Source organism: Quisquiliibacterium sp., assembly GCF_982640115.1.
In genome coordinates this window covers 1-54,907 of sequence record NZ_CEXFHW010000002.1, presented here as the reverse complement: position 1 = coordinate 54,907, position 54,907 = coordinate 1, and the positions used below count along the sequence as shown (strand labels likewise).

The following is a 54,907-nucleotide window of genomic DNA, read 5'->3' as shown; positions in this document are numbered from 1 at the left end:
TTCCCGCCGGTGAACAACTGGAGCGGCGCCGCGCTGATCGCCGGCGACGGCCGGCTGGTGGGCATCGGCTCGCTGGTGGTGAACGACGCCGGCGAAGACCGCCGCGGCCTGCCGGGCAATCTCTTCGTGCCGGTGAACCTGCTCAAGCCGATCATGGCCGACCTGCTCGCGCAGGGCCGGCGCGCGGCACCGGCGCAGCCCTGGCTGGGCATGAGCACGGAGTTCGTCCGCGGCAACCTGATGGTGGTGCGGGTCTCGCGCGGCAGCCCGGCCGAGCGCGCCGGCGTGGATCCCGGCGACATCGTGCTGTCGGTGGGCGGCCAGCGGGTGGCCGGCCAGGCCGATTTCTACCGGCGGCTCTGGGGCCTGGGGCCGGCCGGCACCGAGGTCACGCTGCGGCTGCTCAAGGGCGGCGAGGTGCGCGAGCTGCCGGTGCGCTCGGTGGACCGCGCCGAGACCCTGGCGCGACCCACCGGGGTGTGAGGCCGGCTCAGAGCACCATCTGGGTCTGCGTGACCACCGCCACCAGCTTGCCCTCGGCGCTGGTCACGCGGGTTTCCCAGGTCTGGGTACGACGGCCCTTGTTCAGCGGCGTGGTGGTGCCGGTGACCGTGGTCTCGACCGGTGCGGGGCGAAAGAAATTGGTCTTGGACTCGATGGTGGCGGTGCCGGCGCTCTCGGGGATGTTGAGCACCGTGGCCACCGCGCCCAGCGTGTCGGCAAAGGCCATGATCGCGCCGCCGTGCAGGATGCCGCCGGCGGTGCAGAGGTCGGGCCGCACCCGCAGGGTGGCCACCACCCTGTCGGGCTCGGCCTGGACGAGGGTAAGGCCGATGAGGTCGGAGAACAGCCCGCGCAGGCGGGCTTCGAGGGCGGCGATGTCGGTCACAGGCGCTCCTGGGCAAGGTCACGCAGTCGGTGCTTCTGGATCTTGGTGGCGTTGGTGCCCTCGGTGACCGGAAAGGCATCGATGGCGAACACCCGCGTCGGCACCTTGTAGCGCGCCAGGCGCGCGGCCACATGCGCGCAGACCGCCGCCTCGTCGAGCACGGCGCCGGGCCGCAGCGTGACGAAGGCCACCGGCCGCAGCGCGCCCGCAGTGGTCACGCCCACCACCTGGCAGCCGTCGATGCCAGGCACCTGCTGCACGCACTCCTCGATCTCGGCCGGGCTGACCAGGAAGCCGCCGAGGCGCAGCGAATCGCCGATGCGGGCGAGGAACACGAAACGGCCGTCGGCAGTGGTGTAGCCGAGGTCGCCGGAGCGGTACCAGCCCTCGGCATCGCGGGCCTGCGCGGTGGCCTGCGGGTTGCCGAAGTACTCGACCATGATCGAACCGGGGGCGAGGAACTCGAGCTCGCCCGACTCGCCATGGGGCAGCACCCGGCCGGTCTCGGGGTCACGGGCACGCACCTGCGCGAGCGGGCTCACCGGGCGCCCTCCCGCCAGACGGCGCTCCTCGGGCGGGGCGTGCTCGGACTGGCGCGAGAACAGCGCCTGGATCTCGCTGATGCCATACAGCCCCACCACCCGCAGCCCGCGGGCGTCGGCGCGCTCGAAAAGGTCGGCCAGCGCCGGATTGAAGGCGGCGTAGCCCACGAAGCGCAGGCTGGGGTAGGCCGGCGTGCGCTCATGCAAGGCCAGCAGCTGGTCGATCGCCTCGTCGGTGGCGTTCATGTGCGTGCACTGGTGGCGCGCGATCAGCTCGGCGGCCAGCCGCGCATCCCAGGCCGGCATCATGGCGAAGGGCCGCCCGGCCGCCAGCATGGCCAGCGCGTTGCACACGCCGAACACGCCACAGAGGGGTGGCGCGAGCAGCATGGAGGAGGACGCGTCGATGCCCCAGGCGCGCACCACATCACCGGCGTGGCCGACCAGGGTGCGCTGGTCGTGCAGCACGAACTTGGGCGCCTTGGTGGTGCCCGAGGTGGTGAAGATGGCGCAGCCCAGCTGCGGCTCGGCAAGATCATGCGGGAAGGGCTCGCCGGCCACGCACGACGCGTAGCGGCTGAGCCGCGCCCGGGCGGGCAGCGCGGCGCGCAGCTCGGCCAGCCGGGCTGCGGCCTGCGGCTCGTCTTCGTCGTAGGCGATGACCGCCTCGAGGGCGGCGAGCGACTCGGCCGGGCAGCCGGCCAGGGTGGCCACGAAATCGGCCCGGGTGAAGGCCGGCCAGGTGAGCAGCACCCGCGAGCCCGAGCGCCCGAGGATGTCGGCGAGCTCGGCGGAGCGGAAGCGGGTGTTCACGGCCACCGCGATCGCGCCCAGCCGCGCGCAGGCGAAGAAGGCGGCCAGCCAGGCGGTGGCATTGGGCAGCCACACCGCCACCCGATCGCCACGGCCCACGCCCAGCGCGTGCAGGGCACCCGCCAGCCGCGCGCTCTCGTCGGCGAGCATGGCCGGGGTGACCGGGCGATCGCGGTCGTGGACCGCGGGCTCGTGCGGCCGGGGGTGACGGGCGAGCAGCTCGGTGAGGGTCATGGCCGGATCGGCGGGCCTCAGGCCTTCGGGACGGTGGCCTGCATGGACGGCCGGGCGTTGAAGCCCTCGAACCAGGCCGCGGTGCGGGGATGGCCCTCGCGCCAGGCGAGCTGGGGGAAGCGCAGGTCGAGGTAGCCGAGCACGCAGCCGAGCGTGATGGTGCCGATGTCGACCCGGTCGGCCAGGCCCTCGGCCTGCGCCTCGACGCGGGCCAGGCCGGTGTGGATCTTGTCGAGCTGGCCGGCGCTCCAGTCGGACCAGCGCAGCGGCTCGGGCCGCACGCCGGTCTCGTAGCGCACCAGCAGCGCCGCGTCGAGGATGCCGTCGCCCAGCGCCTGGTCGGTGAGCGCGCGCCAGCGTGCCGGGCCGGCCGCCGGGAAAAGCCGCGCGCCGGCGCGGGCATCGAGGTACTCGCAGATCACGCGGCTGTCGTAGAGGGCATCGCCCTCGTCGGTGATCAGCGTGGGCACCTTGCCCAGGGGATTGCGCTCGACGATGCTGCGATCGCGATTGACCGGGTGGGCAGCCGAGGGCAGCAGCTCGATGCGCGCGGCCAGGCCGGTTTCATGGGCAACCACCATGCACTTGCGGACATAGGGCGAGGCGGGGGAATGGAAGAGCTTCATGGCGGCGTTCCTGGCGGGGGGTTTCGGGGCAGGCAGCAAACAGGGCAGGCGGCAGGCGGGGCAGGCGGGCAGAGGGCGCGGCGTCGAGGCGCCGCGCGAGGCCGGTGGGCTCAGGTGGAGCGCTGCGCCTTGTCGCGGTCGTTGGCTTCCTTGATGCGGGCGCGGGCCTGCGCCCACTGCTCGTCCGTCCAGTCGAGATACTGCTTGAAGTACGCGCCATTGGCCAACCAGTTGGCCCCGTCGATGGCGATGGTCTGGCCGGTGAGCCACTCGCAGCCCGGCGCCATCAGGAAGGCCGCCAGGTCGGTGAGCTCTTCCATGCGGCCGAGCCGGCCCATGGGATTGTGGGTGGTCTCGACCCCGGGGGTGCCGGGCACCGGCCGCAGCCGGGCGCCTGCGCCCTCGGTGGGGAAGATGCCGGGGGCGATGGCGTTCAGGCGGATGCCGTGACGGCCCCACTCCACCGCCAGCGACTTGGTCATGACGTCGATGCCGGCCTTGGACATGGCCGAGGGCACGACAAAGGGCGATCCGGTCCAGACCCAGGTGACGATGATCGAAAGCACCGTGCCCTTGCGCCCGGCCGCGATCCAGCGCCGGCCGGCGGCATGGGTGACATAGAAGGTGCCGTGCATGACGGTGTTGGCCACGGCGTCGAAGCCCCGCGGCGAGAGGTCTTCGGTGCGGCTGATGAAGTTGCCGGCAGCGTTGTTGATGAGGCCGGTGAGCGGGCCCGCGGCGAAGATGTCGTCCATCATTTCGTCGACCGCCGCGGCATCGCGCACATCGCAGGCCACGGTATCGACCTGGCCACCGTGCTGCGCCATGAGCTCGGCGGCGGTGGCATCGAGCACGCCCTTGCGGCGGCCGCAGATCACGATGCCGGCGCCCAGCTGCAGCAGGCGGCCGGCCATGGCCTTGCCCAGGCCGGTGCCGCCACCGGTGACGAGGATGCGGTGGCCCTGGAAGAGAGCGTTCTGGAACATGGCGGTCGCCTCGGGGATGCATGCTGACGGGCACTGATTGCATCATGGAAAGGCGCGGCCGGGGTTGGCCGCCACCTCCCGAAGGAAACGCATGAAACCGCTCGTCATCCGAATCCTGATCACCCTGGGCCTCGTGCTGAGCCTGGTCGCCGCGCAGACGCCGGCGTGGGCCCAGTCGCCGGCGGCCTGGTCGCCGAGCAAGCCCGTGCGGATCATCGTGCCCTTCCCGGGCGGCGGCATCGTCGACCTGATGGCGCGGGCCGTCACCGACCGGCTCGCCGCCACGCTCGGCCAGCCGGTGGTGGTCGAGGCCCGACCGGGCGCAGGCGGCAGCATCGGCACCGAAGCGGTGGCACGCGCCGATGCCGACGGCCACACCCTGCTGCTGGCCACGCTCTCGCATGTGACGCTGCCCGCCTTCCAGAAGCTGTCGTGGCATCCCTCGCGCGACTTCGCCGGCATCGCCATGCTGGGCCAGGTGCCCAATCTGGTGGTGGTGGCCAACAGCGTCGAGGCCCGCAGCCTGAAGGACTTCGTCGCGCTGGCCCGCGCCCGACCGGGCCAGTTCAACTACGCCAATGCCGGCAACGGCACCTCGCAGACCCTGGGGGTGGAGATGTTGCGCAAGCAGACCGGCATCCAGCTCACCTCGGTGGGCTACAAGGGCTATCCGCCGGTGGTGCCCGACCTGATCGCGGGCCGGATCGAGTTCGCGCTGATGCCCTTCGGCGTGGCCGCACCGCATGTCAAGGCCGGCAAGATGCGGGCGCTGGCGGTGGTGGCGCCGGCCCGCAACCCGCAGTTCCCCGATCTGCCCACGCTCGCCGAGGCCGGGTTCCCCGAGGCGCCGGTCATCTCGTGGTACGCCTTCATGGCGCCGGCGGGCACGCCCCGCCCTGCCCTGCAGCGGCTGGCAGCCGAAGTGGCCCGGGCGCTGGCCGACCCCGAGGTGATCGCCCGCATCGAGACCATCGGCGGCAGCCCCCTGCCGCCGGGCACACCCGCCGAGGTGGATGCCATGGTGGCGCGCGAGACCGAGCGCTGGGCCCGTTTCGTGCGCGAGACCGGCCTCACCATGCAGTGAGGCGGGGTCGGCGCCCCCGGGCCGTTCGGCCGGACCCGCGGGCCTTCCATCCCGGCCCGCTGGTCAGCCGCGCAGGCCGCGACCGATCATCCCGTCCATGAGCGACATTCCGCCCGAGCCCCGGCACCCCGGCGCGCTGCCCGCCAGTACAAGCATCGACGACGAGGTTGTCCGACGCCGCGCCCGCCTGCGTGAACTCGGCTACACCATGCTGGAAGTCATGGTGGCCGTGGGCATTGTCGCCCTGATCGCCACCTTTGCGGTCCGCGCCTACGACCGCTACCTCGACCGCGCCAAGGCGGCCACCGCCGTGAGCGACATCCTCGAGATCTCCAACCGGATCAAGAGCTTCGAACTGAACAACCGGCGGCTCCCCGACAGCCTCGACGAAATCGGCCGCGGCAGCGTCGCCGACCCCTGGGGCCGTGCCTACCAGTACTTCAACCTCGAGACCGAGAGGGGCAATGGCCAGGCGCGGCAGCGCAAGAATCTCAAGCCGCTGAACACCGACTACGACCTCTACAGCATCGGCAGGGACGGGGAGACCTCGAAAGTTGTCTCCGATGACAAGGCGCTCGACGATGTGGTTCGCGGCCTGAACGGCCGGTTCACCGGCTTCGCGAAAGACCTCGACGCCACGGCGTCCAGCAAGTGAGCCAGCCGACCGCACGGGCCTGGCTGGGCAGTGCGCTCGGTACCCGGGTGGCCCGGCGCATGCTGCTGGCTTTCCTGCTGCTGGGCATCCTGCCGGCGGCGATCACCCTGGGCGTCGGCCAGCATCAGGCGCGCGAGGCGCTGCGTGCCCGTCATTACGCGGCGCTGGGTGAGTCCATCGAGTCGCTCACCCAGGTGATGATGGAGCGGCTCGCCGCCTACGACGGGATGGCGGCGAGCCGGATCGAGCGCCAGGACCTCGCCGGACTGCTCACGGATCCGGCCTCGCCCTTCGACCGGGTGGCCCGCCTGCCGGCCGCGGGAGCGCCGGCCTGGGCCCTGCCCGGCCAGAGCGGCGAGCCGCCAGCGGCGCTCGCGTCGCAGGACCGCCCGCGGCCGGGACGCGGCCGACTGGTGGTGCTGAACGCCGCCGGCGCCGAGCCCGCCGAGATCTGGCTGCTGCGGGCGGATGCCGCCGTGGCCGACGCAGCCGCGCTGGCACTGCGACTGAGCCGCTCCGTGCTGTGGGCAGGCACCGATCTGCAGGCCGCCAACGCCGCCTTCTGCGCCCTGGACGCCCGGACCCAGCCAATGCATTGTGAGCGCCCACTGCCGCGCAGCGTGCTGGATCAGCTTGCCGGCCGGCCGGCCGATCAGCTCCTGGGTCGGGTGGACTGGACCGGTGAGGAGGACCAGAGCAGCGTCTTCGGCGAGGTCTTCCTGAAGTCCCGGTTCGACACCGAGAGCTGGCTTCTGGTGCTCACCCAGCCGGTGCGGATCGCCCGCTCCGCGGAGAACCGGCTCAACCAGGCGGTCCTGCCTGCCGCCCTGCTGGCACTGATGAGCGCGCTGCTGCTCGCGCTGGTGGCGGTCAGACGAACCCTGGGGCCGCTGCAGTCCCTCACCCAGGCCACCGAACGGCTGGCCGAACGGGACTTCGCCCATCGGGTGGCGCTCAGCGGGGACAATGAATTCACCCGGCTCGGCCACTCGTTCAACCGCATGGCCGAGGGCCTCGCCCAGCAGTTCGACACCCTGGGTGCGCTCGCCCGGATCGACCAGCTCATCCTGGAGGGTCGGCCGGTCCGGGAGATTGCCGGCATTGCACGGGACCTGATGGTGCGCGGCATGCCCGGTGCTGCGGTGATGGTGGCGGTGGCCGAGGAAGACGGCTGGTGGCTCTGCCGGGGCGACGGCCGCCAGCGGCAGGCATGGCTGGCAGCAGCCCCCGAGACCGAATGGCTGGCGCAATGCGCCGCCGGCGGCAGCCGGGTCATGACTTCGGATGAGCCCCCCGGCGCGCAGCCCCTGCGGCCTGCGCCAGACCTCCCCGCGCAGCTGGAGCCGGTGATCGCCAACGGCCTGATGGCCGGGGCGCTGCTCGCCGCCCGTGCCGCGACCGCGCCTGTCACGCCCGCCGAGCAGGCCCTGATCACCGGGCTGGCTGGCCGGCTGGCGGTGGGCCTGGAGTCTGCACGGCGCGCCGCCCTGCTGGAAGTGCGCGCCAACATCGACTCGCTCACCGGCCTGCCCAACCGACCGAATTTCCTGGAGCAGCTCGGCCAACGGCTGAGCCAGGCCCGTGAGGAAAGCCGCCGCGAGACGGTGCTCTTCGTCGATCTGGACGGCTTCTCCCACATCAACGACAGCCTCGGCCATGCCGCCGGCGACCGCATGCTCGGCGAGGTCGGGCGCCGGCTGCGCGAGACCCTGGGCGAACGCGGCGTGGTGGCCCGCCTGGGGGGCGACGAGTTCGCGCTCGCGCTCTCGGCCGTGGACGATGACGCCGCGCGGGCGCAGGCCGAACAGCTGGTGGCCACGCTCGCCCGGCCCTTCGATCTCGCCGGCGCGAACCGCTACATCAATGCCTGCATCGGCATCGCCAGCTATCCCGACCAGGGCAATGACCCCGCCGAGCTGCTGCGCCACGCCGACATGGCCATGTACCGCGCCAAGGCCAGGGGCCAGGGCTCGGTGGCGATCTACCTGGCTGACATGGAGGCCGAGGCGGTGCACCGCGCCGCGATGGATACCGAGATGCGGCGGGCCCTGGCGAATGGCGAGTTCCTGCTGCACTACGAGCCGCTGGTGCAGGCCCGCTCCGGCGTCGTCCAGGGCTGCGAGGCCCTGATCCGCTGGCAGCATCCCGAGCGCGGCATGGTTCCGCCCGGCCGATTCATTCCGCTGGCCGAGGAAACCGGATTGATCTCGCCGATCGGCAGCTGGGTGCTGCGCGAGGCCTGCCGCCAGTTCATGCAGTGGCGCCGCGACGGCGTGCCGGTGTCGGTGGTGAGCGTGAATGTGTCGGTGCACCAGTTCCAGAGGCCCGACTTCGTCGATGAAGTGCGCGAGGTGCTCGCGCAGACCGGCATGCCCGCCAGCGGCCTGAAGCTCGAGATCACCGAGAGCCTGCTGATGGACGAGCCGCGCGAGGTGGAGCAGCGGCTCAATGCGCTCGCGGCGATGGGCCTGAGCCTGGCGCTGGATGACTTCGGCACCGGCTACTCCTCGCTCACCTACCTGAAGCGGCTGCCGGTGGACTCGATCAAGCTCGACCGCAGCTTCCTGACCGACCTGCTCGAGAGCCAGGAAGCGCGTGACCTGGCGCGCTCGGCCATCGGCATGCTGCACGCCCTGCGCAAGGAGGTGGTGGCCGAGGGCGTGGAAAAGCCCGAGCACCGGGTGCTGCTCGCCGGCTGGGGCGCCGACCTGCTGCAGGGCTGGGTGTTCAGCAAGTCGATGAGCGGGCCGGCCTTTGCCGACTATGTGCTGAGCAATCCCATCGCGCCCCTCGGACCCGCGGGCGCCACGCGGGCCGGGGCGCGGCTGCCCGTGTCTCAGTCGGCCTGATCGCCCTCGCCCAGGCCCAGACGCTCGAGCAGACCCTGGAACTGCTCGGGGCCGGAGAACCCGATCACCAGCTGGCCCCGACCGCGGGCACCCACGCGGATGCTCACCTCGGCGGCGAGGGCATCGGCCAGCCGGGTCTGCAGACGCTGCACATCGGGATCGGGCCGGCGGCCGCCTGCCGCGCGCGGCGCGCTGGCGGCGGGATCCTGGGCGCGCTGGTGCTGCAGCACCCGCTTCTCGGTCTCGCGCACGGTCAGGCGCTTCTCGACCACCTCGTGGGCCAGCATGATCTGCGCCGCCCGATCGACCGCCAGCAGGGCCCGGGCATGGCCCATGTCGATGTCGCCCGCCAGCAGCAAGGCCTGCACCGGCTCGGCCAGGTTGAGCAGGCGCAGCAGGTTGGAGGTGGCGCTGCGCGAACGCCCGATCGCCTCGGCAGCCTGCTCGTGCGAGTAGCTGAACTCGTCGATCAGCCGGCGGATGGCCTGGGCCTCCTCCAGCGGATTGAGGTCTTCGCGCTGGATGTTCTCGATCAGGGCCATGGCCAGCGCCTGCTCGTCGGCCACCTCGCGCACCAGCACCGGCACCTCGTCGAGACCGGCGATCTGGGCGGCGCGGAAGCGGCGCTCGCCGGCGATGATCTCGTAGCGATGCGACTCGAGCGGCCGCACCAGGATGGGCTGCATCACGCCGTGCTGGCGGATGGAATCGGCCAGCTCCTGCAGGGCGGATTCATCCATGCGCGATCGCGGCTGGTAGCGGCCGGCCTGGAGGCGGGCCACCGGCAGGGTGGCCACCGGGCCGGGAGCAGCGGCCGTGCCGGCCACCGGCAGATCGGCACCGAGCAGGGCATCGAGGCCGCGCCCCAGCCCCTTGGGCTTGGCAGCGGCAGGCGGCTTGCGCCGGGGAGGTGAGTCAGTCATCGGGGAGGCTCCGGAGGCGCTCGATGAGTTCGGCGGCGAACTCGACATAGCCGCGCGCCCCCTTGGATGAGGGGTCGAAGACCACGCCCGGCATGCCGTGGCTGGGCGCCTCGGCGAGCCGGACATTGCGGGGAATGATCGACCTGAAGACCTTGTCGCCGAAGTGCTGCGAGAGCTGTTCGGAGACCTGCTGCGACAGCGTCATGCGCGGATCGAACATCACCCGCAGCAGGCCGATCACCTTCAGGCGGGTGTTGAAGTTGGCGTGCACTTTCTTGATGCTGTTGACCAGGTCTGACAAACCCTCCAGCGCGTAGTACTCGCACTGCATCGGGATGATCACGCCATGAGCCGCGCACAGGCCGTTGAGGGTGAGCATGGAGAGCGAGGGCGGGCAGTCGATGAGCACCACATCGAAGTCGGCGCTGACCGCGGCCAGGGCATCGCGCAGGCGCAGCTCGCGGCGGTCGAGGTCGACCAGCTCGACCTCGGCGCCGGCCAGTTCGCGGTTGGCCGGCAGCACCCGAAAGCCGCCATGCGGCGTGGGCTGGGCGGCCTCGGCCACCACGCTCTGGCCGATCAGCACCTGGTAGACCGAGCGCGGCAGGGTGCGCTTGTCGATGCCGCAGCCCATGGTGGCATTGCCCTGCGGGTCGAGGTCGACCAGCAGCACCCGCTGGCCGAGCTGATCGAGCGCAGCGGCGAGGTTGACGGTGGTGGTGGTCTTGCCCACCCCGCCCTTCTGATTGGCGACGACGAAGATGCGTGACATGGTCAGGCCAGGGCTGGCGCACTGCGGCGCTCAAGCAGCAGCAGGTGGCGACGGGCGTCCATCTGCGGAACGGCCAGTGTAATCGCAGCCGACAGATTCACGCCCTCGGGCAGTTCACGCAACTCGTCTTCCGGCAGCGCGCCCTTCATGGCCGCCCAGACGCCCTGCTCGGCCAAGAGGGGCAGGCTCAGCCGGACGAACTCGGCCAGGGTGCCGAAGGCGCGCGACACCACCAGCGTCACCGGCGGCAGATCGCGCAGCGCCGGCTCCGGGGGGCGATCGGGCCAGAGCCGGGCATGGTGAGCGTGCAGATTGCTCAGGCCGAGCTCGACGCGCAGCTGCCGGGCAAAGGCGGCCTTCTTGGCCACCGCATCCACGCAGTGCACCTGCACGCCGGGCACGCAGATGGCCAGCACGGCACCGGGCAACGCACCACCACTGCCGACATCGAGCACCACCGCCCCGTCGGCGAGGTGGTCTCGCCCCGCCCGGGCGGCATCGCGCAGGGGCGCGATGATGGCCAGGCAGTCAAAGCAGTGCTGCACCAGCATCTCGGCGGGGTCACGCACCGCGGTGAGGTTGTGGGTGGCGTTCCAGCGCGCCAGCAGCGCAAGGTGGCCCAGCAGAAGGCGCTGACGCGGCTCGGGCAGGCTCAGACCCAGCGCCGACAGTGCCCGGGCCAGGCGGGCCGGAGCATCGTCGGGCAAAGGCTTGCCGACGCGGCTCACCGCTCAGGCCGCCTGCTGCAGACGCCGCTTGCGCAGATAGACCAGCAGCAGGGAGACCGCCGCCGGCGTGACGCCCGAGATGCGGGAGGCCTGGCCCACGGTCTCGGGGCGCTGCGCGGTGAGCTTGCCCCGCACCTCGTTGGACAGCCCCCGCACCCGCGTGTAGTCGAAGTCAGGGGGAATGGCGAGGTCCTCATGGCGGCTGGCCCGGGCCACTTCCGCTTGCTGGCGGGCGATGTAGCCGGCGTACTTGCACTGGATCTCGATCTGCTCCACCACCTCGGTGGCACGCAGCGGATCGAGGCCGAGCGCCTCGCCACGCTCGGGGACACCGGGCCCGGCCACCGACATCAGCGCGGCGTAGCGCACCTCGGGCCGGGCCAGCAGTTCGGCGAGGGTGTGGTCGCGCTCGATCGGCTGACCAAGCACGGCGGTGGCCTGTTCGGGCGGCAGCTTCTTCGGGTTGACGCTGATGTCACGCAGGCGCTGCAGTTCGGTCTCGATCGCGTCGCGCTTGCGGCAGAAGGCCGCCCAGCGGGCATCGTCGACGCAGCCGATCTGCCGGCCGATCTCGGTGAGGCGCAGATCGGCGTTGTCTTCCCGCAGGCTCAGGCGATACTCGGCCCGGCTGGTGAACATCCGGTAGGGTTCGGAAACCCCACGGGTGATGAGGTCATCGACCAGCACGCCGAGATAGGCCTGGTCGCGACGCAGGGTGAAGGGCTCGCGGCCATGCACCGCCAGACCGGCGTTCAGGCCGGCCAGCAGGCCCTGGGCAGCGGCCTCCTCGTAGCCGGTGGTGCCGTTGATCTGCCCGGCAAAGTACAGACCGGCGATCGCGCGAGTCTCGAGCGTGGCCTTCAGGCCGCGGGGATCGAAGTAGTCGTACTCGATGGCGTAGCCCGGTCGGATGAGGTGGGCCTTCTCCAGGCCGACGATGCTGTGCACCAGGTCGAGCTGCACATCGAAAGGCAGGCTGGTGGAGATGCCATTCGGGTAGAACTCATGGGTGTCCAGGCCCTCCGGCTCGAGGAACACCTGATGGGCCGACTTGTCCGCGAAGCGGTGGATCTTGTCTTCCACCGACGGGCAGTAGCGCGGCCCTACCCCCTCGATCACGCCGGTGTACATCGGACTGCGGTCCAGACCGCCGCGGATGATCTCGTGGGTGCGGGGGTTGGTGTGGGTGATCCAGCAGGGCAACTGGCGCGGATGCTGCGCCGGATCGCCCAGAAAGGAGAACACCGGTACCGGGTCGAGATCACCGGGCTGCGCCTCGCAGCGCGAGAAGTCGATGCTGCGGCCATCGATGCGCGGCGGCGTGCCGGTCTTCAGTCGGCCTTGCGGCAGTTTCAGCTCACGCAACCGTGCCGCCAGAGAGATCGACGGCGGATCGGCCGCGCGGCCGGCCGAGTAGCGTGCCAGGCCGACATGGACGAGGCCATTCAGGAAGGTGCCTGCGGTGAGCACCACCGCACGGGCGCGAAAGCGCAGGCCGAGCTGGGTGATGGCGCCGCAGACCCGATCGCCTTCCACGATGAGGTCATCCACGGCCTGCTGGAAGATCTCGAGATGGGGCTGGTTCTCGAGGCGCCGGCGGATGGCCTGCCGATAGAGCACCCGGTCGGCCTGGGCGCGGGTGGCGCGCACCGCCGGACCCTTGCTGGCATTCAGGATGCGGAACTGGATGCCGGCCTCGTCGGTGGCGGCTGCCATGGCACCACCCAGCGCATCGATCTCCTTGACGAGATGGCCCTTGCCGATGCCCCCGATCGACGGATTGCAGGACATCTGCCCGAGGGTTTCGATGCTGTGGGTAAGCAGCAGCGTGCTGGCGCCGAGTCGGGCACTGGCCAGGGCGGCCTCGGTGCCTGCATGGCCCCCGCCCACGACGATCACATCGAAGGTCTTCGGATAATCCATCGGAGTCTGCCTGCGTGCGGCGAAACCGGCCATGATAACGAAAAGCGTCGTTGCCGGGGTGATCGACGGGTTCCGCGTGAATCCCGCCCGACGGCCGCTGGCGAATGCATCCGGCATCGAGCACCCTGCCCTGCGGGGCTCATCGTCACGCTCGATCAGCACCGTCAGAGATCGGCAGCGCCAGGCAGGTTGACATGGGAGATGAGCAGACCGGCGCGTCAATCCACGGGGAGAGGCGCATGAAAGCCAACGAAGGCCGCCTCGATCGGCTGATCCGTCTGGCAGCGTGGCTCGATCTTGTGGCGGCAGCATGAGCCGGCGCGATCGGCGCCTGAGGGTTGATCGGCGTCGTCCCGATCGCAACCGCCGCCGCGGGTTACTGTCCGCTTGACACCCCGCTCGGCATCAACACCTGCGGACTGAAGCGCTCCCGAGTCGGAGACCCCAGGGGCCCCTCTGTTTCACGTGGAACAGAGCTTCATCCACAAACCACAGGCACTGCGGGTGAATGAAGGGCGACCTCCGTCGCAAGGCGCCAGGGGAGCACCTGCGTTCAGTACGCCGCAGAAGCGCCGCCGGGACGGGTCTCTCGAATGGCTGCGGGGCAGTGTGACCCACCGACCATGATCCGTGGGATAGATAAGATTGCTAGCACCACCCTCCGCTCCGTTGACGGCGCCGACAACCGCGACCGCTGCGTCAGCGTCAACACCGCGGAGAGCCCGGACAGCCTGGAGAGCCCGCATTGCTGCCAGCCTTCCGCGCAGCCCACCTGCCGGGGGAACCCTGAGACCCCCGTGACCCGGCGCGGCACCGGGAAAGTGCAAGCGCGACACGGAACACGGGCTCAGCGGTTCGGCTGCGCCTGTCGAGGCGCCGAGTGGCACCGGATCGGCAGCAGGGCGCACCGCTTCACATCCGACACGTTACGCCACACGGTCACTGCCCGGGTGAAGCCGATCATCCAGCCGCCGCCCGCAGCGCGGTGACATCGCGCGGCCTCAGTCGCCTTCAATGCAGCCTCGGCCTGACCACCGTGCTCAACCTGTTCCACGTGAAACAGAGACTCCGATCAGGGCGCAGGCTTTTCTCAGGGTTCGCCTTGGCCTCGCAGTGACAGGCAGCGGCACGGACACCCGCTGAAGCATCGCCCCCCTGCCCTGCCGCCCATCAGCACGCCCGCCCTGCCTCAGCCAGAAGCCTGGTGCGCGGCCAGCATCCAGGCAGCAGCGCGCTCCGCGATCATCAGCGTGGGCGAGTTGGTGTTGCCCGAGGTGATGGTGGGCATGACCGAGGCATCGGCGATGCGCAGACCCGTGAGCCCACGAAAGCGCAACTCGCCATCCACCACCGCTGCAGGATCATCGGCCGGCCCCATCTTGCAGGTGCCTACCGGATGGAAGATGGTGGTGCCCACCAGCCCGGCCGCCTCGGCAAGCGCTTCGTCAGAGTCATACTGCGGGCCAGGCACGAACTCCTCGGGCGAGTACTTGGCCAGTGCCGGACTGCCCACGATCCGCCGCGTGAGACGGATGGAATCCGCCGCCACCTGCCGGTCTTCCGGGGTGGACAGGTAGTTGGGCGCGATCTTCGGCGCGTCTTCCGACCGCGGGCTGCGAATGTGGATGCTGCCTCGAGCCGTCGGTCGCAGATTGCACACCGACGCGGTGATCGCCGGAAAGCGGTGCAGGGGATCGCCGAACTTGTCGAGCGACAGCGGTTGCACGTGGTATTCGACATTCGCCCGGGCCTGCCCGGGATCCGACCGGGCGAACGCGCCGAGCTGGCTGGGGGACATTGACATCGGTCCGCTACGAAAGAGCAGGTACTCCAGACCCATGCGTGCCTTGCCCCAGAGGGAGTTGGCCTGCACATTGAGCGTGGCGGCGCCCTTGACCTTGAAGACCGTGCGCAGCTGCAAATGATCCTGGAGGTTCTCGCCGACTCCGGGCGCGGCGAGCCGCACCGGCACCCCGGCTTCGGCCAGCACCTCAGGTCGCCCGATGCCTGAGAGTTCAAGGATCTGCGGCGTGCCCACGGCGCCCGCGGCGAGCACCACTTCCCGACGCGCCGCCACCACCCGGCTGGGCCCACCACCGGCGTCGCGCACCGCCACCCCGAGCACCCGACTGCCGTCATCCGAGAGCTGCAGCCGCTCCACATGGGCGCCGCTCATCACGGTGAGGTTCTGACGGGTGATGGCCTGCCGCAGAAAGGCCTTGGCGGCATTCCAGCGGAAGCCTCGCCGCTGGTTGACCTCGAAGTAGCCGCAGCCGAAGTTGTCGCCCCGATTGAAGTCGTCGCAGGCCGGAATACCCTGTTCCGCCGCCGCCTCACGCCAGGCATCGAGAATCTCCCAGCGCAGGCGCTGGGCCTCGATCCGCCACTCACCGCCGTGGCCATGGAGTTCGTCCTGGGCACCGCCGTCGAGCCGATAGTAGTCCTCGTGCTGCTTGAAGAAGGGCAGCACCTCGTCCCAGCCCCAGCCGCGGTTCCCCAGGCTGGCCCAGCCGTCATAGTCGCCGCGCTGGCCTCGCATGTAGATCATGCCGTTGATGGACGAGCAGCCACCGAAGACCTTGCCGCGGGGGTACCGGATGCTGCGGCCATTCAGGCCGGGCTCGGCCTCGGTCATGTACATCCAGTCGGTGCGCGGGTTGCCAATGCAGTAGAGGTAACCCACCGGGATGTGGATCCAGACATAGTCGTCCTTGCCTCCCGCCTCGAGCAGCAGCACCCGATTGCGGCGGTCGGCCGAGAGCCGGTTGGCAAGCAGGCAGCCCGCCGTGCCCGCACCCACCACGATGTAGTCGAAATCGTCCATCACCCGCCGCCCTCCCCCGCGCGATCAGAGTCCGGCCAGACAGAGATACTTCAGCTCGAGGTATTCCTCGATGCCGTGGCTGGATCCCTCCCGACCGAGGCCCGACTGCTTCACCCCGCCGAAGGGCGCCACTTCCGTGGACAGCAGGCCGCTGTTGACGCAGACCATGCCGGTCTCCAGGGCCTCGGCCACGCGGAACACACGGCCGATGTCGCGCGAGTAGAAGTAGGCCGCCAGACCGAACTCGGTGGCATTGGCCATGCCCACCACCTCCTCATCAGACCGGAAGCGGAAGAGCGGGGCCACCGGCCCAAAGGTTTCCTCGCGGGCCACCCGCATGTCGGCGGTGACCTCGGTGAGCAGCGTAGGCTGGAAGAACAACCCGCCCAGGGTGTGGCGCTGGCCGCCAAGCGCCACGCGGGCACCCTTGGCCACGGCATCGGCGATGTGCTCCTCGACCTTGCTCACCGCCGCCGGCTCGATCAGCGGCCCGATGGTGACGCCCGGCTCGGTGCCCGGCCCGACCTTGAACTCGGCCACGCGGGCCGCCAGCCGGGCAGCGAAGTCGTCGTAGACCGCATCGTGCACATACAGCCGATTGGCGCAGACGCAGGTCTGACCGGCGTTGCGGTACTTGGAGGCCAGGGCCCCCTCGACCGCGGCATCGAGATCGGCGTCCTCGAAGACGATGAAGGGCGCGTTGCCGCCGAGTTCCAGCGACAGTTTCTTCACGGTATCGGCCGACTGGCGCAGCAGGATGCGGCCGACCTCGGTGGATCCGGTGAACGAGAGCTTGCGAACGGTGGGGTTCGTGCAGAGTTCGAGGCCGATCTCCGGCGATTTGCTGCCATCGGCCACGATCAGGTTGAACACGCCCGGCGGGAAGCCCGCTTGCTCGGCCAGCGCCGCCAGCGCCAGCGCCGAGAGCGGCGTGGCCTCGGCCGGCTTGGCCACCACCGTGCACCCGGCCGCCAAGGCCGGCGACACCTTGCGGGTGATCATCGCGATCGGGAAGTTCCACGGCGTGATGGCGGCGCACACGCCGATCGGCTGCTTGAGCACCAGGATGCGCCGGTCGGCCGCGTAGGTGGGAATCACCTCGCCGCAGACCCGCTTGCCCTCCTCGGCGAACCACTCGATGAACGAGGCGCCATAGACCACCTCACCCCGCGCCTCGGCCAGCGGCTTGCCCTGCTCGGCGGTCATCAGCGCCGCCAGGTCGTCGGCATGGGCCATCACCAGATCGAACCAGCGACGCAGCACCGCCGCGCGATCCTTGGCGGTGCGTGCCCGCCAGGCCGGCAGCGCGCGGGCCGCCGCGTCGATGGCGCGGCGGGTCTCGGCCACGCCCATGTCGGCCACGGCGGCAATGGTCTGGCCGGTGGCCGGGTCGGTCACCGCGAAGCGCGCGCCGCTGTCGGCCTGCACCCACTGGCCGTCGATGTAGCCACTGTCACGCAGCAGCAGGCTGCTCTTGAGTTGAAGCGTCATGAAAGGATCCCCTTGGGCAACACGGTAGGCACGGCCCGCGCCGGCAGGCCGCACGGCGTCATCGCTGGCTCACTTCATGGTGGGCATGACGAACTCGGCGCCGGCACGGATGCCGGCCGGCCAGCGCTGCGTCACCGCCTTGTAGCGGGTATAGAAGCGCACCCCTTCCGGCCCGTGCATGTGATGGTCGCCGTAGAGCGAAGCCTTCCAGCCGCCGAATGAATGGAAGGCCATGGGCACCGGGATGGGCACATTGATGCCGACCATGCCGATCTGCACCCGGTGGGCGAACTCCCGCGCGGCATCGCCGTCGCGGGTGAAGATGGCTGTGCCGTTGCCGAACTCGTGGTCATTGATGAGGCGCAGGGCATGCTCGAAGCCCTCGGCACGCACGATGCACAGCACCGGGCCGAAGATCTCCTCCTGGTAGATGCGCATGGCGGGAGTGACATGGTCGAACAGACAGCCCCCCAGGAAAAAGCCACCCTCGCGGCCCGGCACCACCACGCCCCGGCCATCGACCACCAGCTGCGCGCCCTCGGCCACGCCGGTGTCGACATAGCCCTTCACCTTGTCGAAGTGGGTGCGGGTGACCAGCGGGCCCATCTCGGCGGCCGGGTCCATGCCGTCGGCCACGCGGATAGCCGGCACCCGCGCCTTCAGGCGCGCCACCAGCGCGTCGGCCACGCCGCCCACCGCCACCGCCACCGACACCGCCATGCAGCGCTCGCCGGCCGAGCCGTAGGCCGCGCCGATGAGCGCGTCCACCGCCTGGTCGAGGTCGGCGTCAGGCATGACCACCATGTGATTCTTGGCGCCGCCCAGCGCCTGCACCCGCTTGCCGTGCGCGGCCGCGGTGTCGTGGATGTAGCGGGCGATGGGAGTGGACCCCACGAAACTCACCGCGTCCACCTGCGGATGGGTGAGCAGGGCATCGACCGCCACCTTGTCGCCCTGGACCACATTGAACACGCCATCGGGCAGACCGGCCTCCTTGAGCAGGCGGGCGACGAACAGCGCTGCCGAGGGGTCGCGCTCCGAAGGCTTGAGCACGAAGGTGTTGCCGCAGGCCAGGGCCACCGGGAACATCCACATCGGGACCATGGCCGGGAAGTTGAAGGGCGTGATGCCCACGCACACGCCCAGCGGCTGGCGCACCGAATACATGTCGATGCCGGTGCCCACCTGCTCGCTGTATTCGCCCTTGAGCAGCTGCGGGATGCCGCAGGCAAACTCCACCACCTCGAGGCCGCGGGTGAGCTCGCCCTCGGCGTCGCTGAAGACCTTGCCGTGCTCGGCGGTGATCAGCGCGGCGAAATCGGCGGCATGGCGTTCGGCCAGCTCCTTGAACTTGAACAGCACCCGCGCCCGGCGCAGCGCCGGCATGCCCGACCAGGCGGGAAACGCGGCCGCGGCGGCCTTGACGGCGAGGTCGACCTGCGCGGGCGTGGCCAGCGCCACCCGACGGGCGACCTCGCCGGTGGCCGGATTGAAGACATCGCCCCAGCGGTCGTCGGCGCTGCCGGCGACATCGCCACCGGCGATCCAGTGACCCACCTGAGCCGCGAGGCGGCTGTCCGAGCTTCCCATGACATTCTCCTGAAGATCAGGCCGGCGAAGGGCCTGCGGCTGTTCAGCCTGTTGAACGCGCATTCATTCTATGGAAGAATTATCGAATCCGGCCTTCCCCGCTGTCAATCCGGCCTCGCCATGACCTCGCCCCGCAGCACCGCACGCACGCCCTCCCCGGTTCGCACCCGCGCGAGCCGTGCCCCAGCGAAGGCTGCCGCGTCCGACGCGCCGAGAAGCGCGCCCGCGCCCGACACGACGAGGACTCCGCCCGCGCCCGACGGCCCGCGCGTGCCCGCGGTGGACCGTGCGGTGCGACTGATCGATGAACTTGCCACGGCCCGCGAGCCGCTCGGTCTGGCCGAACTCGCCCGCCGGCTGGCTCTGCCCAAGAGCAGCGTGCACGGCCTGCTCGCCACCCTGGTGGCGCACGGCCTCGCCCGGCGCAGCCCCGACGGCGAGTTCAGCCTCGGCACGCGGCCCCTGCAATGGGCCGGCGCCTATGAGGCGCAGTCGGACATCCTGCGCGCGTTCCACCAGCTTGCCGGCAGCCGCGCCGCCCTGAGCGCCGAAACCGTGATGCTGGCCGTGCTCGAAGGCGCAGAAGTGCGCTACCTCGCCTGCCGGCCGGGCACCCGGCCGCTCGCGGTCAATTTCCGGGTGGGCGGACGATTTCCGGCGGCCTGCACCTCGTCGGGCAAGGCCATGCTGGCCTCGCTGCCGCCCGAGCAGGCCGGCCCGCTGCTGGCCGACACCCCGCTGCCGCGTCTTACCCGGCACAGTGTGCGCACGCTCACAGCCTTGCAGCGCCAGCTCGCGCAGGCCCGCCTGCAGGGCTGGGCGATGGACGACGAGGAAACCGCCGAGGGCATGCAGTGCTTTGGCGCCCCGGTCTTCGGCCCGCGCGAACCCGCGGCGCAGGCAGCGGTGGCGGTCAGCGTGATCAAGGCCGGCCTGAGCGCCGAACGCCGCCAGGCCCTGGTTGCGGCCATCGGCGGACTTGCCCGAGACCTGTCCGCCGCGCTCGGCGCCGCCCCGCCCCGGGCCAGCTGAACCGCTCAACCCACCTCACACCGCCCCCACTCCCGGAGTCCGTCATGTCCGCCCAGCCCCAGGATCTCATCGTCCCGCGCATCAACCCCGATCGCCTCTGGGACAGCCTGATGACCCTTGCCCGGATCGGCGCCACGCCCAAGGGCGGGGTCTGCCGGCTCGCGCTCACCGAGCTCGACCGCCAGGGTCGCGACCTCGTGGTGGGCTGGCTGCGCGAGGCCGGCTGCGAGATCCGCATCGACGCGATCGGCAATGTCTTCGGCATCCGCCCCGGGCGGCTGGGCAACGGCCTCACCGGCCAGGGACCCGACGCGCAACCGGTGGCCGAGCCCACGCGCCGGCCGGTGGCGGTGGGCAGCCATGTCGACACCCAGCCCACCGGCGGCCGCTTCGACGGCAACTACGGCGTGCTCGCCGGCGTGGAAGTGCTGCGCGCCCTGAACGATGCCGGCATCGTCACCGAGCGGCCGCTGTGCGTGGCCATCTGGACCAACGAGGAAGGCACCCGCTACACCCCGGTGATGATGGGCTCGGGCGTGTATGCCGGCGCGTTCACGCTGGCGCACTGCCTCGATCAGGTCGACCGCGAGGGCGTGACCGTGGGCAAGGCGCTGGCCACCATCGGCTATGCCGGCAAGGACACCGCCCCGCGCTTCTCGGCCTACTTCGAGCCGCATATCGAGCAGGGGCCGGTACTCGAGGCCGAGCAGATCACCATCGGCGCGGTGGAGGGCGCACTCGGGCAACGCTGGTTCGATGCCACCGTCAGCGGCCAGGACGCCCACGCCGGACCCACGCCGCTCGCCATGCGCCGAGATGCCCTGCTGGCCGCGGCCCGCATGGTGCAGGCGGTGCGCGAGATCGCCGAGTCCTCGCCCGACTACGCCCGGGGCACGGTCGGCCAGCTCTTCGTGCATCCCAACTCGCGCAATGTCATCCCCGGCCGGGTGGAGTTCACCGTTGACCTGCGCAATGCCAGCGCCAGCACCCTGGACAGCATGGTGCGGCGGCTGCACGAGGCCGCCGCACAGGTGGAACGCCAGGACGGCGTGAGCATCGCGCTGCGCGAAGTGGTGCACTTCCCGCCCTGCGCCTTCGACCCGACGCTGGTGGGCGGCATCGAGCGGCACGCCCGCGCGCTCGGCCACCCGGTGCGCCGCATCGCCAGCGGGGCCGGCCACGATGCGGTCTATGTCGCCCGCACCTGCCCCACCGCGATGATCTTCGTGCCCTGCGAGAACGGCATCAGCCACAACGAGATCGAGAACGCCAAGCCGGCCGACCTGGCCGCCGGCGCCGATGTGTTGCTGCAGGCCATGCTCGAGGCGGCGGGCCGCTGATGCGCGTGCGGCCCATCGCCATCACCCTGGGCGATCCCGCCGGCATCGGCCCGGAGATCATCCTGAAGGCGGCGGCGGGCGGCCTGCCCGCGCCCTGCGTGGTCATCGGCGACCCCGCCCTGCTGCAGCGGGAATCCGACCGGCTGCGGCTGGGCCTGCACATCCGGCCGGTGGCCACGCCGGGCGCGGCGGTGGGGCCGGCCAGCAGTGCAGGCGGCGCCCCGGGTCTGTCCGGGATGGCCGGCATGGCCGGGGTGCCGGGCCTGCCCGCCATCGGCGCCCTCCCCGGCTTCACCGGCGACGACCTGCCGGTGATCCCGGTGATCTCGCTGCCCGCCGACCTGCGGGTGGGGCAGATGAGCGCGGCCGGCGGCGAGGCCGCCTATCGCTGCGTGTGCCGCGCCGCCGAGCTCGCGCTGCGCGGCGAGGTGCGGGCCGTGGTCACCGCGCCGCTCGCCAAGGAGGCGCTCAGGCTCGCCGGCCACGACTGGCCCGGTCACACCGAGCTGCTCGCCCACCTGGCCGGCAACCCGCCGGTGCGCATGATGCTGGCCAACACCGAGCTGCGCACCGTACTGGTCAGCATCCATGTGTCGCTCGCCCAGGCGATCGCCGCCGTGACCCTGCCGCGGGTGCTCGAGACCCTGCGGATCACCGACGCCGGGCTGCGCCGCATGGGCATCGCCGCGCCCCGACTGGCAGTGGCCGGCCTGAATCCGCACGCCGGCGAGGGCGGGCTGTTCGGCCGGGAAGAGATCGAGATCATCGCGCCGGCCGTCGCGCAGGCCCGCGCCGAGGGCATCGACGCCCAGGGGCCCTTCCCGCCCGACACGGTGTTCATGCGCGCGCGCGGCCTGAAGACCTTCGACGCGGTGGTGGCCATGTACCACGACCAGGGCCTGATCCCGGTGAAGTACCTCGGCCTGGACGAGGGCGTGAACATCACCGTGGGCCTGCCCTTCGTGCGCACCAGCCCCGACCATGGCACCGCCTTCGACATCGCCGGCCAGCCGGGTGAGCATGGCGCCGGTCTGGCCGACCCCCGCAGCCTGCTGGCGGCCATCACCCAGGCCAATCGGCTGGCGCCAGCCTGAGAGCGGGCGCCGGAACACCCATCCAGCGAAACGCGGGCGCACCAGCGGCTTGCGGCATGCACGTCTTCCGTGCATCCTGCCCGCTCGGGGATGGCATTCCCCATTCAGAGTATCGCCCCCCGCAGCATCACATGCAAGTCTGTTGCAATAAAAGGGTATTCCAGGCCACTCGCCGCTGGCTGTTCGGCGCGCTGCTCGTGCTGACCGCCGGGCTGGCCACCGTGCCGGTCGCGCAGGCCCATCCGCACGCCCGCTTCAGCTACCAGCTCGACCCGGTGCTGCGCGACGGGGCGGTGGTCGGGCTTACCGTGCGCTGGATGCTCGACCCGCTCACCTCGCTGCTTGCCCTGCGCGGCATCGATGCCAATCGCAACGGCATCGCCGACCCCGAGGAGCTGGCGGCGTTCGCCCGGCTCAATGACCAGCTGGTATCGACCCAGGGTTACTTCCTGAGCCTGGGCGCCGGCACCGACACCCGCCCCGGCTTCCGGGTGAGCCGGGGCCTCAGCGCCGAACAGTCGGCCCAGCGCATCCAGCTCAGCTTCGAGGTGACACTCGAGCAGCCCCACCGCGGCCCGCTCACCGTGCGCCTGTTCGATGCCTCGTGGTACGTGGCGCTGAGCGCCGACGATCCCCCGTTGCCCGCGGGCCATGCCTGCCAGGGCAGCGCCGCCCTCGAGACCCTCGAGACCCAGGGCTGGGGCGCCCAGCCCGTGCCGGTGGTTCGCCTCACCTGCCCCGGCACCTGAGCCATCCGGGCAACCGCATGCATCCGCGTCACCCCCACAAGAGCAACACGCTGTCCCACCAAGGAGGAAGACCCATGACCCTGACCCGCATCGCCTCGGCCCTGGCCGCCACCGCCGCGTTCGTCCTGGCCGCCCCGGCCCAGGCCCAGAACTGCACCCCCTCGAAGTGGGGCGCCAACGACCAGATCGGCGCGCTCAACAACATCACCCCGGCCAACGTGCTCGAGGCCACCAAGCTGGTCAAGCGCGGCAAGTCCATCCGCATGGGCATCGAGACCAACAGCCGCACCCCGGCCTACCCGCCGCGCACCTTCTCGCTCACCGTGCTGTCACCGGGCCAGGAAAACGGTGTCTCGCTCGGCGCCACCAAGACCAACTACAACGACGACATCATCATGGGCTGGGTGGGCATCGGTTCGCAGCTCGACGGCCTGGGCCACATCGGCACCGCCAATGTCTACTACAACTGCACCAAGGCCGGCGACTTCGTCACCGCCGGCGGCCTGAAGAAGTTCGGCATCGAGACCGTGCCGGCCGTGGCCACCCGCGGCGTCATCCTCGACATGGTCGGGCTGATGGGCAAGGACCCGGTGCCCGAAGGCACGGCCTTCAACCGCAAGGAGATCGACGCGGCCATCGCCCGTCAGGGCATCAAGCCCATCGGCAAGGGCGATGTGGTCATCTTCTACACCGGCTGGACCAAGCTGATCGGCAAGGACGACAAGCGCTACGGCTCGGTGGAGCCGGGTCTGGGCGTGGAGGGCGCGCGCTACCTGACCTCGCTGGGCGTGGCCATGGTGGGTGCCGACACCTGGGGCCTGGAGGTGATCCCCTTCGAGAAACCGACCGACATCTTCCATGTCCACCAGATCCTGCTGGCCGAGAACGGCACCTTCATCCTCGAGAATGTGAACGCCGAGGAGGCCGTGAAGGACAAGGTCTACGAGGGCCTGTTCACCCTGGGCCCGTCGCGGATCACCGGCGCCGTGCAGGCGATCATCAACCCGGTGTTCATCTACTGATCCGGGCCTGAGACGGCACGAGGGCGCCTGCGGGCGCCCTTTTTTTGGCCGTGCCGATCGCGCAGACCGCCCGGATCGCACGCGCCGCAGGCCTCGCCTGACCGGCGCGGATATCAGGCCGGTGACACCGGCCCCGATCAGGCCAGGCTGCGGGTCTGCGCCCAGGTGTCGTCCAGCGCACCCTTGACCGCGTCGAGCAGCTCGCGGATCTCGTGCGGCTGGATGATCAGCGGCGGCGAGAAGGCGATGGAGTCTCCGGGCAGGGTGCGCACGATGGCGCCGCGCTTCTGCGCGTTGGCCACCAGCTTCGCGCCCACGCCGGCCTTCGCCTCGAAGTTCTCACGGCTGCGCTTGTCGCGCACCAGCTCCAGCGCGCCGATCAGACCCACGCCCCGGGCCTCGCCCACCAGCGGGTGATCGGCCAGCGCGCGCAGACCCTCCTGCAGCACGGGTGCCACCTGCCGCACATGGCCGACGATGTCGCGCTCGCGGTAGATGGCCAGGGTCTCGAGGGCCACCGCCGCCGGCACCGGATGGCCGGAGTAGGTGAAGCCGTGGCCGAACACCCCGAGCTTCTCGGACTGGCGCACCAGGGCCTCGAAGATGCCTGGCCCGACCATCATGGCCGACATCGGCTGATAACCGCTGGTGAGCATCTTGGCGCAGGTGAGGATGTCGGGCCGGATGCCGAAGGTCTGCGAGCCGAACATCTGCCCGGTGCGGCCGAAGCCGCAGATCACTTCGTCGGCGATGAACAGGATGTCGTGTCGGCGCAGCACCGCCTGCACCTGCTCGAAATAGCCGGCCGGCGGCACGATGACGCCGCCCGCGCCCATCACCGGCTCGGCGATGAAGGCGGCGACGGTATCGGGGCCTTCGGCCAGGATGAGCGCCTCGAGCTCGCCGGCCAGCCGCGCCGAGAAGGCCTCCTCGGTCTCGCCCGGCCGGCCCTCGCGCCAGAAGTGCGGCGTGGCGGTGTGCAGCATGCGTGGCGCGGGCAGGTCGAAGTCGTTGTGGGTGGAGGGCAGCCCGGTCATGCTGCCCGAGGCCACCGTGACGCCGTGATAGCCCTTGCGCCGGCCGATGATCTTCTTCTTGGCCGGCCGGCCCAGCGCGTTGTTGTAGTACCAGACCAGCTTCACCGCCGAGTCGTTGGCCTCGGAGCCCGAGTTGGCGAAGAACACCCGGCTCAGCCCCTCGGGGGCCACCGACATCAGGGTCTCGGCCAGCTGGGTGGAGATGGCCGGCACCTTGCCCGAGAAGGAATGGTAGAAGGGCAGCTCGAGCAGCTGGCGATGGGCGGCGTCGGCCAGGCGCCGCTCCGAGAAGCCCAGCCCCGCGCACCACAGTCCGGCCATGCCCTCGATGTAGCGGCGGCCGGCTTCGTCATACACATACACGCCCTCGCCGCGCTGGATCACCAGCGGGCCCTCGGCCTGCACCAGCGCAAGGTTGCTGGTGGGGTGCAGGTGATAGGTCATGTCGCGCCGGGCGGCGGCGCTGAAGGCGGTGGCGGCGGCAGGCGCCACCACGCGGGCGGGCGCGGTGGGAATGGCACTCATGGGAACTCTCCGGCAGACGGGCGCGCCGGGAAGACGGCGCCCACGCCCCGACTCTACCCGCAAGCCGGGGCGGCCGCGACGGCCTGGCTCAGCCGCCGAGACGGGACTGCAGCTGGCCGCGCACCCGGGTGAGGGCCTTGGGCAGACCCTGCGCGAGCTGGCTGAAGAGCTCGTCGTGCAGGGCGAGCTCGCGCTGCCACTCGGCCGGGTCAACCGCGGTGATGCGCTCGAAGGCGGCCCGCGGGAACTCGGTGCCGTCCCAGACCAGGTCGTCGTAGCGCGGGGTGGTGCCAAAGGCGTGCTCGACGCCCTGGGCCTTGCCCTCCAGGCGCTGCAGCATCCAGACCAGCACGCGCATGTTGTCGCCGAAGCCCGGCCACACGAAACGGCCGTTCTCGTCGGTGCGGAACCAGTTGACGCAGAAGATGCGCGGCAGGCGCGCGCCCGAGGCCTTCAGACGATGGCCGATATCGAGCCAGTGGCCGAAGTACTCGGCCATGTTGTAGCCGCAGAAGGGCAGCATGGCGAAAGGGTCGCGGCGCACGATGCCGGTGGCGCCGGCCTGCGCGGCCGTGGTCTCGGAGCCCATGGTGGCCGCCATGTACACGCCCTCTTCCCAGTCGCGGGCCTCGGTCACCAGCGGCACGGTGGTGGAACGCCGGCCGCCGAAGATGAAGGCGTCGATCGGGACGCCGGCCGGGTTGTCCCAGTTGGGGTCGATGGACGGGCACTGCGAGGCGGGCACGGTGAACCGCGCGTTGGGGTGAGCCGCCGGCCGGGGCTTGCCGTTGACCGGGTTGGCCTGGGCGATCTCGGGCGTCCAGTCGCGGCCCTGCCAGTCGGTGAGGTGGGCGGGCGGGTCGGACAGGCCCTCCCACCAGACATCGCCGTCATCGGTGAGGGCCACATTGGTGAAGATGGTGTTGCGCGACAGCGAAGCCAGGCAGTTGGGGTTGGTCTTGGCGCTGGTGCCGGGCGCCACGCCGAAGAAGCCGGCCTCGGGGTTGATGGCGCGCAGGCTGCCATCGGGCTGGGGCTTGATCCAGGCGATGTCGTCGCCGATGGTGCGCACGCTCCAGCCTTCGAAGCCCCTGGGCGGGATCAGCATGGCGAAGTTGGTCTTGCCGCAGGCCGAGGGGAAGGCCGCCGCCACATGGCGGGTGACGCCCTGCGGGGAGGTGACCGCCAGGATGAGCATGTGCTCGGCCAGCCAGCCGATGCCGCCGGCAAGCGCGTCCTGACGGCCCATGTTGGAGGCGATGCGCAACGCGAAGCACTTCTTGCCGAGCAGGGCGTTGCCGCCGTAGCCCGAGCCGAAGGACCAGATCTCGCGGGTGTCGGGGAAGTGGACGATGTACTTGGTGGGATTGCAGGGCCAGGGAACGTCGGCCTGCCCGGCGGCCAGCGGCTTGCCCACGCTGTGCACGCAGGGCACGAAGTGGCCGTCTTCACCGAGCACCTCGTACACCGCGCGGCCCATGCGGGTCATGATGCGCATGTTCACGACCACATAGGGGCTGTCGGAAAGCTCGATGCCCACATGGGCGATCGGGCTGCCCAGCGGCCCCATGGAGAACGGCACCACGTAGAGCGTGCGGCCGCGCATGCAGCCGGCGAACAGGCCATCGAGCGTGGCGCGCATTTCGGCCGGCGCGACCCAGTTGTTGGTGGGGCCCGCCTCCTCGCGCTGCTCGGTGCAGATGAAGGTGCGGTCTTCCACCCGGGCCACATCGGTGGGGTCGGACCAGGCCAGGTAGGAGCCGGGGCGCCTGGCCGGGTTCAGCGGGCGAAGGGTGCCGGCGGCCACCATCTCGGCGCACAGGCTGTCGTACTCGGCCTGCGAGCCGTCGGCCCAGTGGATGCGCTCGGGCTGGGTGAGCGCGGCAATGCGGGCCACCCACTCGATCAGGCCGGCATGCTGAACCCACTCGGGGGCGCCGGTCATGGTTCGGGCATCGACCGCCCGCAGCCCACCGGCTCGATCACCGACGGGTTGCGACGGGAGGGCGGCAGCGCTTCTCGACTGATTCATGCGGGGCTCCGTGGGGTCCGGACAAGAGCGAAACCATCAATTTTACACCGTCCGGAACGCCGGGGCCTGAGGGCAGGCAGCCTGATCGGGTATCCCGGGCGGGCTGCCAGGGGCGAGCCCGGCCGCCGCCAACCCGCTGCGCGGGCCGATCAGCCATAATTCCCCGACCATCCAGAGCCGGCGGAAAGGCTCACCATGCAAGTCAAGCTCCATACGGTCAACGAGTCCGATTGCGCCAGTTGCGGCATCCGTGCTCAGTCGCTGTTCGCCAACCTGAACAGCGCCGACTTCCAGCTGATCGACCAGCCCATCCATGATCTGGCGCTGGCGCCCCACGACACGGTCTTCGCCGAAGGCGCCCAGGGCGAGTACGTGTTCACCGTACGCAAGGGCCTGATCAAGCTGGTGCGCTACCACGCCGACGGCTCGCAGCGCATCGTGCGCCTGCTCGGCCCCGGCGATATCGCCGGCCTCGAGACCACCGCCGGCGCGCCCTATGACTCCACCGCGGTGGCCATCACCGACATCCAGGCCTGCCGCATCCCGGTGGCGGTCATCCGGCGCCTGGAGACCGAGTCGCCGCGCCTGCACCAGCAGCTGGTGCGCAAGTGGCACGAAGCGCTCAGGACCGCCGACGACTTCATCGCCGATCTCGCCTCGGGCAGCGCCCGGCAGCGCCTGGCGCGGCTGCTGCTGCGTCTGGCCGGCGAGGGCCACGACCAGCTCATGCTGCCCTCGCGGGAGGATGTCGGCGCGGTGCTGGGCATCACCACCGAAACCGCCAGCCGCACGGTGGCGGCCTTCCGTCGCGAGGGGCTGATGCACGACCTCGATCGCCAGGGCCGCTTCTTCCGCATCGAGACCGCCGCGGTGCAGGCGGTGGCCGGCGGCGAGCCGTGAGCCTCGCGCAGGGCCTGCTGAGCGCGGCCGACGCCGGCGCCCGTCTCGACCCCGCCGCCTACCCGCTCGCCGACGCCGCCGCCGGCCAGGCCCTTCAGGACGAGGTCAGCGCCCTGCGGCAGGCCCGTGGCGAGCGGCCGCTGGGCTGGAAGATCGGCTTCACCAACCGCAGCATCTGGCCGCTCTACGGCGTCAGCCATCCCATCCGCGGGCCGCTCTGGCACACCACGGTCACGCAGCTCGAGGGCAGCCTCGCCGAGGTGCGGCCGGCACGCTGGGCCGAACCGCGCCTCGAACCCGAGATCGTGTTCGGCCTGGCCACCAGCCCCGAGCATGCCGACCCCGACCATGTGCTCGGGTGCATCGGCTGGATGGCCCACGGCTTCGAAGTGGTCACCAGCCCCTGGCCGGAATGGCGCTTCAGCGCCGCCCAGGCCATCGCCGCACAGGGGCTGCATGGCGCGCTGCTGATCGGCCCGCGCCGGCCCTGCGCGCCGGACGACGGCGCCGCCCTGGCCGGGCTCACGCTGCACCTGTCCTGCAACGACGCGCCGGTGGCCACCGGTCAAGGCAGCGCGGTGCTCGACGGGCCGGTGCAGGCCCTCGCCCATCTGGTGGGCCAGGCCCTGGCCGAGGGCTGGCGCCTGCCGGCGGGCGCCATCGTCACCACCGGCACCCTCACCGATGCCCAGCCGCTGGCGCCCGGGCAGCACTGGCGCACCCGGATCGAGGGCATCGAGCTGCCCGGGCTGGCGCTGATCACCCATGGCTGAGCGCGGCGGGCAGCCGGGCGCGGCCGACACGCGCATCGCCTGGCGCGACGAGATCGCCGCCGCCGCCGCGCGCATCGCCGGCCGGGTGCGGGTCACACCCTGCCTCGAGCTCACCCTCGAGGGCCACGACCTCACGCTCAAGCTCGAGTGCCTGCAGGTGAGCGGCACCTTCAAGGCCCGCGGCGCCTTCAACCGCCTGCTCTCGGCCAGCGTGCCGGTGGCTGGCGTGGCGGCGGCCTCGGGTGGCAACCACGGCATCGCGGTGGCGCTGGCCGCCAGCGAGCTCGGCCTGCCCGCGCATGTCTTCGTGCCCGAGACCACGCCCGCGGCCAAGCAGGCCCGGCTGCGCGCGCTGGGGGCCCAGGTGCGGCTCGCCGGCCAGGACTATGCCGGTGCGCTGGCCGCCTGCACCGCCTTTCGCGAGGCCAGCGGCGCGCTCGAATCCCATGCCTACGACCACCCCGCCACCCTTGCCGGCCAGGGCACCCTGGCGCGCGAATGGCAGCAGCAGTGCCCCGCCCTCGACACCGTGCTGGTGGCGGTGGGTGGCGGCGGCCTGATCGGCGGCATGCTTGCCTGGTACCAGGGATCGGTGCGGGTGGTGGCGGTCGAGTCCGAGGGCTGCCCCACGCTGCACCGTGCGCTGACCGCAGGCGCGCCGGTGAGCGTGGCCGTGTCCGGCGTGGCGGCCGACTCCCTGGGCGCCCGGCAGGTTGGCGAGCTCATGTTCCCGCTCGCGCAGCGCCATCTCGCCGCCTCGGTGCTGGTGCCCGACGCGGCCATCGTGCAGGCGCAGCGCGCGCTGTGGGCTGCCGCGCGCGTGGCCGCCGAGCCGGGCGGCGCCACCGCGCTGGCGGCACTGCTCTGCGGTGCCTATCGCCCCGCACCCGGCGAGCGGGTGGGCGTGCTGGTGTGCGGCGCCAATGTCGATCCGGCCGCGCTGGCGGCGCCAGCGCCATGAGCCGGCTGCTGGCGGTGTGCGCGGGCCGCGCTGCGCCCCTGCTCACCCGGGATGGCGGTGAGCGGCCTCGCCAGGTGATGAGCGCCATCGGCAAGCAGGCCCTGAGCACCCTGGAACGGCCCGATCCGGTGGCGGTGGGCCCGCTGGGCTTGGCCGGCGACGAGCAGGTCGATCTCACCGTGCATGGCGGCCCCGACAAGGCGGTCTACCTGTACCCGTCGGAGCACTACGCCTTCTGGCAGACGGTGCGCGGACAGGCCGGGCGCACCGATCCGCTCGCCCCCGGCGCCCTGGGCGAGAACCTGCTGGTCAGCGGCCTGTTCGAGCCCACGCTCTGGATCGGCGACCGGCTGCGCATCGGCGAGGTGGTGCTGCGGGTGGAGTCGCCGCGCTCGCCCTGCTTCAAGTTCGACATCCGCATGGGCTTCAGCTGGGCCTCCAAGATGATGGTGCAGAGCGGCTTCACCGGCGCCTACTGCGCCGTCGTTCATCCGGGCAGACTCGCCGCCGGTGCCCCGATCGATGTGCTGCCGGGCGATCGTGTGGTCACCATCGAACAAAGCCATCGCTTGCGGCACGGCAAGCGCCAATCGTCGCTGTTCTGAGGTAGAGTCATTTTCATGCCCGAGCTCAGTCCCGCCCAGCGCACCGCCGGCACCGCCCGATTCCTCCTCGCCGCGGGTTCCCTGTTCGCCGCCGAAGCCATCTGGCGCGACTCCGTCGGCCGCACCCTCATGGCCACGCTGCTCATCCTTTTCGGCGGCGGCCTGCTCTACGTGGCCAAGCGGTCAGACTGAGCCTCCCGCCGCGGCGCCCCCGCCCGGCGCCCACCCCATGACCGACTTCGAAGCCCTGCGCGCCGACGGCTTTCCGGTCGACGCCGAGCTGCTCGACGCCGGCTGCACCGGCCCCGAACTCGCGCATCTTGCCGCGGTCTACCTGCGCAGCCCGCGGGCCCTGGTCTGGCGCCATCCCTCCTCGGAGTGGCGGCTGCTGGTGCTGCTGCCGCCCATCGCGTCGCGGCTGTCGCTGATGGCCAATCCGATCTTCGCCCAGCTGGTGCGGGCCTGGGGGCTGAATGCCCGATTCGTCGGCGTCGACCGCGACGGTCTGGTGCACGACTTCCGCTCGCTGCTCTCGGACGCCACCCTGAAGCGGCTGGTCGACGCGCTCGGCGCCGATCTCGGCAGCGGCCTGAACGCCGACCGGCTGCTCGACACCCTGTTCGCCAGCCTGGCCGAAGAGATGCTCACGGTGCTGGCGCAGCGCCGCGACGACTGGCGACGCCACCTCGACACCGAGCACCGGCTGGAGCCGCAGGCGCCGGCCAGCCTCTTTGACCGCGAGGCCCGCAGCCCCGACTTCCTTGCCGGCCTGCGCGCCGCGCTGCGCGACGGCATCATCGACATCGCCTTCTACGGCCGGGTGCTGCGCGCCACCGACCTGCGCGAACAGGCGGTCGAGCAGCGGGTGGCCGCCATGATCGAGGCCACGCTGGAGCCGGCCGTGCTGGCGCGGCTCGCCGACACCGGCGCCGGCCGGCACCTCGGCTGCTACAACTGGCTGATGCTCGATCCGCGCCACGCCGCCGCGCGCACCCATGTGCTCGGTCGCCTGCCCGGACTGGCGGCCTTTTTCGCGCAAAGCCTGGTGCCGCTCGATGCCGCGCCCGAGGGTGGGCTGGGCACGGGTGGCTTCGACCTGCGCAGCCTGGCCACCCGCACCGCCGGCGCCCATGCCCTGCACTGGGCAGGGGTGCTGCGGCGCGCGATCGACGCCGGCCAGGACCGCGCCGTGATCGAGGCCCTGGCCCGGCGCTTCGGCGTGCCCGAGAACCTGCTGCGCCGGCTCTGGCGCGAGCTGCCCGCCGGCTTCGGTCAACCCCCGGCATGGCAGGTGGGGCCGGCGCTGCGCCAGCTGGCGCTGGCCGGCGACCGGGGCTGGCCGAGCAGCCCTGAGCAATGGCAGGCGCTGCTCGCCCGGGCGGTGCCGATGGAGGCGGTCTGAGCGCCGTCGGGTCATGCCGGGTCGCAGCATGAGCCCAGATTCAGCGCCGCCCGGCAGCGGTGTAAGCGCCTGCTCACAGGCCACACAGGACCTGCCCGACCTCGCCGCTCTGCCGGCACGGATCTGGCAGACGCTGGTCCAGGGCAGCGGCGACCCCGCCCACGGCTTCCACTGGCCGGTGCTGGCCAGCCTGCGGCAGCCGGGCGTGCCCGATGCCCGCACGGTGGTGCTGCGCCACGCCGACCCCGCCGGGCGTGTCCTGCTGATCCACAGCCATCGCCGGGCCGGCAAGATCGGCCAGCTGCAGGCCCGACCGCCGGTCTGCCTGGTCTTCCACGACGCAGCCTCGCGCACCCAGGTGCGTGCCCATGGCGAGGCCACGGTGCATGCGCAGGATGCGCTGAGCGCGCAGGCCTGGCAGGGTCTGGCCGCGCACAGCCGCGGGCTCTATCAGGGGGCCGACGATTTCGCCGTGCTGCGGGTGGTGGTCGGTGAGCTCGACTGGCTGCTGCTCGACCCGGCCGGACACCGCCGGGCCGGCCTGCGCTGGTCGGCCGGCGGCTGGCAGAGCAGCTGGCTCGAGCCCTGAGATCAGCGCGCCGTGAACCGCAGCGGCAGGCTCGAGGGACCCATCGTGAAGGTGAAGTGCTCCTCGATGCGCGCGGCCGGGTCGATGGCCAGCCGGAAATTGCCCAGCGCCATCGCCACCACCATCTTGATCTCGACCATCGCCAGGTAGCGGCCCGGGCAGTAGCGCGGCCCGCCGCCGAAGGGGAAGATCGCACGGCGCGGATCGTCGGCGCCTTCGGACTGGTCGCCCAGCCAGCGCTCGGGCCGGAAGCTGAGCGGATCCTCGAAGCGGGCGGCATCCAGGGCGGTGGGGCGGCTGAGCATGATCAGGGTCTGGCCGGCCGGAATCCGCAAGCCGCCGAGGTCGACCGGCACCCGGGCGGTGGCGCCATTTTGCGGCGCGATCGGGCGCAGCCGCATCGACTCGACCGCGGCCGCCTCCAGCCAGGGCAGGCGCGCGAGCAGCCCGAACTCGGGCACCAGCGACTCGCCCGCCAGCACCGTATCGATCTCCTCGACCACCCGCGCGGCCGGACCCGGGGTGTCGGCCAGCAGCATCAGCAGCCAGGCCATGGCGTTGGCGGTGGTGTCCTCGCCGGCGAAGAGCATGGTGGCGACATTGCCGCGCACATCCTCGTCGGTGAACTCCGAGCCGGGCTCGTCGCGCGCCACCAGCAGCGCCTCGAGGATGTTGCCGGGCCGCACCGCCAGCGCCGGGTCGGCGGCCATGCGGGCGCGGGCCTGGGCGATCAGGTCATCGACCGTGCGGTTGAGCCGGGCCACCGCAGCGTCGGCACGGCGGTCGGCCGGCAGACGCACATAACGCCAGTACGGAAACGGTTTCAGGAAGCGCCGGCCCAGCGTCTCGAACAGGAACTCCACATCCTGCTGCAGCGGGTCGTCGGCGTGGTTCAGGGTGTCGACATCCACACCCATCGACAGCCAGGTGGTGACATCGATGGAGTAGCACTTCAGGTCGCGCCCCACCTCCACCGCGGCGCCGGTGCGCGCGGCCTCGCGCCAGCGCGCCAGCAGCCGCGCGGTGACGGTGTGGATGATCGGAAAGAAGTGGCGCACCGCGTCGGGCGTGAGCGCGCGCATCACCAGCTTGCGCTGCCGGCGCCAGCGTTCACCCTCGGCGGTGAACAGGCCGGCGAGGCCGACCTCGTCGATCGCGGTGGCCAGGCGCACACCGCGCGTGAACATCGCCGGCCGGTGCCGGAGGATCTCGCCGATCAGCACCGGGTCGCTGAGCACCACGATCGGCATGGCGCCGGCGCTGAAGCGGTACATCGGCCCGTACTCGGCCGCCCACTGCTCCAGGCAGGCATGGGCCGCCCCGGCGCGCAGCTGGTGCGCATTGCCCAGCAGCGGCACGGTGCGCGGACCGGGCAGGTCGGCCACCTCGGTGGCGGGTGCGCGAAAGCCGTCGCTGGCGCGCAGACGAGGCAGCTCGAGGGCCGCGGCCATGGCGTGATCGGTGCTCGGGGGCATGGGCAACTCCTTGGGGCGATGAGCCTCTGAGCCGGCCGCCCTCGGAGCCGCTGCCCTCAGGGCCGGCCGGTCGACGGGCCGCCGGCCGCATCGGGCCGGCCCAGCGGCCAGCCCAGGCGGCTGGCCAGACCGCGGTAGAACATGCCGCCGAACAGTACCAGCATCAGCACCCGCGTCAGGTGAAACAGGGTCACCATGGGCACTCCGAGCTCGAGCAGCTTGGCGGTGAGCGCCATCTCGGCGATGCCCCCGGGGGAGGTGGCCAGGGTGAGCGTCGCCCAGGGAATGCCCGAGGCCAGCGACATCAGCCAGGCCACGCCGGCCGAGGCGGCGATCGCGATCAGCGTGGTGACCCCCACCACCGCCAGCATGCGCGGGGCGCGCTCGAAGAAGCCCGGCGCAAAGCGGGTGCCCAGCGAGATGCCGATCACCACCTGGCCCAGGCTCACGATCCAGGCCGGCATGGCGGTGAGCGCCACGCCGCAGGCGCTCAGGCCCACCGCCACCAGCAGCGGCCCGATCAGCCAGGGGCTGGGCGCACGCAGCGCGCGCAAGGCCAGCCCGCCGGCCACGGTGAGAACCAGCAGCAGCGCGAAGCCCGGCCACCACTGCACCGCCAGCGTCACCCGCTGGGAGGGGTCCGATCCGCGCACCCCCAGCCACTGGAAGACGAAGGGCGTGACACTGACCACGAGCAGGATGCGCAGGCTGTGCGCCGCCGCGATCAGGTCCACGCGGGCACCGTTGCGCTCGCCCTGGATGGCCATCTCGGAGGCACCGCCGATCGCCCCGGCGAAAAAGGCGGTGGCCGGATCGAGCCGTGCGAAGCGGCGCAGCGCCCAGGCCAGGGTGAGGCCCACCGCCAGCGCCCAGGCCTGGCCAACCATCACCAGACCGAGGTGGCTCACCAGGCGCCCGACCACATCGGCGGTGAAGAACAGGCCGAGCGCCGTGCCGATCACCCAGTGGCCGGCGTTGCGCGCCGGCAGCAGGCTGCCCACCGGCAGGCCGTGGGCCGAGGCGATCGCGCAGGCGAACAGCGGCCCGATCAGCCAGGGCAGCGGGGTGTGCAGCCACGCGCACAGGGCGCCGGCCGACAGGCCGATCAGCAGCGCGAGCAGGAAGCGGCGCAAGGCCGCGACGGTGACGGTGGCAGGGAACATCAGGGAAGGCGGAATCGGCCGGGGACCGGGCTTCCCGACCGGCGCATTATCGCGCGGGCTCCGGTCAGGCCACGGGCAGGGGCGTCCGCAAAGCCGCCGATCGCCGCCGGTATGATCCGCTGCGTCATGAGCAAGCCCTACCCAGACACGAGCGCGATCCCGCCCCGCCGGCGCGGATTGCACGCGCTTGGTGCCGGGCTGGCGCTGATCGGCGCCGGCGGCGGCTGGGCAGCCCGCGCGGGAGCCGCCCAGCCCCGCACCGGCGGCGACACGGGCGCAGGACCGGGCGCCGGCGCCAGCGCGAACGCCGCCGCCAACCCCCCGGGCGCGCAACGCCGGCCCTGGCCAACCGGCCTGCCCACGCCGCCGCTCGCGCTGCCCGCCTGGGAAGCCCCGGCCTGGAAGCTCGCCGACGCCCGCGGCCAGGTGGTGGTGCTCAACTTCTGGGCAAGCTGGTGCGAGCCCTGCCGCGCCGAGATGCCCTCGCTCGCCCTGCTCGCCCAGCGCCACGCCGCCGATCGCCTGCAGGTGGTCACGGTCAACTTTCGCGAGACCGATGCCGCCATCCGCCGCTTCCTCGCGCACACGCCCCTGGACCTGCCGATCCTGCGCGACGCCGACGGCGAGGCTGCCCGCGCCTGGCGGGTGAGCCTGTTCCCCACCACCGTGGTGATCGGCCGCCAGGGCCGGCCGGCCTTCACCGTGCTGGGTGAGCTAGACTGGACCGCCGCCGTCGCCCGCGCCTGGCTTGCGCCGCTGCTCTGAGCATCCGTGGCCCGGCGCCCAAAACCACTCGTCAAGGTATCCGCATGACCCGACTCACCGCCCGCCGCGCGCTGCTCAAGGGCAGCGCCGCTGCCGCTGCCCTGCCCCTGCTGCCGCTGTCCGCCACCGCCCAGGAGCGCCGCTTCGAGCCCCAGGCCGGCCCCTGGCGCACCTTCGAGCTGACCACCGTGGTCGAGGTTCCCGACGTGAAGGGTGTCACCCGGGTCTGGCTGCCGGTGCCCTCGGTCGAGTCCGACTGGCAGCGCCCGCTCGACAATGCCTGGACCGGCAACGCCGCGCAGGTGCGTCTGGTGGCCGATGCCGGCCGTGGCGTGCGCATGCTGCACGCCGAGTTCGCCGACACCGTCGACAAGCCCCGCCTCACCCTCACCAGCCGGCTGCAGACCCGCAACCGCCTGATCGACTGGAGCAAGCCCACGCCGGTGAGCGAAGACCCGGCGGTGCTGCGCGCGGCGCTCGCCCCGGCCGAGCTCATGCCGGTGGACGGCGTGGTGCGCAAGACCGCGCTCGAGGCCACCCGAGGCGCCAGCAGCGATGTCGACAAGGCCCGTGCCATCTACCAGTGGGTGGTGACCAACGCCCACCGCGAGCCCAAGACCCGCGGCTGCGGCACCGGCGACATCAAGACCATGCTCGAGACCGGCAACCTCGGCGGCAAGTGCGCCGACCTGAACGCCATTTTCGTGGGCATGTGCCGCTCGGTGGGCGTGCCGGCCCGCGATGTCTACGGCCTGCGGCTCGCACCCTCGGCCTTCGGTTACCGCGAGCTCGGCGCCAACTCGGCCAACCTCAAGGGCGCGCAGCATTGCCGCGCCGAGGTCTTCCTCAAGGCCCACGGCTGGGTGGCCATGGATCCGGCCGATGTGCTCAAGGTCATGCGCCAGGAAACCGCCGACTGGATCAAGGACGCCCGGCACCCGCTGGTGGCGCCGGTCATGAAGGGCCTGTTCGGCAACTGGGAAGGCAACTGGGTGGCCTGGAACACCGGCCATGATGTCACCCTGCCCGGCAGCGCAGGCCGCCGGCCCCTGCCCTTCCTCATGTACCCCAACGGCGAGAACGCCGCCGGCCGCTTCGACGAACTGGCGCCCGACAGCTTCCGCTACACCATCTCGGCGCGCGAAGTCAGCGCCTGACCGGGGGCACCCGCGCCACGCTGGCGCACACGCGGGTGCCGCCCTCGGGGCGTGCCTCGACCTCCAGCGTGCCGCCAAACTCGCGCAGCCGTTCGCGCAGGCCGATCAGGCCGAACGCGCCCGGCTTGCGCTGATCCTCGGCAGACAGACCGCGCCCATCGTCGCTCACCTCCAGACGGATGGCGTCGGCCGCATCGAGATCCAGCCGCAGCCACACCCGCCGGGCGCCGGCATGGCGCTCGGCGTTCTCCAGCGCTTCCTGGGCACCCCGATAGAGGGTGATTGCCGCGTCCATCGCGAGCCCGACGCTGCCCAGCGCATCGCCGCGGATCTCCAGGGTGCACTGCAGCCCGGTGCGCGCGCCGAACTCGCGCGCCAGCACCTCGAGCGCGTCCTCGATGCCGAGCTCGTCGAGGATCTGCGGTCGCAGGCCGGCGATGAGATGGCGTGTGACCCGGAACAGGTCGTCGATCATGCCGGCGGCGCGCGACAGCGGCTCATGCAGGGCGGCTTGATCCGCCGGCACCCGTCGGCGCAGCAGCATCAGCTCCATGGTGATGGCCGCCAGCGGCTGCTGCATGCCGTCATGCAGGTCGCGGGCCATGCGCCGCCGGTGCCGCTCCTCGGCGCTGTAGCGGGCGGCGAGCAGCCGCTGCAGATCGCCACGGTACTGCTCCAGTGCCGCTTCGGTGCGACGCAGGTCATCGACGTCGCGCAGCACCACCAGCTGGAACAGGCTGCCATCGGACTCGAACACCGAGGGGGTGAGCTGAACCACGCGGGTGGCGCCATCGGCCGACAACACCCGCAGCTCCAGCGACGGCAAGGCGCCGACATCACCGGCCCGCATCGCCGACAGCCGGGACCGCAGCGCCGGCAGCGACTCGGGATGGACCAGGGCTTCGATGCGCTGATCGAGGAGCTCGGCGCTGCCGCGCTGGAACAGTCGCTCGGCGGCCGGGTTCAGGAAAGCCAGCCGATCGTCGAGCAGGATGAGCACCGGCTCGGGCAGGTTGCCGAGCAGGCGCCGCAGGCGCTCCTCGCTGCGCTGCAGTTCAGCCTCGGCCGACTTGCGCGCCCCGATGTCCTCGATCACCGACAACCAGCGGCGCGAGCCGTCCTCGAGCCGACCCACGGCGGTGACGCTCACCCGCGCCCACACCGAATGGCCCTCGCGATGGCGGTAGCGCTTCTCGATCACGGTGGAGGTCTGCGGCTCGTGGAGCAAGGCGCGCAGATGGCCGCGATGGAACTGCATGAAGCGGCGGTGGTCCTCGGCGTCGCTCAGGCTGGGCGCTTCGCGGCCCACCAGTTCGTCGGGCCGATAACCGAGCAGGGCGGCCAGCCGGGCATTGACCCGCTCGATGCGGCCGTCGCGGTTGACGATCCAGGCGCCCACCGGCGCGTTGTCGAAGAGTTCGCGAAAGCCGTCGTCGGTACCCGCCGTGAGCGGGCCGGATGCGGGCAGGGCGCGGGCCGGCGCCGGGATGTCGGCCGCCACGGCCGCAGGGGCGGCGCCCTGCAGCAGGCTGGCCAGCACCCCGACCAGCACCAGGGTCAGCCAGATCGCCAGCGCGGCGCCGCTGTGCGCGCCCGGCTGCGAGTACGCCAGCACCAGCAGCACCCCGGCCAGCAGCGCAGCCACCAGCGTGGCCACCAGGCCGGCGCGCTGGCCGCCCAGCCGCGCGGCCAGCAGCACCGGCGCGCAGTAGAACAGCACGGCCCGGCCGTCACCGAAGATGGCCGGCAGGCCCACGGCCAAAGGCTCGACCGCCAGGAAGGCGAGCGCCACCGCCGCGATCGCCGCGGTCTGGGGTGAACGCTGGAACCAGTTGCCAAGTGACTGCACGCCATGCCTCCGGACGGGCCGCGCGACTGCACCCGGCCTGTCGGAAGTCTACCGCCGCCCCGCAGGCCGGCACATCACACGAATCGGCGGCCTGCCGCCCTTGTCCGGACTCAAGGCCTCCTCAGGAAAGCGCGTCCTGACGCTTCGCCGCTAGGCGGCCACCGCCACGATCACCGCCGAGGCGTCGACCAGTGCGGTCACCCGCGTGCCTGCATCGATTCCAAGTGAGCGTGCGCCTGCTTCGCTGACCATGGCCACCAGCGCCGGCCCATCGTCGAGATCGAGCAGCACCTCGGTATTGACCGCCCCCGGGTTGATCGCGCGCACCACGCCGGGCAGCTGGTTGCGCGCCGACACCCGGTTCCCGTCGAGCCCGGTGGCCAGCACCACGCCGGCCGCCTGCACCAGCGCCATCGCCGGCTGCCCCGCGCGCAGGCCCAGGCTGCGGGTGCTGTCGCTGGTGATGATCGCCACCAGCCGCAGGCCGCCGGGCAGCGTGATCTCGACCTCGTCGTTGACCGCGCCGGGGCGCAGCGCGCTCACCATGCCGGCGAACTGGTTGCGGGCGCTGGTCCTGAGGTTGACGGCCTTGAGCACCGGGAACTCCTGGTCGAGGTCGACGGCCTGCTCGGCGAGCAGGTCGATGAAGCGGCGGTGGATGCCCTCCACCTCGGCAAAGCGGGCGAGCAGCCGCTCGCCGCGCGGCGTGAGCCGGGTGGAGCCGCCGCCGCGCCCCCCGGTGCTGCGTGCCACCAGCGGCTCGCCGGCCACCCGGTTCATGGTGTCGATCGCATCCCAGGCGGCCTTGTAGCTCATGCCGAAGGCCCGCGCCGCCCGCGTGATCGAGCCCTGCTCGGCCACCGCCCGCAACAGCGCCATGCGGCCATGGCCGCCGATGTTCTCGTCGCCGGCGGTCAGCCACAGCAGGCCCTGAACGCCGAGCCGGGGCGAGGTTGCGCGCCGGGTCATGGCAGCACGGCCCGCACGCGCCCCGCCTCGATGCGCACCGGTTCGGCATCGAGCACCTGCAGATCCTCCTCGTCATGGGTGATGAGCAGCATGGGCAGCGCGAGATCGGCGAGCAGCGCGCGCAGCTCGGCACGCAACGCCTCGCGCAGACTGCGGTCGAGCGCGGCGAAGGGCTCGTCGAGCAGCAGGGCCCGCGGCTCGGTCACCAGCGCCCGGGCGAGCGCCGTGCGCTGGCGCTGGCCACCCGAGAGCTGCGGCGGGTACAGGTCGGCCACCGGAGCCAGGCCGAAGGCGGTCAGCCAGCGTTCCACCGCCGGCCCGCCGGCATCGCGCGCCGGGTTGCGCCAGCCCTGCCGGCCGGCGAAGGCGATGTTCTGGCGCACGCTCAGATGCGGAAAGAGCGCGAAGTCCTGGAAGACCACGCCGAGTCGCCGCGCCTGCGGCGACAGCCGCAGCCCACGTTCGCTGTCCTCCAGCCAGTGCCCGTCAATGCACACCCGGGCCAGATCGGCGCGCTCGATGCCGGCGATCAGCTTCAGGGCCTGGGTCTTGCCGGCGCCCGAGGGGCCCACCAGCGCCAGACGGCGGCCGGCCGCCGTCACCGGCAGGTCGAGGTCGAATCGCGTCGCGCCCTGGCGCAGGCCGCGCCGCAGCTCGAGGAACCAGACCGGATCGGCGCTCATGGCCTCAGCCCCGCGCTGGCACGCGGCCGGGCGCCAGCCAGCCGGCGCCCAGCAGCACCGCCAGCCCCACCACGGAAGTCACCGCCACCAGGAAGGCGGCGGTGTCGTCCTGCCCGGCCTGCACGGCCTCGTACACTGCCAGCGACAGGGTGCGGGTCTGGCCGGCGATGCTGCCGGCCACCATCAGCGTGGCGCCGAACTCGCCCAGGGCGCGCGCGAAAGCGAGCAGCAGGCCTGCCAGGATGCCGCGCCAGGCCAGCGGCAGCGACACCCGGAAGAACACCGCCAGCTCGCCCACGCCCAGGGTGCGCGCGGCGTGCTCCAGCGCCGGGTCGACCTGCTCGAAGGCCGCCCGGGCCGCCTTGAACACCAGCGGGAAGGACACCACCGCCGCCGCGATCACCGCCGCCTGCCAGGTGAAGATCAGTCGCACGCCGAGGTGCTCGAGCAGCCAGGCGCCAATCGGACCCTGGCTGCCGATCAGCACCAGCAGGTAATAGCCCAGCACCGTGGGCGGCATCACCATGGGCAGGGTAAGCAGGGCGTCGGCCAGCTCGCGCCCCGGGAATCGCCAGCGGGCCATCGCCTGGCCCAGCGCCACCCCCAGCAGCAGGTTGATCAGCGTGGCCCAGCCCGCCACCTTCAGCGACAGCCCCAGCGCAACCCAGGCGGCGTCCATGGCGTCGCTCAGGGCCGGGTGAAGCCGTGGCGGGCCAGCACCGCCTGCCCGGCCGGCGAGAGCAGCTGCGCGATGAAGCGCTCGGCTGCCTCGGGCTGGCGCGAGGCGATCACCGGCGCCACGGCAGAGCGCAACGGCTGCGCGGTGGCCACGGTGAAGGCCACCCGCACACGCTCGGGCATCAGGGCCGCATCGGTGGCATAGACGAAGGCGGCGTCGACCTCGCCGCGGGCGACATGGTCGAGCGCCTGGCGCACGCTCATCGCGCCCACCACCCGGGGCTCGATCGCGCTCCACAACCCCGCCGCCTCCAGCGCCGCGCGGGCGTGGCGCCCCGCCGGCACGCTGCCGGGCAAGCCGATCGCCACGCGCGCCACCGGCGGCTGGAGCAAGTCGGCCAGGGCGCGCGGCGTGTAGGTCGCAGCAGCCGGCACCGCTACCACCAGGGTGTTGCCGGCCAGCGGCCGCACGCCCTGCGCCGGCACCAGACCGCGGGCGCGGGCCTGGTCCATGGTCTCGAGATCGGCGCTCACGAAGACATCCACCGGCGCGCCACGAACGATCTGCTGCAGCAGCGCGCCCGAGGCGCCGGCGTTCAGGCGCACCTTCAGGCCGGGATTGGCCGCCTCGTGGGCCACGGCCACCTCACGCACCGCGCCGGACAGGCTGGCCGCCACCGAGACGGTGAGCTCGGCGGCCTGCGCGCCCGGCAGGGCCAGCACCGCCAGCACGACGGCCGCGAGCAGGCGGCCGGGCCACCCGCCGGGCAGGCGGCGTCGCGACGGATGGCGGACCGGCGGACGGCTCGGGGCTGGGCGACGCATGAGGCGCGGGCGGATGAGGCGCGGGCGGATGGAAGGGATGGGCGGATGCGTCCTCCCGGGCGCTCGGGCAGCCGATCCGGAAAAGCGCTATATCCCATCATACATAACGCTTGCCGGTGCTTCGCGTCCAGCCGTCGGCCCGGCGGCCTCAGCCCAGGTCGCCGTCGCGGTAGTACCAGCGCCCGCCCTCGCGCACGAAGCGGCTGGTCTCGTGCAGCCGCCGGGCGCGGCCGGCGAGCTTGCTGCGGGCCACGAACTCCACCCAGCCGTGATCGGCATCGGTGAGGCCGTGGCGACGCACCGCCAGGCCCAGCCAGCGCAGGCCCGGCTCCAGACCCAGCGGCGGCAAGGGCCGGGTGTCGGGGTGCCAGGTGGCCAGCAGGTAGTCCTCCAGCCCCAGCACGAAGGCGCTGTAGCGCGATCGCATCAGCGCCACCGGATCCGGAGCCTGCAGATGGGCCGCGCCGCCATGCCAGCGACCGCAGCAGGCGGCATAGGCGAGGCCGCTGTCGCAGGGGCAGCGATCGGGCGCGCGGGTGTCGGGACGCTGGGCCATGGGGCGCTATGCTGGCATGCACACCCACCGAACCGACCGGAGGCCGCGCATGAATACGGAAACCCCCACCGCCGCCGGCAGCGGCCGCAGCTCCTACATCCGCAAGGGCCCGGGGCCTTTCTGGGAGCGGCTTGCCCTGCCCGATGCCGGTGAGCGCGTGATGCACATCGGCAAGGCGATGGTGCTGCTGCGCCACGAGGACTGCATGGCGGTGCTGCGCGATCCGCGCTTCACGCAGTGGAACTTCGCGCAGGTGGAGCGCAACCCCGCGATCGACCGCCGCTTCGTGGAGCGTCGCCGCCAGGCCTTCCTGAGCATGGAGGGGGTCGATCACCAGCGCCTGCGGCGGCTGGCGATGGTCGCGCTCTCGCCGCAGGTGGTCGATCGCCACCGGCCGCGCATGCGCGCCCTGATCGACAGCCTGATCGACGCGGTGCTGCCGGCCGGCCGCATGGAGGCGGTGGGCGAGCTCCTCGAGGGCTATCCCCTGCCGGTGATCTGCGGCGTGCTCGGCGTGCCGCCGGACGACATCCCGTTCTTCTCGCAGACCGCGCTCGACTGGACCCGATGGATGTACGGCGGCCCGGCCGCCGTGCCGGCCGCGCTCGCCGCCCATGAAGCGATGGACGACTACATGAGCCGGCTGGTGGCCGGCCGCACGCAGATCGACGGCGACGATGTCATCAGCGGGCTGCTGCGGGCCGAGTCCGAGGGCGATCGGCTCAGCCGCGAGGAGGTGATCCACACCGCGGCCTCGCTGATCGTGCCCGGCCTCGAAACCACCTTCTCGTCGCTTGGCTCGGGCCTGTACCTGTTCGCGCAGCACCCCGATCAGTGGGAGCGTCTGGCCGCCGATCCGGCGCTGCTGCCCGGCGCGGTCGAGGAGATCCTGCGCTTCGCCCCGGTGGGGCCCACGCTCGAGCGCATCGCGAATGACGATGTGGAGGTGAACGGGCTCGCCGTGCCGCGCGACACGCAGGTGGTGGTGGCGCTGGCCGCCGTCAACCGCGACCCGGCGCTCTTTCCCGATCCGCACCGCTTCGACATCACCCGCCGCCCGCAACGCCTGCACATGACCTTCGGCGGCGGCCGCCACACCTGCCTGGGGCTGCACCTCGCGCGCGCCGAGCTGCAGGAGGCGCTCGGCGGCCTCAGCCGCCGGCTGACCGGCCTGGCGCTCGACGGCGAGACCACCTGGAGCATCCCGCTCGGCTTCCAGGGTCCGCGGCGCATGCCGATGCGATTCCAGCCGCGCTGAAGCGCCCCGGGCAGACCCCTTCCCTTGTCGCGAAACCCCTGCATCCCGACCGACCCATGCCACCCCTGCCCAGCCTGTTCATCTCCCACGGCGCGCCCACCTTCGCGCTCGAGCCGGGCCGTGCCGGCGCCCACCTCGCGGCCCTCGGCCGCAGCCTGCCGCGACCGGCCGCGGTGCTGATCGTCTCGCCGCACTGGATGAGCGCCGAGCCGCGGGTGGCCATGAGCCCGAGGCCCGAGACCATCCACGACTTCGGCGGCTTCGATCCCGCGCTCTACCGCATCCAGTACCCGGCCCCCGGCCACCCCGCGCTCGCGCAGCAGGCGCTGTTGCGGCTGCACGCTGCCGGCTGGGCGGCCGAGCCCGACGCGCAGCAGGGCCTCGACCACGGCGCCTGGGTGCCGATGGGCCATCTCTATCCGCAGGCCGACGTGCCGGTCTTCCAGGTCTCGCTGCCTGGCGGGCTCGATGCCGATCGCGCCTGGGCGCTCGGGGCTGCGCTCGCGCCGCTGGCCGACGATGGCGTGCTGATCGTGGGCTCGGGCAGCGTCACCCACAACCTCGCCGACTTCCGTGGCCCCGGCGGCAGCGTGCTGCCCTATGTGCCGCGCTTTGCCAGCTGGGTGCGCGACGCGGTCGCGGCCGGCGATGGCGAGCGCCTGCGCCGCACTTTGCTCGACGCGCCCGACGCGGCCCGCGCCCATCCCACCACCGAGCACTTCTGGCCGCTGCTGGTGGCCGCCGGCGCCGCGCGCTCGCGCACAGGCTGGCAGGTGCTGGAGGGCGATATCGACCACGGCATGCTGGCCATGGATGCCTTCGTGTTCGGCACCACCCCGCGGGAGGAACGGCAGGGCATCTGGCAATAAATTTGAGCAATGCTCAGATTTTTCTGGACATCGGGTGCGCAGCAATCTAAGCTGTGCTCACTTTAACCCCGATGGAGATTGTCATGACCCTTGCCCGTACCCGTTTCGCCACCCTGTTCGCCACCGCCCTGCTGTGCGGCTCGGCACCCATGCTCGCCACCGCCGCCCCTGGCGACGCCACCGTGCGCCTGGAGGTCACCGGCGTGCGCAACGCCAGCGGCGATGTCGGCTGCATGATCTTCAGCGCCCCCGAGGGCTACCCCGAGGACCACGGCAAGGCGCTGCGCGAGAAGCACGCCCGCATCGAAGCCGGCCGCGCCGTGTGCGAGTTCGAGCAGCTCGCACCGGGCAGCTACGCCGCCATCGTCTGGCACGACGAGAACCTCAACGGCAAGATGGACCGCAACTTCATGGGCATCCCGCAGGAAGGCTACGGCGCCTCGAACAATGTCCGTCCGCGCTTCTCGGCGCCCGGCTTTCGCGAAGCCTCGTTCGTGGTCAAGGCCGGCGCCGTGACCACGCAAGCCATCCAGCTCGGCTACTGAACCGAGGCCGCCATGAACGGACAGACCGCACTCGTCACCGGCGCCTCCTCGGGCATCGGTGCCGCCATCGCCGCCGACCTCGCGGCCCAGGGCGCGCAACTCATCCTGGTGGCGCGCTCGGAAACCGCGCTGAATCAGCTTGCCGACACCCTCGCCGCCCGCCATGGGCAGCGCCCCGTGGTGATCGCCGCCGACCTCGCCGAAACCGGCTGCGGCGCGCGATTGCTGCAGGCGGTCCAGGCCCGGGGCCTCACCGTCGACATCCTGGTGAACAACGCCGGCTTCGGCACCTACGGTGCCTTCGAGGCCCTCGAGCCCGAGCTCGAACAGGCCCAGATCGCCGTGAACGTCGCGGCCGTGGTCGACCTGTGCCATGCCTTCATCCCCGGCATGCTCGCCCGCGGGCGGGGCCGGGTGCTGAACATCGCTTCCACCGCGGCCTTCCAGCCCGGCCCGTATCTGGCGGTGTATGCCGCCACCAAGGCCTTCGTGCTCAGCTTCAGCGAGGCGCTGTGGGCCGAGTACCGCGGCCGCGGCGTGCATGTCACGGCCCTGTGCCCGGGCGCGGTCGACACCGGCTTCATCGACAAGCTCGGCGATCCCGGCGTGCGCAACACGGCCGTGTTCTCGCGCACGCTCGATGTGGCCACGGTCGCCCGAGGGGCCATCGCTGCGCTGACCGGCAGCGCGCCCAGTCGCGTGGTGGGTCTGCGCAACTGGGCGCTCGCCCAGGCGTCGCGCATCTCGCCCAGGGCGATGGTCGCGAAGATGGGGGCCGGCATGATGCGCCCTCGCTGATCGGGTGCGCCCGCGCCGAATTGCGTCGCCGGTCGAGTTGTTGGACACTCGGCCTCCGATGCGAGTGAAGAAGAAGGCCGGCTATCACCATGGCGATCTCAGGCAGACCCTGATCGCCGTCAGTGTCGATGTCATCACCCGCCAGGGGCTCGACGCCCTCAGCCTGCGGGCGCTGGCCACGCGCGCCGGCGTGTCCTCGGGCGCGCCCTATCACCACTTCGCTGACCGCGCCGATCTTCTCGCAGCCATTGCCCTGGAGGGCTTCGAGCAGCTGGCGCAGGCCATGCTCAGCCACCGCGATGCCGCCCCGGCCGATCCCATCGCCCGGCTTGACGCCATCGGTCAGGCCTATGTGCTGTATGCGAGCTCCCACCCCGGCCACTTTCGCGTCATGTTCCGCGACAACAGCCCTGCCGGGCGCAACCCCACGCTGAGCGCCGCCAGCCAGCGGACCTATCAGCTGCTCCGAGAGGTGGTCGAGGACTGCCAGCGCGCCGGCCGCGCGCCCGCCGGCGACTCCAGCGCGCTGGTGCTCACCGCCTGGTCGCTGGTCCACGGCCTGGCCACGCTGTGGGTCGATGGCGCGCTGCCCACCGGACGGATCGATCCGGCCAAGCAGACCCCGGTGATCACCGGCCTGCTTGGCCAGATGTTCGACGCGCTGGGCCTGCACAAGACCGCACCGCCGAGCTGAGGCGCCCGCTCGGCGCGCGCCGAGCTTCGCTGCGGCACCGAGCTCAGTGGGCCATCGCCGGCGGCGGTGGTCGCATCAGCGCGAAGCCGATCTGCACGATGCCGGCCGTCAGGCCCAGCCCCACCCCGAAGCGCCAGGCGAGGTCATACGAGCCGAAGGCATCGAAGACCATGCCGCCGCCGAAGGCGCCCAGGAAGCTGCCCATCTGGTGGCTGAAGAAGGCGATGCCCTGGATCATGGCCTGCCAGCGCAGGCCGAACATCTCGGCCACCGCGCCCGCGAAGAGCGGTGACACCCCCATCCACAGGAAGCCCATCAGGCCGGCAAAGAGCAGCGTGTTGCCCGGCGTGGGCGGCGCCGCGAAGAACCAGGCCAGCACCAGGGAGCGGGTGACGTAGAGCACGCCAAGCAGCGCGGTCTTGGACCAGCGCCCGCCCGCCCAGCCGAAGAACAGGCTGCCCAGGATGTTGAAGCCGCCGATCATCCCGAGGGCCTGCGCGCTGAGCATCGGATCCATGCCGCACAGCGCAAGATACGAGGGCAGGTGCGTGGTGAGAAACACCAGCTGCATGCCGCACACGAAGAAGGCCAGGGTCATCACCACGAAGGGCGGGTGGCGCAGCGCGGCCATCGCCACGCGCCGGGCCTGGGTTTCGCCATCGGCCTCGCCCCCGGAAGCCGGCGGCAGCTTGAGGCGGTCAACGCGCCCGGCAATCCAGCCCGCAGGAATCAGCACCAGCGCCAGTGCGAGAAAACCGAGCACCCCGGCCCGCCAGCCCAGGCTGGTCTGCAGCCACTGGCCGATGGGGGCCGCGAGCATCGCACCCAGCGATCCCGCGGCCGACACCAGGCCGAGCACGGTGCTGCGCACCGCCGCCGGCACCGCCCGCGAGGCCACCGAATTGGCGATCGAGGAGGCATTGCAGGCCAGCGCCAGACCGATCAGCACGCCGGCCCCGAGCGTGACCGTGAGCACGCCCTGCGCCATGGCCAGGCAGGCCAGCCCGAGCGCATAGAGCACGCCGCCGGCCACCATCACGGTGCGAAAGCCCGCCCGCACCACCAGCGCCCCGGTGAAGGGCTGGGCCAGCCCCCAGGCCAGGTTCTGAATGGCGATGGCGAAGGTGAACTCCGACACCGAGATCGCGATGTCGCGGGTCATGGGCTGCATGAACAGCCCGAGACTCTGGCGCAGGCCCAGGCTGAGCGTGAGCATCAGCGAGGCACAGACCAGGATTGCCGCCACCGGCCGCATCGCCCGCCAGGAATCATTCATCACGCACCCTCCTTGATCCGGTCACTCATAGACCGGTCCGGACACCCGCGCCAGCCCCGGTGGGCGGTTTCCGGATCAGACCACCTGACGATCGCGTCCTTCCCAGTAGGGTTTGCGCAGCTCGCGCTTGAGGATCTTGCCGGTGGGGTTGCGCGGCAGCTCGCTGACGATGTCAGCGGCCTTGGGCACCTTGTAGGCGGCAAGCCGTTCCCGCGCCCAGCCCACCAGGTCATGCGGATCGAGCATTGCGCCCGGCTTGAGCACCACCACCGCCCTGGGCACCTCGCCCCAGCGCTCGTCGGGCACGCCGATCACCGCCACATCGGCGATGGCCGGGTGCTCGGCGAGCACGCGCTCGATCTCGGCCGGGTAGATGTTCTCGCCGCCGCTGATGATCATGTCCTTGATGCGATCGGTCACATAGACGTAGCCGTCGGCATCGATATGCCCGCCGTCACCCGAGCGGTACCAGCCATCCGGCGTGATCGCGGCCTCGGTGGCCTCGGGCTTGCCCCAGTAGCCGCCCATCACCTGTTCGCTGCGCACCCAGATCTCGCCGGGTTGACCGACCGGCACGGGCTCGCCGGTGGCCGGATCGCGCACGGTGATCTCCACACCCGTGATCGCCTTGCCGGCCGACACCAGCCGGTGGGCCACCGCCGGGTTCTCGTGGTCTTCGGCGCCCAGCACGGTGACCACGCCGCTCTGCTCGGTCATGCCGTAGACCTGCTGCATCACGCCGGGGAAGATCTTCAGGCAGGCCCGCATCACCGGCAGCGGCATCGGCGAGGCACCGTAGGCCAGCGCCTGCAGGGCCGAGTAGTCGCGATCGGCGGCGCCCGGCACCTGCGCCATCGCGGCCATCAGCGCCGGCACATAGAAGGTGTGGGTGATGCGCTCGCGCTCGAGCATCGCCAGCGCACCGGCCGGATCGGGCGTGCGCATCAGGTGGATGGGCGCGCCGCCCGCCCAGGCGACCAGCGCATAGCTGGTGCCGCCCACATGGAAGAGCGGCATGGCCACCTGCACCCGCGAGTCGCCGTCCATGGCCTGCATGGCGGCCACATTGCGCGCATGCGCGAGCATGCCGCCGTGGGTGAGCATCGCGCCCTTCGGAAAACCGGTGGTGCCCGAGGTGTAGAGCTGCACGAAGGAGTCGGTGCGCGCGGCCGGGTGCACCCGGGTGTCGGGCGCCTGCGCGTCCAGCCAGGCCTCGTACTCGTCCTCGGGGCCGCCCACGCGGATGACGCGCTCCACCGACGGCAACTGCGCGCGCACCGCGGCGGCCGCGCCGGCGAACTCGGGGCCCACGAACAGCAGCCGCGCCTTGGCGTCGTTGATCACATAGACGATCTCGGGCGGGGCGAGCCGGAAGTTCACCACCGCATTGGCCGTGCCGATCTGGGCGCAGGCCAGCGTGAGCTCCAGGCACGAGGGGTGGTTGAGATCGAGCACGGCAATGCGCTCGCCGGGCTGCAGGCCCGAGGCGCGCAGCGCACCGGCCAGACGGTGCACCCGGTCGGCGAGCTGCGCCCAGCTGAGCCGGCGCTCGCCGAAGACCAGGGCGTCGGCCTGCGGCCGCTCGGTGGCCCAGCGGGCCAGCATGTCGCTGAAGTCGGCGTGGTCGGGAATCATGGCGGTCTCCTTGGTTGAGGTGCGAAGTCTAAGGGCCCGCCCGGGGCCGGGGCATGCCAAGGCCGACCCGGTGGCCGGGATACCCTGCGGATCCCCGCCCGTCTCCCGAGCCCTCCAAGCCTTGCCCCAGTCCCCGTCCCCGTCACCGTCACCGTCCCGGTCGCAGTCACCGGCGCTTCCCAAGCTCCCAGGCGCCACGCCGGCGGACGGCGCGGCCTGCGTCTACTTCGATGGCGCCTGCCCGCTCTGCTCGCATGAGATCGCCACCTACCGAGGCGCGCGCGGCGGCGATCAGCTGCAGTGGGTGGATGCCGCGGCGTGCGAGGGCGCGGCGCTCGGGCCCGCGCTGACCCGCGAGGCGGCGCTGGCGCGCCTGCATGTGCGCCTGCCCGATGGCCGGCTGATCAGCGGTGCGCGGGCCTTCGTGGCCATCTGGGAGCAGCTGCCGGCCTTCCGCGCCCTGGCGCTGCTGGCGCGGATACCGGGCGCGGGGTGGGTGATGGAGGGCGCCTACCGCGCGTTCCTGCGCCTGCGGCCGCTGTGGCGATCCGCCCTCGCAGACACCGCCCCCTGGGCCGGCTGGCCCGCGGCGCTGCGCCGCGAGCTGCGCACCGACCATGCCGGCGAGGCCGGGGCGGTGATGATCTATCGCGGTGTGCTCGCGCTTGCGCGCGATGCCGGGCTGCGCGAGTTCGCGCGCCACCACCTCGAGACCGAGGCCCGCCACCTGAGCCTCATCGAGGCCCAGGTGCCACGCGCGGGACGCAGCCGTCTGCTGCCGCTGTGGCGCCTGGCGGGCTGGCTCACCGGCGCGCTGCCGGCCTGCCTGGGCCCGCGCGCGGTGTACGCCACCATCGAGGCGGTGGAGATCTTCGTGGACCATCACTACGCGGCGCAGCTCGATCAGATCGATGCCCTGCTGCCGGACACGCCCGCCGAGGCCCGGCCCGCCCTGCGGGACCTGCGCGCGCTGCTGGCCGACTGCCAGCGCGACGAGCAGGCCCACCGCGACGAGGCTCGCGCGCGGCAGGCGCACGCCACGCTCACCGGACCGGCACGCTGGCTGGCTGCCGGCTGGGCCGCGGTCGTGGGCACAGGCTCGGCGGGCGCGGTGCGGGTGAGCCGCTGGCTGTGATCCCGGGGCGCCGGCCCCTACAATCGGGCTCCCGCACCGGTTCCCCGAGGAGCGCACCCCGATGACCCACCGCCTGCCCCAACGTCACCGCCTGCTTGCGCCGCTGGCGCCCTGGGCGCTGACCACCGCCGCCGCCACCCGCGTCGGTGCTGCCCACGCCCAGGAGAGCTGGCCGGCGCGGCCGGTGACCCTGGTGGTGCCGCAGGCGGTCGGGGGCGCCAACGACACCGTGGCGCGGGCTTTTGCCACCCGCCTGTCGCAGGCGATCGGCCAGCCCATCGTGGTCGAGAACCGCGTAGGCGCCGGCGGCAACGTCGGCACCGCCTTCGTTGCCCGCGCGCCGCGCGACGGCTACACCCTGATGCTCACCGCGCAGAGCGCGCAGACCATCAACCCCTCGCTCTACCGCAATGCCGGCTTCGACCCGATCAAGGACTTCGAGCCGGTGATGTCGGTGGCCACCGCGCCCTACCTGCTGGTGGCCAACCCGAAGTTCCCGGCCAATGACCTCAAGGGCCTGATCACCTACGCCAAGACCCGCCCCGGCAAGATCGACTACGCCTCGGCGGGCAACGGCACGCTCAACCATCTGCTCGGCGTGATGCTCAACCAGCGCGCCGGGCTGCATCTGGTGCACATCCCGTATCGCGGCGCGGCCGCAGCCGCCACCGATGTGGTCGCCGGTCAGGTGCCGATCACCTTCGGCAGCTTCCCCGGCGTGATCCCCTTCGTGCGCAACGGCCAGCTCAAGGTGATCGGCGTGGCCACCGAGCGGCGCACGAAACTCGCGCCTGATCTGCCCACCCTGGCCGAGACCCTGCCGGGCTTCCATGTGAACTCGTGGTATGGCCTGTTTGCCCCGGCCGGCACGCCGAAGGCGGTGGTCGACCGCATCGCCGCCGAGGGCGCCAAGGCGCTGGCCGACCCGGCGCTGGCCGAGCGACTGGCCGGCCAGGGCGCCGAGACCGCGCCGAGCACCCCGGCCGAGCTCGCGCGGCTCACCCGCGATGACCTCGAGCTGTGGACGAAGATCGTGAAGAGCTCCGGGGCCACGCTGGACTGAAGCGCGCAAGCGGCCTCGCCCTGCGCCTCGGCGGCGCTGGCCCCCCGATGCGCACCGCGAAAACCTCGGGAGGCATGACCTCGCGCCCTACTCCACCCGCACCCAGGTCTGGTTGCGATAGAAGGGCCCCAGAAAGCCGCGCACCTCGAGCATGCGGCCGCCCTCCTTCGGAGTGAGGCGCACCTTGTAGACCTTGCCGTTGTTCGGATCGAGGATGGTGCCGCCGTCCCAGTGAGTGCCGTCGCGCTTCACGCCCTCGATGATGGTCATGCCGAGTACCTTCTGGTCCTTGCGCGCGCCTTCGCACTTCTCGCACTTCGCGTCGTGGTGGGCCGGGTCGGTGATGCGCTCGATGCGCCCGATCAGCGTGCCCCCTGCATCCAGGATGCGCACATGAGACTTCTCCTGCCGAGTCTCGTCATCGATGGTCTTCCACAGGCCGGCCGGGGTGGGCTGGGCGAGGGCCACCGGCGCGGTGGCGGCAAGCGCCATGGAAATCAGGGCCGTGCGGGTGCGGGTGCCGGCCTGGCCGCGCTGGGGAAGTCGCAGGATGGAGGGCATGACAGGTTCGGGGAAGAAGAGGGGCATGGGCTGACCGGGGCAAGGCGGCCTGGCCACCGGACGACAGGCATCCCGAGATTGCCTGTGGCGCGGCGTATCACGCAAGCGGGGGCTTGCTGCGGCGGCAGGCCTCTCTGTTCGGGGCACTGGGCATGCATCACCTGAGAATCCCTTGACGAAGGCCTCACGGGTCACGCCGGGCTTGGCGACTACATGGCGGCAACCGCCCGGATGCGCAGCAGGACCGCCGACACGCGCTGCTCGTGCAGCTCATCGTAGGCAACCAGCCCGGGCAGCATGTCGTGGAAAGAGGGCGTCGCCATGACCTGCCCGAATGCCACCGACAGGTAGTGCTTCAACGGCGGCGATGCGCGACGGATCTCCTCCACGACAAGACTTCGCCCTTCGAGAACATTGATGATGTCCTCGAAGTCATGACTCATCAGCATGTCCGCGTGGCCGCGCGCGCGGAACGCCTCGAACTTGGTCCCCAGAAAGGCGGGGGCCGAGATGAGATTGACAGGCCTGCCGCTGGGCAGCAGCACTCGCGTCGCCGAACTGGCCGCCTCGGCGTACCAGCGGTTCGAGAATCCGAGCACGGACTCATCGGTGGGCATCAGATCGACAGCCACCGCACCCGCCCGCCACCGGCAGATCGGAGCATCGGGGGTCAGATCGCGGGTAAGCCCTCGCTGCGTGAAGCGCCGTTCGAGCGCGTGGTAGTCGCGCAGCGCGGTCACCCCCGCGATCAGATCGACATCGGTCGTTACCCGAGGCGGCGGCGCCGAAGGCGCGTCGATCAGCAGGCTGGCGGCGCAGCCCCCCACCAACACGACCTCCTCGCACAGCTCGCCGAGGGCAGCAGCGACCAGCTCAACGCTTGCGACATTCGGGTCGCCCGTAATCACAGCCGAGCCTCGAACGCGTCGGTCGCCAGCTTGCGCTCGCGCGCGTTGCCCACGCGCAGTGCATCGAACAGCGCGAGATTTTCGTGAAGGGCAGGGCTTCGCTGTGCGGCGGCGGGAGCGGACGGGTAGAGCGGCAAGAGCGCCGCGCCCCGCACCGAGCCTTCAAGCGCAGGCCACACTGGCGGCGGGTCGGCTGATGGCGCGATACGCGCATTCAACGGCGCCGCCGCGTGTGCCGTTGGAATGCCCACGACCATGCTGCCGCGTACCGCCGGAAAGGCATAGCGCGCCCCATGTAGCAGGAACTCCCTGAACGCCGGAAGCAGCAAGCGGGGCCGCTTGCCGTCGAAGAACAGGAGACGCGACGCGGCGGCGCGTTTCAGAGCGGCATGCACCTCGGACATGGACAACCCGCTGAAGGCCGCAAGCTCCGGATAGGTCATCACCCGGTCGCCCAAGGCGGCCAAGGCCAGCAGGAGGTAGAAATCCTGGGGCTTGAGTGCGGGCTGCCGGTTGGCGGCTCGAGGCATGGCGTCTTTCGTGTTTCGCGAAATGCGAAATTATAGACTGAACAGAGGCTTGCGTTGGATGTAGCCCACATCGGCTGCGTCCACTCGCTTTATGCCGCCTGAACCACACATCTGCCGGCGCCTCCGGTTGCGACAGCCGCCGCGAGCGCCTCACCTGCGGTCTGGACTCGGCGTTGGCACGCCTCGCCGCGATGCGTCGAAGTCGCCACAACCTCCTCGACCTCGTCGTCGCTCAAGGGCAGGGCATCGCGGACTTTGGCCGCCGCGGCCTATTCGATGCAGAACCGCATCATGGGCTGGAAAGCGCGTGGTTGCTGGGGTTTGGCGGGTGGGGGCTGATGTGTACATGCGCGTGTACACGGAAAGATCCCACCGTGTCGTGCGCATCAGTCGAGGCGCGCTCAGCCCCTGCGAAGACGGCCGCGTCCACCCGCGTGGTGTAGGCTGAACAACGAATCGGCAGCAACCACGATACGCGACAGCCGCCGTGCCCGTCCGCCAAACCGTCCTTACAGCCTAAGGTGA

Annotated in this window: 52 protein-coding genes (1 of these 52 cut by a window edge); 26 read left to right on the top strand and 26 right to left on the bottom strand. The window is 71.6% G+C overall.

The genetic code is table 11. The features are described 5' to 3' along the window. On the top strand, positions 1–483 hold the end of the coding sequence (locus AC2H6A_RS00570) for a S1C family serine protease (RefSeq protein ID WP_484271174.1). The gene continues 543 nt to the left of window position 1, outside the view; only the last 483 of its 1,026 coding nucleotides appear in the window; its start codon lies beyond the left edge, outside the window; its stop codon occupies positions 481–483. A gap of 7 nt (positions 484–490) precedes the next feature. On the opposite strand, the gene AC2H6A_RS00565 is transcribed toward AC2H6A_RS00570, so the two are convergent. The 4 genes from AC2H6A_RS00565 to AC2H6A_RS00550 form a co-directional block, all read right to left on the bottom strand. Then, complete coding sequence (locus tag AC2H6A_RS00565) at positions 491–889, bottom strand: PaaI family thioesterase (RefSeq protein ID WP_484271173.1); 399 nt, start codon at positions 887–889, stop codon at positions 491–493. Next, the gene (locus tag AC2H6A_RS00560; protein ID WP_484271172.1) at positions 886–2,478 is read right to left on the bottom strand and encodes an AMP-binding protein; all 1,593 of its coding nucleotides are present in this window, start codon (positions 2,476–2,478) and stop codon (positions 886–888) included. Before AC2H6A_RS00560 ends, AC2H6A_RS00565 begins: the two co-directional genes overlap by 4 nt. Positions 2,479–2,495: 17 nt before the next feature. Continuing rightward, positions 2,496–3,104: a glutathione S-transferase gene (locus AC2H6A_RS00555; protein ID WP_484271171.1), complete on the bottom strand. Its 609-nt coding sequence runs from the start codon at positions 3,102–3,104 to the stop codon at positions 2,496–2,498. Positions 3,105–3,214: 110 nt separating this feature from the next. Then, positions 3,215–4,090, bottom strand: coding sequence for an SDR family oxidoreductase (locus AC2H6A_RS00550; RefSeq protein ID WP_484271170.1), 876 nt, complete (start codon positions 4,088–4,090; stop codon positions 3,215–3,217). 91 nt (positions 4,091–4,181) lie between these two features. Here AC2H6A_RS00550 and AC2H6A_RS00545 point away from each other — a divergent pair, with 91 nt between their 5' ends. From AC2H6A_RS00545 to AC2H6A_RS00535, 3 genes are all read left to right on the top strand, one after another. Beyond that, complete coding sequence (locus tag AC2H6A_RS00545) at positions 4,182–5,174, top strand: Bug family tripartite tricarboxylate transporter substrate binding protein (protein WP_484271169.1); 993 nt, start codon at positions 4,182–4,184, stop codon at positions 5,172–5,174. Positions 5,175–5,271: 97 nt separating this feature from the next. Then, positions 5,272–5,829: a prepilin-type N-terminal cleavage/methylation domain-containing protein gene (locus AC2H6A_RS00540; protein WP_484271168.1), complete on the top strand. Its 558-nt coding sequence runs from the start codon at positions 5,272–5,274 to the stop codon at positions 5,827–5,829. After that, the gene (locus AC2H6A_RS00535; protein WP_484271167.1) at positions 5,826–8,678 is read left to right on the top strand and encodes a putative bifunctional diguanylate cyclase/phosphodiesterase; all 2,853 of its coding nucleotides are present in this window, start codon (positions 5,826–5,828) and stop codon (positions 8,676–8,678) included. The genes AC2H6A_RS00540 and AC2H6A_RS00535 overlap by 4 nt, the downstream gene beginning before the upstream one ends. Here AC2H6A_RS00535 and AC2H6A_RS00530 read toward each other — a convergent pair. From AC2H6A_RS00530 to mnmG, 4 genes are read right to left on the bottom strand one after another with little or no spacing between them, the layout of a single operon-like run. Next, positions 8,666–9,601: a ParB/RepB/Spo0J family partition protein gene (locus tag AC2H6A_RS00530; RefSeq protein ID WP_484271166.1), complete on the bottom strand. Its 936-nt coding sequence runs from the start codon at positions 9,599–9,601 to the stop codon at positions 8,666–8,668. The genes AC2H6A_RS00535 and AC2H6A_RS00530 overlap by 13 nt on opposite strands. Further along, positions 9,594–10,373 carry a ParA family protein gene (locus tag AC2H6A_RS00525; protein WP_484271165.1) on the bottom strand — a complete coding sequence of 260 codons (780 nt, stop codon included), beginning with the start codon at positions 10,371–10,373 and terminating at the stop codon, positions 9,594–9,596. Before AC2H6A_RS00525 ends, AC2H6A_RS00530 begins: the two co-directional genes overlap by 8 nt. A gap of 2 nt (positions 10,374–10,375) precedes the next feature. Next, entirely contained in the window at positions 10,376–11,101 is a 726-nt protein-coding gene (rsmG, locus tag AC2H6A_RS00520) for a 16S rRNA (guanine(527)-N(7))-methyltransferase RsmG (RefSeq protein WP_484271164.1), read from the bottom strand. A gap of 3 nt (positions 11,102–11,104) precedes the next feature. After that, the gene (gene mnmG, locus AC2H6A_RS00515; protein ID WP_484271163.1) at positions 11,105–13,024 is read right to left on the bottom strand and encodes a tRNA uridine-5-carboxymethylaminomethyl(34) synthesis enzyme MnmG; all 1,920 of its coding nucleotides are present in this window, start codon (positions 13,022–13,024) and stop codon (positions 11,105–11,107) included. A 338-nt stretch (positions 13,025–13,362) separates the two neighbouring features. Here mnmG and AC2H6A_RS00510 point away from each other — a divergent pair, with 338 nt between their 5' ends. Continuing rightward, positions 13,363–13,536, top strand: coding sequence for a YgaP family membrane protein (locus tag AC2H6A_RS00510; RefSeq protein WP_484271162.1), 174 nt, complete (start codon positions 13,363–13,365; stop codon positions 13,534–13,536). Positions 13,537–14,213: 677 nt separating this feature from the next. On the opposite strand, the gene AC2H6A_RS00505 is transcribed toward AC2H6A_RS00510, so the two are convergent. From AC2H6A_RS00505 to AC2H6A_RS00495, 3 genes are all read right to left on the bottom strand, one after another. Continuing rightward, positions 14,214–15,848, bottom strand: coding sequence for a GMC family oxidoreductase (locus tag AC2H6A_RS00505; RefSeq protein ID WP_484271161.1), 1,635 nt, complete (start codon positions 15,846–15,848; stop codon positions 14,214–14,216). 24 nt (positions 15,849–15,872) lie between these two features. Beyond that, the gene (locus tag AC2H6A_RS00500) at positions 15,873–17,339 is read right to left on the bottom strand and encodes an NAD-dependent succinate-semialdehyde dehydrogenase (protein WP_484271160.1); all 1,467 of its coding nucleotides are present in this window, start codon (positions 17,337–17,339) and stop codon (positions 15,873–15,875) included. 69 nt (positions 17,340–17,408) lie between these two features. Beyond that, positions 17,409–18,929, bottom strand: a complete 1,521-nt coding sequence (locus tag AC2H6A_RS00495) for a CoA-acylating methylmalonate-semialdehyde dehydrogenase (protein ID WP_484271159.1) — start codon at positions 18,927–18,929, stop codon at positions 17,409–17,411. A 120-nt stretch (positions 18,930–19,049) separates the two neighbouring features. On the opposite strand from AC2H6A_RS00495, the gene AC2H6A_RS00490 reads away from it, so the two are divergent. The 5 genes from AC2H6A_RS00490 (at position 19,050) to AC2H6A_RS00470 (ending at position 24,166) form a co-directional block, all read left to right on the top strand. Further along, positions 19,050–19,961 (top strand): IclR family transcriptional regulator, encoded by a 912-nt coding sequence (locus AC2H6A_RS00490; protein ID WP_484271158.1) that lies wholly within the window; start codon positions 19,050–19,052, stop codon positions 19,959–19,961. 44 nt (positions 19,962–20,005) lie between these two features. After that, positions 20,006–21,301 (top strand): Zn-dependent hydrolase, encoded by a 1,296-nt coding sequence (locus AC2H6A_RS00485; protein ID WP_484271157.1) that lies wholly within the window; start codon positions 20,006–20,008, stop codon positions 21,299–21,301. After that, positions 21,301–22,395 carry a 4-hydroxythreonine-4-phosphate dehydrogenase PdxA gene (gene pdxA / locus AC2H6A_RS00480; RefSeq protein WP_484271156.1) on the top strand — a complete coding sequence of 365 codons (1,095 nt, stop codon included), beginning with the start codon at positions 21,301–21,303 and terminating at the stop codon, positions 22,393–22,395. Before AC2H6A_RS00485 ends, pdxA begins: the two co-directional genes overlap by 1 nt. A gap of 131 nt (positions 22,396–22,526) precedes the next feature. Then, positions 22,527–23,144, top strand: a complete 618-nt coding sequence (locus AC2H6A_RS00475) for a DUF1007 family protein (RefSeq protein ID WP_484271155.1) — start codon at positions 22,527–22,529, stop codon at positions 23,142–23,144. Positions 23,145–23,218: 74 nt separating this feature from the next. Then, positions 23,219–24,166 (top strand): cyclase family protein, encoded by a 948-nt coding sequence (locus tag AC2H6A_RS00470; RefSeq protein ID WP_484271154.1) that lies wholly within the window; start codon positions 23,219–23,221, stop codon positions 24,164–24,166. A 137-nt stretch (positions 24,167–24,303) separates the two neighbouring features. On the opposite strand, the gene AC2H6A_RS00465 is transcribed toward AC2H6A_RS00470, so the two are convergent. Together AC2H6A_RS00465 and AC2H6A_RS00460 are read right to left on the bottom strand one after the other, a co-directional pair. Next, positions 24,304–25,728 carry an aspartate aminotransferase family protein gene (locus tag AC2H6A_RS00465; protein WP_484271153.1) on the bottom strand — a complete coding sequence of 475 codons (1,425 nt, stop codon included), beginning with the start codon at positions 25,726–25,728 and terminating at the stop codon, positions 24,304–24,306. 88 nt (positions 25,729–25,816) lie between these two features. Further along, positions 25,817–27,673, bottom strand: a complete 1,857-nt coding sequence (locus AC2H6A_RS00460; RefSeq protein ID WP_484271181.1) for a phosphoenolpyruvate carboxykinase (GTP) — start codon at positions 27,671–27,673, stop codon at positions 25,817–25,819. 282 nt (positions 27,674–27,955) lie between these two features. On the opposite strand from AC2H6A_RS00460, the gene AC2H6A_RS00455 reads away from it, so the two are divergent. From AC2H6A_RS00455 to AC2H6A_RS00425, 7 genes are read left to right on the top strand one after another with little or no spacing between them, the layout of a single operon-like run. Continuing rightward, complete coding sequence (locus AC2H6A_RS00455; RefSeq protein WP_484271152.1) at positions 27,956–28,660, top strand: Crp/Fnr family transcriptional regulator; 705 nt, start codon at positions 27,956–27,958, stop codon at positions 28,658–28,660. Then, complete coding sequence (locus AC2H6A_RS00450) at positions 28,657–29,433, top strand: 2-keto-4-pentenoate hydratase (protein ID WP_484271151.1); 777 nt, start codon at positions 28,657–28,659, stop codon at positions 29,431–29,433. Before AC2H6A_RS00455 ends, AC2H6A_RS00450 begins: the two co-directional genes overlap by 4 nt. Further along, positions 29,426–30,394 (top strand): threonine/serine dehydratase, encoded by a 969-nt coding sequence (locus AC2H6A_RS00445; protein WP_484271150.1) that lies wholly within the window; start codon positions 29,426–29,428, stop codon positions 30,392–30,394. Before AC2H6A_RS00450 ends, AC2H6A_RS00445 begins: the two co-directional genes overlap by 8 nt. Continuing rightward, positions 30,391–30,999 carry an MOSC domain-containing protein gene (locus AC2H6A_RS00440; protein WP_484271149.1) on the top strand — a complete coding sequence of 203 codons (609 nt, stop codon included), beginning with the start codon at positions 30,391–30,393 and terminating at the stop codon, positions 30,997–30,999. Before AC2H6A_RS00445 ends, AC2H6A_RS00440 begins: the two co-directional genes overlap by 4 nt. A gap of 15 nt (positions 31,000–31,014) precedes the next feature. Continuing rightward, on the top strand, positions 31,015–31,191 hold the full coding sequence (locus AC2H6A_RS00435; protein WP_484271148.1) for a hypothetical protein: 177 nt from the start codon (positions 31,015–31,017) through the stop codon (positions 31,189–31,191). 37 nt (positions 31,192–31,228) lie between these two features. Then, positions 31,229–32,401 (top strand): hypothetical protein, encoded by a 1,173-nt coding sequence (locus AC2H6A_RS00430; protein WP_484271147.1) that lies wholly within the window; start codon positions 31,229–31,231, stop codon positions 32,399–32,401. Positions 32,402–32,429: 28 nt separating this feature from the next. After that, complete coding sequence (locus tag AC2H6A_RS00425; protein WP_484271146.1) at positions 32,430–32,990, top strand: pyridoxamine 5'-phosphate oxidase family protein; 561 nt, start codon at positions 32,430–32,432, stop codon at positions 32,988–32,990. A 2-nt stretch (positions 32,991–32,992) separates the two neighbouring features. On the opposite strand, the gene AC2H6A_RS00420 is transcribed toward AC2H6A_RS00425, so the two are convergent. Both AC2H6A_RS00420 and AC2H6A_RS00415 read right to left on the bottom strand, forming a co-directional pair. Beyond that, a complete protein-coding gene (locus tag AC2H6A_RS00420; RefSeq protein ID WP_484271145.1) occupies positions 32,993–34,465 on the bottom strand; it encodes a cytochrome P450 in 1,473 nt (490 codons plus the stop codon). Positions 34,466–34,521: 56 nt separating this feature from the next. Then, complete coding sequence (locus AC2H6A_RS00415; RefSeq protein WP_484271144.1) at positions 34,522–35,628, bottom strand: AbrB family transcriptional regulator; 1,107 nt, start codon at positions 35,626–35,628, stop codon at positions 34,522–34,524. 126 nt (positions 35,629–35,754) lie between these two features. Here AC2H6A_RS00415 and AC2H6A_RS00410 point away from each other — a divergent pair, with 126 nt between their 5' ends. Together AC2H6A_RS00410 and AC2H6A_RS00405 are read left to right on the top strand one after the other, a co-directional pair. After that, a complete protein-coding gene (locus AC2H6A_RS00410) occupies positions 35,755–36,393 on the top strand; it encodes a TlpA family protein disulfide reductase (RefSeq protein WP_484271143.1) in 639 nt (212 codons plus the stop codon). A 44-nt stretch (positions 36,394–36,437) separates the two neighbouring features. Continuing rightward, positions 36,438–37,550 (top strand): transglutaminase-like domain-containing protein, encoded by a 1,113-nt coding sequence (locus AC2H6A_RS00405; protein WP_484271142.1) that lies wholly within the window; start codon positions 36,438–36,440, stop codon positions 37,548–37,550. Here the strand turns inward: AC2H6A_RS00405 and AC2H6A_RS00400 are convergent. From AC2H6A_RS00400 to AC2H6A_RS00375, 6 genes are all read right to left on the bottom strand, one after another. Continuing rightward, positions 37,540–39,399 (bottom strand): PAS domain-containing sensor histidine kinase, encoded by a 1,860-nt coding sequence (locus AC2H6A_RS00400; protein WP_484271141.1) that lies wholly within the window; start codon positions 39,397–39,399, stop codon positions 37,540–37,542. The two genes, AC2H6A_RS00405 and AC2H6A_RS00400, sit on opposite strands and share 11 nt — an antisense overlap. Positions 39,400–39,549: 150 nt before the next feature. After that, complete coding sequence (locus tag AC2H6A_RS00395; protein ID WP_484271140.1) at positions 39,550–40,368, bottom strand: TOBE domain-containing protein; 819 nt, start codon at positions 40,366–40,368, stop codon at positions 39,550–39,552. Then, complete coding sequence (locus tag AC2H6A_RS00390) at positions 40,365–41,051, bottom strand: ATP-binding cassette domain-containing protein (protein ID WP_484271139.1); 687 nt, start codon at positions 41,049–41,051, stop codon at positions 40,365–40,367. The genes AC2H6A_RS00395 and AC2H6A_RS00390 overlap by 4 nt, the downstream gene beginning before the upstream one ends. Positions 41,052–41,055: 4 nt before the next feature. Then, positions 41,056–41,730, bottom strand: a complete 675-nt coding sequence (gene modB / locus AC2H6A_RS00385) for a molybdate ABC transporter permease subunit (RefSeq protein WP_484271138.1) — start codon at positions 41,728–41,730, stop codon at positions 41,056–41,058. A gap of 8 nt (positions 41,731–41,738) precedes the next feature. Continuing rightward, positions 41,739–42,461 (bottom strand): molybdate ABC transporter substrate-binding protein, encoded by a 723-nt coding sequence (modA, locus tag AC2H6A_RS00380; RefSeq protein WP_484271137.1) that lies wholly within the window; start codon positions 42,459–42,461, stop codon positions 41,739–41,741. 241 nt (positions 42,462–42,702) lie between these two features. Next, positions 42,703–43,110: a YchJ family protein gene (locus AC2H6A_RS00375; protein ID WP_484271136.1), complete on the bottom strand. Its 408-nt coding sequence runs from the start codon at positions 43,108–43,110 to the stop codon at positions 42,703–42,705. 49 nt (positions 43,111–43,159) lie between these two features. Here AC2H6A_RS00375 and AC2H6A_RS00370 point away from each other — a divergent pair, with 49 nt between their 5' ends. The 5 genes from AC2H6A_RS00370 to AC2H6A_RS00350 all read left to right on the top strand — a co-directional run bounded on the left by AC2H6A_RS00370 (position 43,160) and on the right by AC2H6A_RS00350 (position 47,274). Further along, a complete protein-coding gene (locus AC2H6A_RS00370; RefSeq protein WP_484271135.1) occupies positions 43,160–44,368 on the top strand; it encodes a cytochrome P450 in 1,209 nt (402 codons plus the stop codon). A 56-nt stretch (positions 44,369–44,424) separates the two neighbouring features. Continuing rightward, positions 44,425–45,237 (top strand): dioxygenase family protein, encoded by an 813-nt coding sequence (locus tag AC2H6A_RS00365; protein ID WP_484271134.1) that lies wholly within the window; start codon positions 44,425–44,427, stop codon positions 45,235–45,237. 83 nt (positions 45,238–45,320) lie between these two features. After that, positions 45,321–45,782 carry a DUF2141 domain-containing protein gene (locus tag AC2H6A_RS00360; protein WP_484271133.1) on the top strand — a complete coding sequence of 154 codons (462 nt, stop codon included), beginning with the start codon at positions 45,321–45,323 and terminating at the stop codon, positions 45,780–45,782. A 12-nt stretch (positions 45,783–45,794) separates the two neighbouring features. Then, positions 45,795–46,580, top strand: coding sequence for an SDR family NAD(P)-dependent oxidoreductase (locus AC2H6A_RS00355; protein ID WP_484271132.1), 786 nt, complete (start codon positions 45,795–45,797; stop codon positions 46,578–46,580). Between the two features lie 58 nt (positions 46,581–46,638). Next, the gene (locus tag AC2H6A_RS00350; protein ID WP_484271131.1) at positions 46,639–47,274 is read left to right on the top strand and encodes a TetR/AcrR family transcriptional regulator; all 636 of its coding nucleotides are present in this window, start codon (positions 46,639–46,641) and stop codon (positions 47,272–47,274) included. A 43-nt stretch (positions 47,275–47,317) separates the two neighbouring features. Here AC2H6A_RS00350 and AC2H6A_RS00345 read toward each other — a convergent pair whose 3' ends face one another. Further along, positions 47,318–48,550: an MFS transporter gene (locus AC2H6A_RS00345; protein ID WP_484271130.1), complete on the bottom strand. Its 1,233-nt coding sequence runs from the start codon at positions 48,548–48,550 to the stop codon at positions 47,318–47,320. A gap of 75 nt (positions 48,551–48,625) precedes the next feature. Continuing rightward, a complete protein-coding gene (locus tag AC2H6A_RS00340; RefSeq protein ID WP_484271129.1) occupies positions 48,626–50,185 on the bottom strand; it encodes a long-chain-fatty-acid--CoA ligase in 1,560 nt (519 codons plus the stop codon). A gap of 121 nt (positions 50,186–50,306) precedes the next feature. Between AC2H6A_RS00340 and AC2H6A_RS00335 the strand changes: the two genes are divergently transcribed. Further along, the gene (locus AC2H6A_RS00335; protein WP_484271128.1) at positions 50,307–51,320 is read left to right on the top strand and encodes a demethoxyubiquinone hydroxylase family protein; all 1,014 of its coding nucleotides are present in this window, start codon (positions 50,307–50,309) and stop codon (positions 51,318–51,320) included. Positions 51,321–51,381: 61 nt separating this feature from the next. After that, the gene (locus AC2H6A_RS00330) at positions 51,382–52,383 is read left to right on the top strand and encodes a tripartite tricarboxylate transporter substrate binding protein (RefSeq protein ID WP_484271127.1); all 1,002 of its coding nucleotides are present in this window, start codon (positions 51,382–51,384) and stop codon (positions 52,381–52,383) included. Between the two features lie 87 nt (positions 52,384–52,470). On the opposite strand, the gene AC2H6A_RS00325 is transcribed toward AC2H6A_RS00330, so the two are convergent. The 3 genes from AC2H6A_RS00325 to AC2H6A_RS00315 form a co-directional block, all read right to left on the bottom strand. Then, complete coding sequence (locus AC2H6A_RS00325) at positions 52,471–52,944, bottom strand: DUF2147 domain-containing protein (protein WP_484271126.1); 474 nt, start codon at positions 52,942–52,944, stop codon at positions 52,471–52,473. A 209-nt stretch (positions 52,945–53,153) separates the two neighbouring features. Further along, complete coding sequence (locus AC2H6A_RS00320; protein ID WP_484271125.1) at positions 53,154–53,852, bottom strand: hypothetical protein; 699 nt, start codon at positions 53,850–53,852, stop codon at positions 53,154–53,156. Continuing rightward, positions 53,849–54,382: a hypothetical protein gene (locus AC2H6A_RS00315; protein WP_484271124.1), complete on the bottom strand. Its 534-nt coding sequence runs from the start codon at positions 54,380–54,382 to the stop codon at positions 53,849–53,851. Before AC2H6A_RS00315 ends, AC2H6A_RS00320 begins: the two co-directional genes overlap by 4 nt. Positions 54,383–54,907: the final 525 nt, after the last annotated feature.

What these genes read in the sequence shown, in the direction of transcription:
- AC2H6A_RS00415 (WP_484271144.1), bottom strand. Translation starts at nt 35,628, where the DNA reads ATGTTCCCTGCCACCGTCACCGTCGCGGCCTTGCGCCGCTTCCTGCTC.
- AC2H6A_RS00440 (WP_484271149.1), top strand. Translation starts at nt 30,391, where the DNA reads ATGAGCCGGCTGCTGGCGGTGTGCGCGGGCCGCGCTGCGCCCCTGCTC.
- AC2H6A_RS00470 (WP_484271154.1), top strand. Translation starts at nt 23,219, where the DNA reads ATGACCCTGACCCGCATCGCCTCGGCCCTGGCCGCCACCGCCGCGTTC.
- AC2H6A_RS00485 (WP_484271157.1), top strand. Translation starts at nt 20,006, where the DNA reads ATGTCCGCCCAGCCCCAGGATCTCATCGTCCCGCGCATCAACCCCGAT.
- AC2H6A_RS00350 (WP_484271131.1), top strand. Translation starts at nt 46,639, where the DNA reads ATGCGAGTGAAGAAGAAGGCCGGCTATCACCATGGCGATCTCAGGCAG.
- AC2H6A_RS00330 (WP_484271127.1), top strand. Translation starts at nt 51,382, where the DNA reads ATGACCCACCGCCTGCCCCAACGTCACCGCCTGCTTGCGCCGCTGGCG.
- AC2H6A_RS00345 (WP_484271130.1), bottom strand. Translation starts at nt 48,550, where the DNA reads ATGAATGATTCCTGGCGGGCGATGCGGCCGGTGGCGGCAATCCTGGTC.
- AC2H6A_RS00530 (WP_484271166.1), bottom strand. Translation starts at nt 9,601, where the DNA reads ATGACTGACTCACCTCCCCGGCGCAAGCCGCCTGCCGCTGCCAAGCCC.
- AC2H6A_RS00555 (WP_484271171.1), bottom strand. Translation starts at nt 3,104, where the DNA reads ATGAAGCTCTTCCATTCCCCCGCCTCGCCCTATGTCCGCAAGTGCATG.
- AC2H6A_RS00395 (WP_484271140.1), bottom strand. Translation starts at nt 40,368, where the DNA reads ATGACCCGGCGCGCAACCTCGCCCCGGCTCGGCGTTCAGGGCCTGCTG.
- modB (WP_484271138.1), bottom strand. Translation starts at nt 41,730, where the DNA reads ATGGACGCCGCCTGGGTTGCGCTGGGGCTGTCGCTGAAGGTGGCGGGC.
- AC2H6A_RS00475 (WP_484271155.1), top strand. Translation starts at nt 22,527, where the DNA reads ATGCAAGTCTGTTGCAATAAAAGGGTATTCCAGGCCACTCGCCGCTGG.
- AC2H6A_RS00315 (WP_484271124.1), bottom strand. Translation starts at nt 54,382, where the DNA reads ATGCCTCGAGCCGCCAACCGGCAGCCCGCACTCAAGCCCCAGGATTTC.
- AC2H6A_RS00465 (WP_484271153.1), bottom strand. Translation starts at nt 25,728, where the DNA reads ATGAGTGCCATTCCCACCGCGCCCGCCCGCGTGGTGGCGCCTGCCGCC.
- AC2H6A_RS00425 (WP_484271146.1), top strand. Translation starts at nt 32,430, where the DNA reads ATGAGCCCAGATTCAGCGCCGCCCGGCAGCGGTGTAAGCGCCTGCTCA.
- AC2H6A_RS00420 (WP_484271145.1), bottom strand. Translation starts at nt 34,465, where the DNA reads ATGCCCCCGAGCACCGATCACGCCATGGCCGCGGCCCTCGAGCTGCCT.
- AC2H6A_RS00430 (WP_484271147.1), top strand. Translation starts at nt 31,229, where the DNA reads ATGACCGACTTCGAAGCCCTGCGCGCCGACGGCTTTCCGGTCGACGCC.
- AC2H6A_RS00490 (WP_484271158.1), top strand. Translation starts at nt 19,050, where the DNA reads ATGACCTCGCCCCGCAGCACCGCACGCACGCCCTCCCCGGTTCGCACC.
- AC2H6A_RS00455 (WP_484271152.1), top strand. Translation starts at nt 27,956, where the DNA reads ATGCAAGTCAAGCTCCATACGGTCAACGAGTCCGATTGCGCCAGTTGC.
- AC2H6A_RS00550 (WP_484271170.1), bottom strand. Translation starts at nt 4,090, where the DNA reads ATGTTCCAGAACGCTCTCTTCCAGGGCCACCGCATCCTCGTCACCGGT.
- AC2H6A_RS00365 (WP_484271134.1), top strand. Translation starts at nt 44,425, where the DNA reads ATGCCACCCCTGCCCAGCCTGTTCATCTCCCACGGCGCGCCCACCTTC.
- mnmG (WP_484271163.1), bottom strand. Translation starts at nt 13,024, where the DNA reads ATGGATTATCCGAAGACCTTCGATGTGATCGTCGTGGGCGGGGGCCAT.
- AC2H6A_RS00525 (WP_484271165.1), bottom strand. Translation starts at nt 10,373, where the DNA reads ATGTCACGCATCTTCGTCGTCGCCAATCAGAAGGGCGGGGTGGGCAAG.
- AC2H6A_RS00410 (WP_484271143.1), top strand. Translation starts at nt 35,755, where the DNA reads ATGAGCAAGCCCTACCCAGACACGAGCGCGATCCCGCCCCGCCGGCGC.
- AC2H6A_RS00560 (WP_484271172.1), bottom strand. Translation starts at nt 2,478, where the DNA reads ATGACCCTCACCGAGCTGCTCGCCCGTCACCCCCGGCCGCACGAGCCC.
- AC2H6A_RS00495 (WP_484271159.1), bottom strand. Translation starts at nt 18,929, where the DNA reads ATGGGAAGCTCGGACAGCCGCCTCGCGGCTCAGGTGGGTCACTGGATC.
- AC2H6A_RS00500 (WP_484271160.1), bottom strand. Translation starts at nt 17,339, where the DNA reads ATGACGCTTCAACTCAAGAGCAGCCTGCTGCTGCGTGACAGTGGCTAC.
- AC2H6A_RS00505 (WP_484271161.1), bottom strand. Translation starts at nt 15,848, where the DNA reads ATGGACGATTTCGACTACATCGTGGTGGGTGCGGGCACGGCGGGCTGC.
- AC2H6A_RS00370 (WP_484271135.1), top strand. Translation starts at nt 43,160, where the DNA reads ATGAATACGGAAACCCCCACCGCCGCCGGCAGCGGCCGCAGCTCCTAC.
- AC2H6A_RS00435 (WP_484271148.1), top strand. Translation starts at nt 31,015, where the DNA reads ATGCCCGAGCTCAGTCCCGCCCAGCGCACCGCCGGCACCGCCCGATTC.
- pdxA (WP_484271156.1), top strand. Translation starts at nt 21,301, where the DNA reads ATGCGCGTGCGGCCCATCGCCATCACCCTGGGCGATCCCGCCGGCATC.
- AC2H6A_RS00545 (WP_484271169.1), top strand. Translation starts at nt 4,182, where the DNA reads ATGAAACCGCTCGTCATCCGAATCCTGATCACCCTGGGCCTCGTGCTG.
- AC2H6A_RS00445 (WP_484271150.1), top strand. Translation starts at nt 29,426, where the DNA reads ATGGCTGAGCGCGGCGGGCAGCCGGGCGCGGCCGACACGCGCATCGCC.
- AC2H6A_RS00360 (WP_484271133.1), top strand. Translation starts at nt 45,321, where the DNA reads ATGACCCTTGCCCGTACCCGTTTCGCCACCCTGTTCGCCACCGCCCTG.
- AC2H6A_RS00340 (WP_484271129.1), bottom strand. Translation starts at nt 50,185, where the DNA reads ATGATTCCCGACCACGCCGACTTCAGCGACATGCTGGCCCGCTGGGCC.
- AC2H6A_RS00540 (WP_484271168.1), top strand. Translation starts at nt 5,272, where the DNA reads ATGAGCGACATTCCGCCCGAGCCCCGGCACCCCGGCGCGCTGCCCGCC.
- AC2H6A_RS00390 (WP_484271139.1), bottom strand. Translation starts at nt 41,051, where the DNA reads ATGAGCGCCGATCCGGTCTGGTTCCTCGAGCTGCGGCGCGGCCTGCGC.
- AC2H6A_RS00460 (WP_484271181.1), bottom strand. Translation starts at nt 27,673, where the DNA reads ATGACCGGCGCCCCCGAGTGGGTTCAGCATGCCGGCCTGATCGAGTGG.
- AC2H6A_RS00355 (WP_484271132.1), top strand. Translation starts at nt 45,795, where the DNA reads ATGAACGGACAGACCGCACTCGTCACCGGCGCCTCCTCGGGCATCGGT.
- AC2H6A_RS00405 (WP_484271142.1), top strand. Translation starts at nt 36,438, where the DNA reads ATGACCCGACTCACCGCCCGCCGCGCGCTGCTCAAGGGCAGCGCCGCT.
- AC2H6A_RS00375 (WP_484271136.1), bottom strand. Translation starts at nt 43,110, where the DNA reads ATGGCCCAGCGTCCCGACACCCGCGCGCCCGATCGCTGCCCCTGCGAC.
- AC2H6A_RS00325 (WP_484271126.1), bottom strand. Translation starts at nt 52,944, where the DNA reads ATGCCCTCCATCCTGCGACTTCCCCAGCGCGGCCAGGCCGGCACCCGC.